The following is a 57,671-nucleotide window of genomic DNA, read 5'->3' on the forward strand; positions in this document are numbered from 1 at the left end:
ACCGTTTGCTAAGCAGGTTGATCAGTTCGTTCAATGTACATTTCTCTTCCAGGAACGTCTGATTGTAGTAATTCGTCGAGGTCAGTTTTCTCATAGTTTCGGCTCATTTATATAGGAGCTACTCACAATTTACACAGATAATGGTCGCTTGTCAACATGGTTGAGTAAGGGCACGTGCTGCGTTTTGCCAATCATTCTGTATTATTTTAATAAAAAAGATAAAAATAGTGGGGTATATATTCCTGAAATAAGTCTCATCTAGAAAAAGTGACAGCTACCACGAGATGAGACCACGCATTACTCCGGATGAAGCTCAGAAACTTTGGAACGACTACCAGTCGGGCGACATGTACGCGCTGGCGAACATCATGCAGGCCTACTATTCCGACCTGTTCCACTGGGGCCTGAGGCTGCACGGCGAGCGGGAATTCGTGAAGGATTGCATTCAGGATATGTTCGTCAACCTCTGGAAATCGCAGCAGTCGGCCCGCGCGGGGTCACTTCCTGCCGCTATCGTGTCGAATGTGCGTTCCTACCTGCTCGTGGCGCTCAAAACGCGGATTTTACGCGAGTTGTCGAAAAAGCATGTCACGCATCAATCGATGCTCTCGGATGAATATTCGTTTTCGGTGGAATTCTCTTCCGACCTCCGGCTGATCGACGAGGAACATGAAATATACCAGGTAAGAAAGCTTGAAGGCGTGCTCAACAACCTGTCTGAAAGGCAAAAGGAGCTGATTTACCTCCGGTTTTACCAAAGCCTGAGCTTCGAGCAGATCGCCGAGGTAATGAACCTGAGCAGGCAATCGGTTTACAATCTCCTGCAAAAATCGCTGGGGAGCCTGCGAAAGCATTACGACGTGAGCTCCTGAATGTCGATCACCGCAATGCGTATAGTGTAGAACGTAACAGAACTAAAACCGGAATGAAGCCTTACGAATCGTATACCATTGAAGATTTTCTGGAAGATGAGAGCTTCCGGAAATGGGTGCAGGGCCAGGGCACGCAGGAAATTTTCTGGCTGTCTTTCCTGGAAAAATATCCCCACCAGCGCGACGCGTTCCGGCAGGCGGAGGCGCTCGTGCGTGCGGCGAATGTAGCGGAGGAATGGATACCCGAAAAGGAAATTCGTGCTGAGGTAGAGCGATTTATCGAGCAGGTAGCCGGTGCAGCGCCGCATTTGCAGATCGGTTTCTCAGATGATGACGAAGAGCCGGAAGTGCGCAGTGGTTTCTGGAAAAGATGGCTGATCGCCGCCGCCGCTGTGCTCGTACTGGGCGCGGGAATTGGCTGGTATTATTATCAGAACAATGACCTGGAACCAAGGATTGCAACAGCCGATACCAGCCCGCCCAACTTGGTTACCACGAGAAACGATAGTGACAAACCATTGAAAATCACATTGTCAGACGGGTCCGAGGTGACGCTAAGCGAACAAAGCAGTTTGAGATACCCCTCGGAATTTGAAGACGGCGCGCGAGTCGTATACTTAACCGGCGAAGCGATTTTTTCGGTAAAAAAACAAGGTCAGACTTTCATGGTGCATACCGGCAAAGTGGTGACCAAAGTGCTCGGTACGCGCTTCGTGGTGAGCGCATTCGACGAGGACCGGAACATTACCGTGCAGGTGCAAACGGGCAAGGTGTCGGTATATGTGGATAAGCCTTCGGAAAACGAAGTCAAAGGGCTCATTATCACGGCTAACCAAGCCGCGGTGTTTGAAAAAAGCGCCAACCAGCTTTCCAAAACGGTCGTCGAGAACCCCGAGAAGCTGCCGGATAATCCGGTTGAAAGTATTTTGAAATACGATGAAGTACCGCTGCCGGTCATATTGAGGGATATTGAAAAATCGTATGGTATCCCCGTTCAGTTCGACGCCGACAGCTTTTGGACCTGCAAAATTACGGTGGCTTTCTCCGACGAAAGCATGTATGACAAACTGAGCATTCTCTGCAAAACGGTTTCGGCCGGCTACGAGATCGTCGACGGACAGATCGTCGTCAGCGGCCAGGGTTGCAGTAAATGAAAATGGCAGTGCGGAACACTGCCATCAAGGTCGGATCACGAGCGGCCACTCGCCAAAGTTACACGCTCGGTATCTGCAAGTTCCCGGTTAAAAGAACCCTTTAAACCCTGTCCAAAAGTATGAAAAAACGCATTACCAGAAAATTCTGGCTGAAACTTATGAGGTTTTCGATCACACAGAGTTTGGTCATGGCGTTGCTCGCCGGCGTAGCGTATGCGCACACGAGCACTGCGCAGGAGTACCTGAACCGGCGACTGACGGTCCAGGCGGAGAACCGTGAAATCAAACGGGTGCTGGCGCATATCGAGAAGGAAACGGACGTGCAATTTGTGTACAGCTCCAATGTCCTCGAAGCGTCGAAGAAAGTGTCGATTAAAGCGGTGAATACGACGTTGGAGGAAGTGCTTTTGAAATTATTGAAACCCCTGAAAATCAAATATGAATTGTCGGGAAAGAAAATCATCCTTTCTTCCGGCGAATGGCCGGGTATGGATAACGGCTTTGTGCTTCCCGACGGTAATTCCCTGCAACTGGCACCCAAAAAGAACCTCACCGGCAAGGTAACCGACGAGAAGGGTGTTGCATTGCCGGGCGTGAATATCATCGTAAAAGGTACCCAGCGCGGGACAACGACCAATGCGGAAGGCGCTTTTCAAATAGATGTGCAGGAAGGCGACGCTGCGTTGCTGTTCAGCTTTGTGGGGTACCAGTCCAAAGAGGTGATTTTGGGAAACCAGACGAGCCTGGTGGTTTCGCTCATGCCCGAAAGCAAAGCGCTGGAAGAGGTGGTTGTAACTGCATTAGGTATTAAAAAAGCGGCCAAAAGTCTCGGTTATGCTACGGCCACCGTGCCTACCGAGGAAATGACGGTGAACCGCACGGCTAATTTCATGAATGCATTGCAGGGTAAAATGGCGGGTGTGAACATTACTTCATTAGGCTCCGGGCCGGCCGGGACGAGCAAGATCCGGATTCGCGGCCAGTCATCATTTGGCGGCAACAACTCACCATTGATCGTCGTGAACGGCGTACCGATCGATAACAGCAACTTCGGCGCACGCGGCGACGCCGCCGACAAGGGTTCGAACCGCACTTCCGACAGCGGCGATGGCCTGAGCAGCATTAACCCCGACAATATCGAATCGATGACCGTGTTGAAAGGTGCCGCCGCATCCGCATTGTACGGCTCTCGTGCGAAGGACGGGGTGATTATGATTACCACCAAAACCCGAGGCGCGGGCATTGGGATCGGCATCGAGTTCAACTCCAATTTCACGACTGAAACGCCCCTCGACTACACCGATTACCAGTACGAATATGGCCAGGGAGAAAACGGTCAGCGGCCCACGACGCCCAATCCGACATCGGGCCAATGGAGTTTCGGCGAAAAGTTTCAGCCGGGCATGACGCAGGTCCTTTTCGATGGCGTGGAAGTGCCTTATGTGCCCCAACGGCATCAGATCACCGATTATTACCGCAAAGGCAACACATTCACCAACACCATCACATTGTCGTCGGGTGGGGAATTCGGTGGTTTCAGCCTGTCGCTTTCTAATCTGGACAACAAAACCATTTTGCCGGGCTCGGGGTATCACCGCAAGACGGTTAACCTCGGTTTTACCCAAACCATGGCTAAAAAGCTGACCGTTTCGGGTAATATCAACTATTCCAACGAGGACCGTAAAAATCCGCCCAACATCGCCGAGCAGGATTACAGCCCGGTGGTGCTTTACAACATGGCCAATTCGATGCCGCTGGACCTGCTCGAAAAGTACGCGACCGACGCGAACGGCAACGAGTATGTGTGGTCGCGTTTCACGAACCGTACCAATCCCTATTTCGCATTGAAACGCTTTGAAAACGTCGAAAAAGACCGCGTTTTTGGTAACCTTTCGGTGCGGTACAGCTTCACCGACTGGCTTTACGCGCAGGTGCGGGTGGGGCAGGATTACTACTCGCGCGAGCAGGATTACAACCTGCCCACCGGTAGCCAGCGACAAGCGGCTGCACCTCAGGGATTTGTGAATGGTCAATATGTGCAGGATACGCGTTCAGTTCGCGAGCTGAATACCGATTTTCTGATCTCGGCTAACAAAACATTCGGTCGCATTGGGTTGAATATCAATGCGGGAGGCAACCAGATGTACCGTAAACTGAGCCGTCACAATGTGTTCGTGCAGGATTTTTACGTCCGCGACCTCTACACGATCGGGAATGGCCGGCAGCGCGACGCGACTTACGAAATCTCCAAAAGGCAGGTCAACTCGCTGTACGGTGCCGCCGAAGTTTCCTACAACGACTTCCTTTTCCTGAACGGTACCATCCGTAACGACTGGTTTTCAACGCTTTCGCCTGCCAACCGGAGCATTATATATCCTTCGGTAACAGCCAGTTTCGTATTCTCACAGGCATTTACAGCTTCGCTGCCGTCGTGGATTTCGTTCGGTAAAGTGCGCGTGGCCTATGCAGAGGTGGGTAGCGACACGGACGTTCAACCTTATGCGAACAATTTGTTTTACAACATTAACCCGCAACAATTTCCCAACCCGAACGGTGCAGGCCAGCCGATGGCGACTATCAATGGCTCCACCGTGCCCAATGCCGACCTCCGGCCCATGCGGGTTTCGGAAAAGGAAGTGGGTTTGGAGTTGAAATTGTTTGAAAACAGGCTGGGGCTTGATTTTACCTATTACGATAAACTCTCCTCCGACCAAATCCTGCAAGCGCAGACTTCCGACGCCTCGGGTTACCTCACCCAGCTCATCAATGTAGGTAAAGGGCGCAACCGCGGGCTCGAAATGATGGTGAATGTGGCGCCCTATCAGACCAAAAACTTCGTCTGGAACCTGAATGTCAATGCGGCCTACAATGTCACCAAAACCCTCGACCTGGGCGGTAATGTGAGCGACGCGATGATCACCGTCGGTACCGGCGACTTCACCGGCGAGCTCCGGCAAGTGGTAGGGAAGTCGATGGGCCAGCTTTACGGCTTCGGCTACCTTCGCGACGACCAGGGCCGGCAGGTTTTCGATGCGGGAAACGGTCGCCCGTTGCGTACGCCTACGCAAATCGCGTTCGGGAGCGCATTGCCGAAGTGGGTAGGGGGCATTACCAATAGTTTTAACTACAAAAACTTCTCCGCATCGGTGCTCATCGATTTCAAACTCGGGCATAAGATGATCTCCGGTACCAACCACAATGCCTGGCGGCACGGCTTGCTGAAAGAGACGCTGCCTGGGCGCGAGGCAGGCTTTGTTATCGGTGATGGGGTGAATCCCAATGGGGAGGTGAATCAAACGAAATCGGTGGTGCAGGCTTATTATGAGACCGTTCGCTCGCAGAATATTGCCGAGCAGTTTGTCTATAATGCGGGTTTATGGCAGTTGCGGCAGATCACCATCGGCTACGATTTCGCGCGGTTTTTGCCTAAAAACATCCCGTTCATCAAAGGTGCGCGGCTGAGCATTGTCTCGAACAACGTCGCGGTCCTCAAAAAATGGGTACCGACAATCCATCCCGACCAGTTCGGGTTTCCGTCCGACAACCTCATCGGGCTGGAAGCGACCGGCTTGCCCATTACCCGCAGCACGGGTTTCAATCTTAATCTGAAATTCTAAGCCATTGATTATGAAAAAGATCCTGCAAATATTAATCAGCGGCTTATGCATTTCGGTAATGCAAGCCTGCGACAGTGGTTTTGATAAAATGAATATCAACCCCATCGCCCTCACCGCCGTAAATCCCGCTTACCAGCTCAATACCACCATCGTGAACAGCGCGCCGGTTTATGGTAATCTGAGCTACGAGACGACGATCGTCAAGCAGATGATTACGCCATTCAGCGGGCAGGGATCGGCGGCGAATTTTAACCAGGATAACCGGGGCGTAACGTCGGGTAACTGGAATACCTATTACCGGAGCATTATCAAGGAACTGGCCGACGTGGTTGCGAAAACGAAGGATGATCCCGCCCGCACGAACCTGTACAATATGGCACGCATCTGGAAATCCTACGCATTTATGGTGCTGAGCGATACCTACGGCAATATTCCCTACACCGAGGCCGGTTCGGGCTTTCTGGCGGGCATTACCACACCCGCTTACGACAACCAGGAGGCCATTTATAACGACATTCTCACAGAGTTGGACGCGGCTTCCAATGCATTGGACGCTTCCAAAGCCGCTGTTTCGAGCGATGTACTTTATGGTGGTGATGTATTGAAATGGAAGAAACTGGGTAATTCGCTGTTGCTGCGTGCGGCCATGCGGCTTTCGAAAATCAACCCGGCCAAGGCTGCGGAATATGTAGCGAAAGCGGTGGCTGGCGGAGTAATGCAATCCAACCAGGATAATGCGGTGATCCGGCATACGGCCAGTTTTACAAACCCGGTAGGCAGTTCGCTGAACGGCGGGCAGTCGGCATTCTATTACCTGGACGATGAATTTGTAACCTATCTGTCGGCCAACAATGACCCGCGCCTCGCGTCCATTGCCGTGCGTTACGTAGGCGCACAAAGCGGGGCCGACCAGGTGGAAGCGAAAGCCAACCGCTCGGTGGCGGTGCAGATCGGTATGCCGCAGGGATACGATAACACGACGATCAGCGCCGATGTAGCGGCCAAAAAGCTCGCGAGCCTCTGGGATTACAGCCAGCTCGACCGTACCCGCATGGCCGCATTGACCGCACCGAGTTTCCTGGTAACCTACGCGCAAACCCAGTTGCTGCTCGCTGAGGCTGTACTGCGTAAGTGGGCTACGGGCGATGCAGCGGCATTTTATTCGGAGGGTATCAAGGCCCATATGCAGCAGTTCGCGATGTATGGCGCAAGCACGGCTATTGCGGATGCAGCCGCGAGCGCGTACGTGACCGCGCACCCGCTGCGTGCGGGCAAGGAGCTGGAAGACATCAATACGCAGTACTGGGTAGCGTCGTTCCTGATCGGCCCGGAGGCATTTGCGAACTTCCGCCGCAGCGGTTTCCCGGTTTTGAAACCCAATCCATACCCCGGCAGCGACCTCAAAACAGAACCATTTATACGCCGGCTGACCTACACCGACGCCGAATTGAACGTGAACCACGACAATGTCCAGAAGGCGATCGCCGTGCAAGGTCCCGATCTGCTCGATACGCGGGTGTGGTGGGACAAGAAATAGCATTGTATCAACCGATTTTTTGAATGAAAAACCTGAAAAAAAGACTGCAAAACGGGGAAACCCTGCACGGCTGCTGGCTCAACACCGGCAGCTCCCTCACCGCTGAGATCGTCGGACTGGCTGGCTTCGACTGGGTGCTGATAGACCTGGAACATGGCGCGGGCTCCGAAAAGGACGTGCTGTACCAGTTGCAGGCGCTCGAACATACGCCTACGGCCGCGATCGTACGTGTGGAAAGTTCGGAAAGCCAGCGCATTCACCGCGTGCTCGATATGGGTGCCGAGGGGGTAATGTGTCCCAAAATCCTGAACCCTGAAGGGGCACAAAAGCTCGTGCAGGGGCTGCATTACCCGCCGTTTGGAGGTCGAGGAGTAGCAAAAATGGTGCGGGCGACGGGTTTTGGTCAGCATTTTCAGGAGTATTATGACAACAGCCAGGCCAATATCCTGGGCATCGCGCAGATCGAAACCGTCGAAGTGCTCAACCACCTCGATGCCGTGGCCAGTACCGATGGTGTGGATGTCCTGTTCATCGGCCCGGCCGATCTTTCAATGGAACTTGGCATTTTCGGTCAGTTCGATCACCCGAGGTTCCGGGAAGCTGTTCGGGAAACGTGCGAGGCCGCCCGGAAAGCAGGGAAGGCGGTGGGAATCCTGTTTTTTAATACCAGTGATTACACGGCCTACCACGAGCTGGGCATCCGTTTCATCGCCTGCGGCTCCGACGCCACGTTCGTCGCGGAAGGTGCCCGCACGATGGCCAAAAAGCTGAACGAACTCCGTCCACCATTCTAAACCTGACCATTCATGACTCTCATGACAGTTCTTTTCAGCGACCCGCTCTTCATCCTCCTTATAGGCGTAATTATCGTGGTAGGAGGCATTATTTTCCTGCAATTACACCCGTTTCTGGCGCTTATCCTGGCGGCATTCGTGGTAGCGCTGCTTACGCCCGCGGCGTCCATCGAGGCATTTGCCATTGCAAAGGGCTCGTCACCGGAAGCTGCGGCGGCATTGGCCAAAAAGAGTATCGGTGAGCGCATTGCCACGGAGTTTGGCAGTACCTGCGGCAAAATCGGCATCCTGATCGCCATGGCGGCGATTATCGGCAAGGCGATGCTCGAAAGCGGTGCGGCGGAGCGCATTGTACGCTCGATGCTGGCGGTGACCGGCGTGAACAATGCGCCGTTTGCATTCCTGGTGAGCAGCTTTTTTCTCGGTGTTCCGGTGTTTTTTGATATCGTGATTTTCCTGATGATCCCGCTGGCGAAAGCGGTGAGTATGCGCATTGGGAAGAACTACCTGCTGCTGGTACTGGCCATTACGGGCGGTGCGGCTATGGCCAATTCGTTTGTTCCGCCGGCTCCCGGGCCATTGTTTTTGATCGGTGAAATGAATATCCCGATCGGCATGATGATGGCTGGGGGGACACTACTGGGGCTGATCACGATCACGGCCGGTTTCCTGTTTGCCAAATGGGCTAATGCCAAATGGCCGGTAGCGCTCCGCGATTCGCTGGATGCGAAGCTGGACGATATCCGCGCATTGGCCGAAAAGGATGATAGGGAGCTGCCTCCGCTGTGGTTTTCGCTGCTGCCGGTCACTTTTCCGCTGGTGTTCATTTGCCTGGATAATATCCTGAGATCGATGATCAAATCGGGTGCGTTCGTGCCTGAATCTTCGCTGGCGCATTTTCTGGTAGACTTTGTGGCATTGGTAGGGGATAAAAACATCGCATTGGTTACCGGCGGACTCATTGCCCTCGTGTTGCTGGCTGTGCAGAAAAAGCGGAGTAAGGATGGTATCTCGGCATTCGTGCAGGCTGCATTGATGAGCGGGGGCGGTATTATCCTCATTACCGCATCAGGCGGAGCATTCGGAGGGGTTTTGCAGCAAACGGGTATCAGTTCGCGCATTGCCGCGCTTACCGCCGACTACCAGATGACGCTCATTCCGCTCGCATTCGTGATCAGCGCGGTGGTGCGTACGGCGCAGGGCTCGGCTACGGTGGCGCTCATCACAGCTTCCGGCATTCTGTCGGGGATGGCCACGAGCGCCCATTTGGAATACCACCCATTATACCTCGGCCTGGCAATCGGCTGCGGCTCGAAGCTCGTGCCATGGATGAACGACGCCGGTTTCTGGATTATAGTCAAAATCAGCAACCTTACGGAAAAGGAGGCATTGAAAACCTTTTCGCCCATGTTGGTGGTGATGGGTTGTGTCGGCCTGGTGGTGCTGATGATCGCGGCGCGGGTATTTCCTTTGGTTTAAGTATTTCAAAAACAGATAGTTAGTTTAAAAATATAGTTTATTGAAATGGAAAAAATTGGTTTTATAGGACTGGGTATCATGGGTAAGCCAATGGCTCTCAATTTGTTGAAAGCGGGCTTTCCCGTGGGTGTGCTCGCGAGCAGCCAGGCGTCGGGTATATTGAAGGACGCGGGCGCGGAAGTCTGGCCGGACGCCGCGGCATTGGCGGCAGGAAGCGACATTGTCATCACCATGCTGCCCGATTCGCCGCAGGTGGAAGAGGTGGTCAATAGCGGCGTTCTGGCCGATATTCGCACCGGAAGTTTGTTTATCGATATGTCCACCATAGCGCCGCTCGTTGCCCGCCAACTCTTCGAAAGCATGCAGGCAAAAGGCGTGGAAGCCTTGGATGCGCCGGTTTCGGGCGGGCAGGTTGGGGCGGAGGGCGCTACGCTGTCCATTATGGTGGGTGGTAATGCGCCGGCCTTTGCGTGGGCATTGCCGGTGTTCCAGGCGATGGGCAAGAATATCGTGCACATCGGCGAGGCGGGGGCCGGACAAACGACCAAGGCTTGCAACCAGATGATCGTCGGGCAGACGATCCAGGCTGTTGCCGAGGCATTTACATTAGCGCAGAAAGCTGGGGTAGATCTTGCTAAAATGCGGGAAGTGCTGCTGGGAGGTTTCGCCCAAAGCCGCATTCTGGACCTGCACGGCCAGCGGATCATCGACGGTAATTTCAAACCCGGTTTTAAAATCAAACTACATCAGAAAGACATCAACATCGCGCTCCAAACCGGCGGCGAACTTCAACTCACGTTGCCAGGCACCGAAACCGTCGCAAAGCAAATGCAGGCAGCCATGCAGCAGGGCAACGGCGAGCTCGACCACAGCGCGCTGTTCCTCGCATTGAAAGATTGACAGGTTACGATTATTCAACTTAACCGATTTCAGATCATGAAAAGACATCAGTTTGTGAAAGTGCTCGCCACCGGCTCGGTAGGAGCGGCGGTAATAGCCGAAAGCGAAGCCAGGGCCGTGCCCGGTGCGGCATCCAAGCCGGAACCTAAGAAGGTTTTGATGAAAGTGGGCTGCCAGTCGGGTGGTACCACCGTCGAAAACCTCGAATTTAAGGCACGTCACGGTGTTTACAACATCGATGGCGGCGCACCGAAAATCATCGAAGGCAAAGGCTGGGACCTCGACGACTCCATGCGCAAACGTGAGGCTTGCGAGAAATACGGCATCAGCCTCGACGCCTACCACTGGCCGCTGGCTTCTTCGGGGATCGACAAGGCGATTTTTCCCAATGTAATGCTCGGCAAAAGCCCCCAGCGCGACCGCGAAATCGAGCAATTGCAGCAAATGATCATGGTCGCGGGCAAGACCGGCGTGCCGCTTTTGAATTACAATACCACCATTCTCCCCGTACTGCGCACCGGTCGGACTACGGATCCAAAGCGTGGTAATGCCACTTACAGTACCTGGAATTACGAGGAAGCATTGAAACAGAATCATCCCAAAACCATCGCGGGCGACGTGAACATTGACATGATGTTCGAACGCATTACCTACCTGCTCGACCGCTGCCTGCCCGTGGCCAAAGAATACAAAGTGAAGCTCGGTAACCACATTGCCGATCCGCCGACGCCCGTTGGCTACCGCGGCATTACGCGTTGGAACAGCCCGGATGTGTTTGCGGGCATCAAGCGGTTCGCGCAGCTGTACGACAGTCCGTGGCATGGCTTCAACTTCTGCATCGGCTCCATTGCAGAGGGTTTGAAGGACCCCAAATCCGAGATTTTGCCCATTATCAAGTGGGTAGGCGACCGGAAACAGATCTTCAATATCCATTTACGCAACATCAAAGGAGGCTGGAACAACTTCCAGGAAGTATATCCCGATAACGGCGATATGAACTTCCTGCATTGCGTCCGCGCGCTGCGCGATGTCGGTTTCGACGGCATGGTCATGCCCGACCACGTCCCTCACCACGAAGCCCCAGGCTCTACCGCCGAAGCGTTTGCATTCAGTTACGGGTATATTAAAGGGCTCATTCAGGCCGCTGCTGACGAGGCGGGGGCGTGATGGAATGAGGGAATGTGTGAATGAGTGAATGAGTGAATGTGTGAATGAGCCGCCGTGGAACGGGGAATGAGTGAATGAATTTCGAATGACCGAATGATTGAATGATTGAATAGGCAAAATTCAGTCAGGCGATCGTCTTGAAAATATTCGTTCAACATCTCAAACGCCATCCGCTATTTAGACAAACAGTTAGTTATTACTTAATTTTAATTCACTCATTCCCCGTTCCACGGCGGCTCATTCAATCATTCAATCATTCAATCATTCAATCATTCAAAATTCACTCATTCACTCATTCACTCATTCACTCATTCAAAATTACCATGTCCCGCATTAGCGAAATCCACATTACCCCGATCGCCATCGTCGATCCGCCGCTGTTGAATGCTGCCGGGCTGCATGCGCCTTATGCGCTGCGCACGGTGGTCGAAATCGTGACGGATGACCGAATTCCAGGCATCAGTGAAATACCGGGCAACAGCGATATCGATGCCGCGCTTGAAGAGGCCAAGGCATTGCTGATCGGTCGCGACCCATTCAATCTCAACGTGATCCGGCAAGTGTTGACCGAGCATTTCGGTACCGAATCGGCCGCCGCGCGGGGGGATGCGCCCTGGGATCAGAGGAAGCTGGTGCATATTTTCAGTTCGGTGGAAGTGGCTTGCCTTGATATTATCGGCAAGATCACCGGCCGGCCGGTCGTAGATTTGCTGGGAGGTAAAATGCGGGATAGGGTGCCGTTTTCGGCTTATTTGTTTTATAAATATGAAGGCGCGGGCGGCCCGCTGGAGTTCGGTACCGATCCGGGTGCCACTGGTTGGGCGGCCGCACGCCAGGCCGCCGCGCTGGACCCCGCGAGTATCGTGGAGCAGGCGCGGGCGATGTGCGGGGAGTTTGGTTTTCAGTCGATAAAATTAAAAGGCGGTGTTTTTGAGCCGCGTGTCGAAGTCGATTCGATGCTCGCGTTGCACAAGGCATTCGGCCCCAATGTGCCGCTGCGCGTCGACCCGAATGCGATTTGGGAAGTGGAAACGGCGATCCGTTACGGGCGCGAGCTGAAAGGCATTCTCGAATACCTCGAAGATCCCGTGCGCGGGCAGGAGAATATGGCGAAGGTGCGCAAGGAGCTGGGCATTCCGCTCGCGACCAATATGTGTACCACTTCTTTTGGGGACATTCCACGGGCGATCGAGCTGCATTCCGAAGACATTATCCTCAGCGACCATCACTTTTGGGGCGGTTTGCGGGCGTCTATGAACCTTTCGGCCATTTGTGAGACGTTCGGCCGGGGCCTTTCCATGCATTCCAACAGCCATTTGGGCATTTCGCTGGCGGCGATGGTGCATCTTGGCGCGGCGTTGCCCGATGTGCCCTACGCATTGGATACGCATTACCCCTGGCAAAGCGACGAGGTGATCGTCGGCGGGCGCATTCAGTTCGAGGAAGGCAGCGTGAAAGTGCCGACGGGTCCCGGACTGGGCGTGGAACTGGATCGCGAGGCGCTCAAAAAACTGCATCAGAACTACATCGCCTGCGGTCTTAAAAAACGCGACGATGAAGTTGAGATGCAGAAGAAAGTGCCCGGCTGGAAGTTTAAAGCGGTGCGTTGGTAATCAATATTTAGCCATCATTTTATCGAAAACCTGGCGCTGTTGATGCAGGGATCCGATCTTGTCGTCGGGGTTGGTGTGGCATTCCAGCAGTACCCAGCCTTTGTAATCCATTTTAGCCAGGTTGTCGATGAGTTCAGGGTAGGGGTAATCGGTACGGTCGAGCTCGCGAACGTGGCAGGTATCGCCGAAATACTTTTTGACCAGATCGAAATTGGACTGGAAGCCCTGTCCGTTCAGGTCCTGCTTGTTGCAGTTCCAGCATATTTTGGCGTTGCGGTGATCGGCATAATCCATGATTTTGCGGATGTTGGGCAGCTCCTGGGTTTCTTCGCCATGCACTTCGAGCCGCAATTGCTGACCGAAATCGGCCGCATAACCTGCTAAGCCGCGCAATGCGAGCCCTATTTGTTCCAAAGTCTTTTCGGTCGGAACTTCCTTGTGCAGTGCATTGGGTTTTACTTTCACGCCCGTACCGCCGATGTCCGCGCCCAGGCGGATGAACTCTTTCGTGCGTTCGATCGACGCTTTCAACTTGTCCTGATCGGGGTAATCATATTGCTGATTGGTACCGAGCCCTACGATTTTCACGGGGCTGTCGGCGAACTGCTGCTTCACTGCTTTTCGCTGCTCGGGTGTAAGATCGGGCATAACCTTGTGCGCATGTTCTACGCGCAGCTCCACACCGGTAATGTGCGTATCCGACAGGTTTTTGATCAAAGTTGGCACATCCCAATCCTTTCCCCAGAGGTACGTGACAAACCCGAGCTGCATTTTGGGTTTTTTCCAATGAAGTGGTTCAGCCCCTGTGAAGTCCGGAAGCAATGCTGCACCGGCAGCGATGGATAGGTTTTGAAGAAAAGTCTTTCTGTCGATATGCATAGGAAGCCGGTTTGGTTGGTTACAAACGCTTTAAGCCGGCTTCCGGCCAATTCTACCGTTTGGCAGCCTGCTCGATCAGGAAATCCAGTGCAGGCTGTTCGGTTAGCGGCGCTGCTTTGATTTCGTCGCCGAGCAGGATCATTTGCGGCGCGTTAGGGTTAAATGCAGGCCATTGCGGCAGTCCGGCACCATTGGGGTTGCCTGTTTTTACAAAATTGACCCAGTACGCGGACATGATATGGGCGATTTGATCGTCGGTAGCGTCCAGCGGCCGCAATGCGCGGTCGATGAAGCGGAGGTTGTCGTACGCATACGCGACCTCGCCCGTGTGAAACGCGCCATACTGCGCATAAACGCCGGTTGCGGGCAGCTTACGCGTGAAGCGGTAGAGGTATGCGCCCTTGTTTTGCTGCGCCTGTGCCACCGCCCACGAGTAGTTTTGCATGCCGTAGCTCATGTCGCGGGCCAGTTCATTCTGGGAATGCGCAGCTTCGGTGTCGGTCTGCGCGGGGTAATGTTGAAAGAATGTCTGGGCAATGGGGCCGTATTGCTGGTTATATTGTGCCTGAAAATCAGTGGCATTCTTTGGTTTCGCGACCGCATTTTCGTTCTGGTTCCAGCCGGTAAGCAGCGCAATGGGGTTTTGTTTGCCAGCCTTGTAAATGGCCGAAACCGATTCCGGGAGTATTAATCCGTCCGTAATCGGTCCGCGGTACGTCGTGATTTGCTTTAATATCTCCTCAGCGGGCACTTTGCGCAATGCGGCCAGGGAAGTTGCATTCAGCTTTTCGCCTGCCTGCACGCCAGCGTCTTCCGCCTGTTTTAAGGAAGGATAATTTCTGCCAAAACCAGCCCCGCTTTCCGCAATCGCTTTATTAAAAAGACCCTTCGCCTGCGGGCTTACCACGAGGCAGTTGACGCTCATAGACCCTGCCGACTGACCTGCGATAGTTACATTTTCAGGATCACCACCGAATTGTGCGATGTTCTTTTTGACCCATTTCAAAGCTGCGATCTGATCCATCAAACCGTAGTTGCCGGACGCATTTTTGCCGGATTCCTTAGTCAGTTCCGGATGCGCGAAAAAACCAAATGCGCCCACACGGTAATTGATACTTACAAAAACGACCCCTTTTTTGGCAGTCGCTTCACCATCGTAAATGGCGCATCCCGCACCGCCGCTCACGAAGCCGCCGCCATAAATCCATACTAATACCGGTTTTTTAGTGGTCGTCTTGCCTTGCTTTTCCGTCCAGACGTTCAGGTAAAGGCAATCTTCGCTTATAGGCGTTTTGGGGATCAGAAATTCTGCACTCCACATGCTGAACGGCACCGGCTCACCTTGTACCGGGCTAGCTCCGAACTTATCGCAAACCAGCACGCCGCTCCACTTTTTTACCGGTTGAGGAGCCTTCCACCGCAAATCCCCCACAGGGGGCGCAGCGAATGGAATACCTTTGTAAATGCTCACCCGGCCGTCGGAACTGGCTGTTCCTGAAACCTTCCCGCCTTCGACACGCAACGTATCGGCAGCGAGTGAGACAAAATGCAGGCTGGCGAGAACAGCAAGCAGCACGAGACAGCGAAGGGAAAATGCGCGTAGAATCATTCCTGATCTTAATGAAGTTTACAGCGCAAGTTCGATTTTATTTTTGACATGCTTGCTTTCCTGCTCACGAATAGCCGTGTCCTGCATCAGCTCCACCTCCTTTGATTTTTGTACCAATCTAAGCCACCACGAAGCCGGTATCAGGCCATTCGAATGCAATTCGAGCCTTACCAAAAACTCTTTCGGCGGTGTGCGGTGGCCATTCATGTATTGGCTGAGGACATAAGGCTTCACATCCACGTCTTCCGCAAATTCCTTGTCTTTTTTGTTTTGGGCACGAATGTATTCGCTGAGGAAATACTCGAAGTTCCAATGCTTCTGCGGATCGATCTGATCGATATAGTTGAGGATCTGGTACTTGATTGCCAGCATTCTGGATTGTTTTACCTCTTCCGGCGTACGATTAGCTATTTCCCGTTGGCGCATCTCACGGAATTCCTGTAAATCCTTTTCTGCCTGCTCGACGTCGTCAGGGTGAATAGGGAATACAAATGCATCCGCTAATTCTTCCAGTGTATATTGCTCAAATAATTTTTTAATAACTTTCAGCTCTCTCTTGGTCGCTACTCTCATAATATTTATCGATTAGAATTTTAGAATTGTCTGTGCTCGAAAACATGCAGGTACCAGTATTTCTGAAACCGTACTTCTCCCGATAAACCTTTATTAAATAAGTTTTTGGGACCAAACATACAAAGCCATCGAAATCTGACTCGAATGAGATTTTACAGACAAAAGCCAGCAAACTTCCTGCGATTCTGTCCAACCTTTTTCCGACGCCCATATGCTCTTTTGCATTGGCGATCAATCTCACCTTAACCGCGCATTCGTCACGGCTGCGTTCGATCGACACAACCCCGACAATTTCAGCTGTCGCGTCAATCCGCAGCCCATATACTTCAAAATCAAGCTCTTTATTCCACTTAAAATGGAATCTGTTGCCCTTGTGGACCAACATTACCTCTTTCCTTGAAAGCCTGCTGATCGTCGCCGGCAGCCTTTCGCCGGTCAGTTTGTCATCTAAATAGTACCCCATAAAAATACAAAAAGTTTACGGATTTGGTAAACATTTTACCAGTTTTTAACACTCAGTTAGACGGCGTCTTAATGGATTGGTAACGGCATTTGAGGAACCATTTCTTTATCGGTCGGTTTTGTCAGATTAACGGAATGTGAAATTGAAGGAGCAGCCAGTCGTGGCCGGTTAAATGAGCTGCTGTTCTGTCTTTTGTTTGAAAAATTGATTTAAAAAAATGTCTGAAATAGATCGTCGGGAATTTCTTAAAATGTCCGCGGGAGCTGCGGGTGCCGGGGCTGCATTGAATTTGCTGCCGCCATTGATCCGTAAAGCTTTGGCTGTCAAGGCGTACAATCCCACGAAGTCCATCCAGGATGTGCAGCATGTGGTGATCCTCATGCAGGAGAACCGGTCTTTCGATCACTATTTCGGCGCAATGCGTGGCGTGAGGGGCTTTGGCGACCGGTTTCCCATTCCGCTAGCAAGCGGCAAGCGGGCATTTGTGCAGTCGGATGGGAAGCGGGAGTATTCTCCTTACCGTGCGGATAAAAAGACGGTCAATGCGGCGCTGGTGAATGGAACACCGCACGATTTTCCGGATACACAGGCCGCGTGGAACCAGGGCAAATATGGCTACTGGCCGATGTTCAAGACGCCGTATTCGATGGCCTACTACACGCGGGAGGAAATTCCTTTTCAGTATGCCTTGGCAGAGTCGTTCACCATTTGCGATGCCTACCATTGTTCCATCGCCACAGGTACCGATCCGAACCGGATTGTTTTCTGGTCGGGCTCGAATTTCGACCCGGAGAAGCGGGCGGCCGGCATCAACTGTACCGACGCCGATTCGGAGCCTGTGAACCTGCGTTGCTGGGTGGAAGGTAAGTTGCCCGATCCGGGTTATACCTACCGTGGCAATGCATTTAAATGGGATACGATTCCCGATGTTTTGCAAAAAGCAGGCATTAGCTGGCGCATTTACCAGGACCCGAACGACAACTGGACGGGAGCCATGCACGGCTGCCTTGCATTCGATAGCTTCCGTAATGCCAAACCCGGCTCGCCGGTTTATGAAAACGGCATGAAGCACTGGTCGATCCAAGATTTGACGGAGCACGTTAAAAATAAGACATTACCGCAAGTGAGCTGGGTGTTGCCCTCGCAAAGCAACTCCGAGCATCCGAGCGGACCGTCGAGCCCGAACCGCGGAGGCGATTTTACGCACCAGGTACTGGCTGCCGTTACCGCAAATCCCGAAGTTTGGAGCAAAACCGTTTTCTTTCTCACTTTTGATGAAAATGATGGCCTTTTCGACCACCTTCCCGCGCCGGCTGTACCTTCCTATAATGCAGACGGCTCGCTGGCAGGCAAGTCGACGATCGATCTGGCGGGAATGTATTTCAACAACGATAAAGGAACTTCGGAATTCCCTAATCCCTTCCACGAAGCCAGCATGAAAAAAGGCGGGCCGGTTCGGACGCGCATTTACCAGGACAAGCGTGACACGATCAGCGGCAATATTCGCCCCTGGGGCATGGGGCCACGCGTGCCGATGTACATCATTTCGCCATGGAGCAAGGGTGGCTGGGTCAATTCCGAGGTGGCCGATCATACTTCGGTAGGCCAGTTTCTCGAAAAGCGGTTCAATATCAACATTCCGGCGATCAGCCCGTGGCATCGTTCGGTAAGCGGCGACCTCACATCTGCATTTGATTTTGTTACGCCCAATGATCCCGTGTTCCCGGCATTACCGGATACCGCCAACTATGCGAGCATTGAAGAAGCATCCAAATTGCTTCCCAAAGCCACCGCGCCCGGGTCGCCCGGACCATTGTTTCAGGAAAAGGGCACTCGCTACTCCCGCGCGCTCCCGTATCGCCTGCATACACATGCGAAGGCAGTTTCGGGCAAAATTGAGCTGTTATTTGAAAACAAAGGCAGTGCGGGAGCCGTATTTCACGTTTACGACCTCAAACACCTCGACCGCATTCCGAGGCGCTACACGGTGGAGCCTGGAAAATCGCTTTCGGACGAATGGATGGTTGTCTCCGCACCAGAGGAATATGCATTAGAGGTATTCGGGCCCAATGGCTATTTTCAACGTTTTTCCGGAAGTGCTTCTGCGGACGAGCCGGAAGTAAGAATGAATTGTGATTACCGCAAAGGCGTGGTGCATTTGGAATTACAAAATACAGGTAAATCCGCGACGGACGTAACGGTGGTAAATGTTTATAATCCATCAAAACCAATGCGCGTGAATGTGCCGGCGGGCAAAAAAGTATCAAAAGAATGGCTTTGTGCTAACCACAGCAATTGGTACGACCTGACCGTTCAGCTTCAATCGAATGCCGCCTACCAACGCCGCTTTGCCGGAAGGATAGAAACCGGTAAAAACGGCATCAGCGATCCGGCGATGGCAACGGATATTTGAAAACCGAAAAGGCTACCCGTCGCAACGGGCAGCCTTTTGGAGTGTGTGTTAATGAATGATCAGGATTTAGGAATAGTAGCGTTATGCGTCGAAAAGCAGTGGAAAAAACTGTCCTTTTAATTTTTCTCCTTTCGGAATGACGGGTACTCCGTCGAGTAGTGTTGTGTTAGTGTCGGATAAGGTACCGTCGGCAAAAACATTGATCACAAATGCACGCCGTGAGCGTTCCGAACGGTTTTCATACGATCCATGTACCATCAGCGGATGGTGGAAAGTCCCGTAACCGCGCTTCATTTCGATCGGGACCGGTTTGAACTCGGCTTTTTGCTCGTCGGTAAGATATTGCATGAGCCCTTCCATGTCCCCGGCCAGTTCCGGCTTGTCGAGCAGGCCCCAGCGGTGGCTTTTGGGTACATAATAAAGGCAGCCATTCTCCACCAGCGAATCGTCCAGACCCGTCCAGCAGGTAAGGTGCTGCATGGGCACAGAGCGCGTCCAGTAAGAATAATCCTGGTGCCAAGCCACCACACCGCCATGCCGCGCAGGTTTACAAAAAAGCTGATCGTGCCAGAACCGCACTGCTTTATCACCAAGCAACTGACTGGCGGCCATCACGAAAGCCGGGTTCCAGAGCACATCATGGAAGCCTTCGGTAACACGCCAGGCACCGAGGGCATGCAAAAGCACCGCATTCGGATCAATCGATTCGTTAGAGTGAAATTCGTAATATAAATGGTGACCAGGATTGGAAGGGTCGGTAGCAGCGACGAGCTCCTCGTTCAGCGCATCCACTTGCCAATCTTCGAGCAACTTAATGTTGGACAGATAGCCGTTTTCATGAAAAAATGCCACCTGGTCGTCGCTAAGGCGGTATTGTTCCCATTCCTCCCGGCTGGCAGGCTGCCTGAACAGCTCGGACACTAACTCGTGATGCAGGGAGAAGTCCCTCGTTGCCACTTCCATGATTTCTTGTTCGGGATTAGTTTTAGCATTGCAAATATGAGCGATGTTATCTTTTAACTTGGTTGCTGATTTTGACTAATAACTAACTTATTTTGTATTAATATTGAGGTGTAACTTTGTAATATTTGCTAAATAGGGTATAATAAAGCCACATAGGGTCCATGAAAGCACAATTTGAAGCATTTCAGCCGCTGCCTGATTCCTCGTTCCGCATATTCTGGTACGAGGTCGCCGAGTTTGACGCGCCCTGGCATTACCACCCTGAATATGAGCTCACGGTGATCCTCCAAAGCGAGGGAATTCGCTATGTGGGTAATAGTATGGAGAGCTTCGAGGCAGGTGACCTGGTACTGCTCGGTCCGAACCTGCCGCATTGCTGGAAGAACACTCCCGACAGCGCAGGCCCGGCGAGTTCGATCGTCGTGCAATGGCCGGGTGAGTTTATGGGAAATGGCTGGCAGGATGTCGAGGAGTTCAAGTCGGTGAAGCGTTTGCTGCAACTGGCCGGGCAGGGGATCCGATTCGGTCAGGACGTCTCGGCGCGTGTTACACCAATGCTGGCGGAAATGCTGGAAATGCAGCCATTTCCCCGCCTGATGAAGTTCCTGGAAGTGCTCGAACTGCTCGCTGCCGTGAAAAACTGCCATTTCCTTTGCGAACAGGGGTTTGCATATCCACTTAACTACGAGGATAACCAGCGCATTAACACTGTTTACAATTACATCCGGGAGCATTATGCCGGGCACATTACCCTGGCTACCCTTTCCAGCCTCGTATGTATGAGCGAGGAGTCTTTCTCCCGCTTTTTCAGCCGGACTATGCAAAAGCCGCTTTTTACCTTCCTCAACGAGTACCGCATCAACATGGCCTCGAAAATGCTGATCGAAACCGATATGCAGGTTGCCGAGATCAGTTTCGCCTGTGGCTACGAGAGTCCGCCGTTCTTTTTCAGGCAGTTCCGCAAGTTCGGCGGCATGACGCCCGCCGCCTACCGGAAGCAGTTCAGGACCATGGAAGCCGGAGGATAAAGCATCAGAAGCGATACCACGACGCGCTTGCGGACAGACGACTGGAAAGTCTGGATTGACGGCTTCTACCGGGCCTTCGCAAACGTCTTCAGCAACTTCGCGTCGAACGTTACGTCTACCGCCGGGCCGCCTGAGGCCGACTGGTCGAACTTCAATGTGCCGGCGAGGTGCTCGGGTGTGTCGGTCGTCAATGTCAGAAATTCATTTTGCGCGGTGCCGGAGTATTGTACGAGCTGGTTGTTCAGGCTGATCCAGTAAAGCAACCGCGGCGCGGCGTCGAGATCTACCTGGATGCCTTCAATGTATTGATCCACACAATTCATCGCACCGCACGACTTGATTTTATCGTCGAGCGCATTGGTCGTGAAAATCAGGCGGCGGATCTTTTTGCCGCTGTCGAAGCCGTCGGGGCCGGCGATGAAAACGGCGGATTTAATGTTCATATCGAACGATTTGCTGCCGGTTTTGTATGCCAGCTTGCCCTTGCCGACATCGGTCCGGGTTATGAAAGAGAGCAAAATCAATGCAGCAACGGTAAGCAGCAAACGGGTACCGGTTGCGGGAAAGCGGAAATGTGTTTTCATAGGGAGGTGCATTTTGAGATTTGGTAAAAGTTAGGAAAAAACGACGGCTTATTTGCGCATTAGTACCAGTCCGAATACCGATTGATAGCCATAATTGGAATATTCAGAGTAAATACTTGAAAAAAAGTACTTAGACGAGTAGTAAATCGGGGTGAAGTACCTGTAATCTGTATATCCATTTCCTAAATCAAATAATCACGTACATGGAAAAAAAGAATACCGTTCAAGAGCAGCCTTCTTCTTCGCGGAGGGATTTCATTAAAGTGGCGGCCGGCGCCGCCGCGGGCGTGATGATCGTCCCCCGCCACGTGTTGGGCAAAGGCTTTGTGGCACCGAGCGATAAAATTACCGTGGCAGCGGTAGGCGCGGGCGGAAAAGGAACTTCCGACATTGCCAATTTCTTCAAAAGCGGTAAAGCCAATATCGGCTACCTGTGCGATGTGGACGACAGACGTGCAGCCACCTCCGTTAAGAACTTCCCACAAGCCAAGTATTACAAAGACTGGCGGGAAATGTTTGAGAAAGAATCCAAGAGTTTCGACGCGGTATCCGTTTCGACACCCGACCACACGCACGCGGTGGTGGCCATGGCGGCTATGCAAATGGGCAAGCACGTGTACGTACAAAAACCGATGACGCACGATATTTACGAAGCGCGGATGCTTACCGAAGCGGCGGCGAAATACAAAGTCGTGACGCAAATGGGTAACCAGGGATCGTCGGGTGACGGCGTGCGCCAGTTGCACGAATGGCACGATGCCGGCATTATCGGTAATGTGCATACGGTTTACATCTGGACCAACCGCCCGATCTGGCCGCAAGGTATTCCCTGGCCGACCGACAAGCCAGCCGTTCCGAAAGAGCTCGACTGGAATTTGTGGCTCGGTACGGCACCTTACAAAGATTATGTGGACAACCTCATCCCTGGAAGTTGGCGCGGATGGTGGGATTACGGTACCGGCGCATTGGGTGACCTTGGTTGCCACCTTATGGAAGCCCCATTCCGTATCCTCGACCTGAAATATGCATTGGATATGCAAGCGAGCGTAGGAAGCGTGTTTACGGCATTTGGCAAGCGCGGTATCTTCCCCGACAGCTGCCCGCCATCGAGCCACGCCACGCTCACATTCCCGAAAACGTCCAAAACAAAAGGACAGGTAACCATGCACTGGATGGACGGCGGTATCAAGCCTGAACGTCCGGAAGAGCTCGGTGCGAACGAATTGTTCGGGGATGGTAACAGCGGTATCCTTTTCGTGGGTACCAAAGGCAAAATGATGGCTAGCGAATATGCGGCAAATCCCCGCCTGTTGCCGCTCTCGCGCATGGAGGAAGTGAAAGTGAAGCAGAAATTCGCACGTGTACCCGGCTCGGCCGACGGCCACTATGCGCAATGGGTGGAAGGATGTATCGCAGGATATGGTAAAATGGAGCTCAGCTCGCCGTTCGAAAAAGCGGGCCCGCTCACAGAGGCGATCCTGATGGCGAACCTCGCGATCCGCGGTGCAGATATGCCGAAACCACGCGCCACGGGCAACGGTTTCGACTATCCGGGATCGAACCTGAAAATGCTTTGGGATTATAAAAACATGAAGGTTACTAACTTCGACGACGTCAACCAGTGGGTAAAACGGAACTACCGCGAAGGTTGGAGCCTGGGAGTTTAAAAGTAAATAAGCAATGCAAAAAGCCCTTCTGTGAAAGCAGGAGGGCTTTTTGGCTTAATGCAAATGCATTTCAACTATATTTTGAACAGCTTTTTAGCATTGTCATAAAGAATTTTCCGCTCTACTTGCTTCGAAGCAGCGAGCTTCCTGATCTCCGCGATTGTTTGCGAACCCTGGCATTTTGCTCCCGAACCAATATGATCGTCACAATCGCTGCCGTAGAGGAGCTTGTCCTGGTGCCGAGTCAGGAACTCACGGGCGTGGTCTTCGTCGCGCGTCATGGAAAGGAGGCCGGAGCCTGCGGACATGTCGCCGAACATGTTCGGGTAATCACTTAACAGCCTGTCGGTGAGGCCGCCGCGTATGACTTTGGTTTTGGGATACAAAATACTTTGATCCGAATGATTTTTATCGATATTAGCCCACCAGGTTTGTGCGTGACCGATAAAATTCACCTTCGGGTATTTTTCAAGCATTTTCGGGAAACGCTCGAAATTGTAATTGAACATTTGAAACTGCCAATGCATCAGCACCGGCACGTTATGTTCTTCGGCCAGTTTGTAAATACGCTGCATTTCCTTAGAATCGCAATCCACCCCGAATTTCAGCTCGCCGATCAGGCGGCCGCCCAGTTTCAGGTATTTTTCAATTTCCTGCACGGCGTCGGGCAGGTCGGGGACTTCATTGGAACCGAAAGTAAACTCGCCGGGATATTTTTGAGCGATGCCGTAACAAGCTTCATTCCCTGCACATTGCGCTTGCAAGCCATTCGTTTTTCCCTGATGCGTGGACGTCCCGAATGCGGGCGTGCCCGCAGGTAGGAGGATCGTATGCGTGATGCCCATCGCCCGCTGGTGCATTACGAGCACGTCATCCGGGCGCGCGGCGTAATGCACATGCTGATGAATATCGATGATTGGTTCCGGAGTGGATACTTCCCGAGTGGATACTTCCGGACTATCATTCACGACCAACTCATGCCCACCCATGACAATCCCCGGCAACACCGCAGCCCCAACGCCCAAAACGGCACTGTTTCTCAAAAAATCCCGACGGCTAAACAGCTTTTCCTTCATATGCCAGATGATTTAAACCCGTGGAGCCCAATAAGTACAATGCCCTTCCGGATTAACCGGCCCCGTAAAAAGCAGGCACCCGCCACATTCCTTTCCTTCCTGCGCCGGAACCCACAATTTGCAATTATCGCACTGGCTATCCGGCATTGGCGATTTATTGGTATAACCCAGCGATTTCCGTTTCTGCACATCGACGGGATCGACGCCGGTGAGGTCTTCGCACGGGTCGGCAGGCGGGGTTGCAGCCTTCGCTGCGGCTGGTTTTTTCGTCGGCGCGCATTGCGTGTATACCAGACCGCCTATCGCCAGCGCGCCCGTAGCCAGGCTATTTTTCAGGAAGCTCCGCCGGTTTGAAATAGTAAGCATACAGTCGTGATGGTGAATGGTCGGATATTTCCTTTTGGCTCAATTGATATTCAGTACTTTTCTAAGTTCGGCCACATGCCGCTTCACGATTTCAGGTCCATTATCTTCCAGTTTTTTCAAGTTTTTAGATACAGATTTCTCTGCCTCCCGCTTGTTCGGCGATTTTCGCACACCCTTGAAAAGCCCCGAAAGCGCAGCTACCGCCCATTCTTTGCCTTGAAGTTTGGTATTGAGCATTTCCAATAGCTCAGCCATTTCATTTTTCTCGTTCCGGAATCCGGTTATGTAGGCGTAGTCATCGATGAATTGTAGTTTACCGGGAGAAGGTGTATTGAAGAAATTGTTTCTCTCAACAAGTAACCGGAGCATTTCAGGTGAGGAACCTGCTTTCGAGCTGAGTATACCCAGCCGCCAGGAGGCATTTTCGGTATATTTTTCAGCGCATCCTGCCAGTCCCGTCAGGGCCTCTTTACCAGCGAACTGGCCGGTGCTGAGGCAAGCCTGATAAGCTACCTGCGGAGCGGCATCCTTTGTGAGCGCGATAATGTCCGGGAGAAATGCGGGGTACTTTTCGGCCAGGATTATGGCATGTTCGCGTACCCCGGCGTGCGTGTCGCCCAATGCTTTTTTGACGATCGCTTCATTCAACCCGTCGAGGGCTTCCAGCGTGTAGATTGCGTGAAGTCGCGTCCTGGGGTCGGCGTGCGTGACGGCCATTTGCTGCAAGGCGGCAATGACGGATTTGTCCTGTTTTTCAACCAGAATCCGTTGCGCATTCAGCCGCCACCATTGGTTGGGGTGTGAGAGCAGGGCTGTGAGTTCTGCGGGCGTTTTGGAATGCAGGTCGGGTAGGGTAACGGGTCTTTTCTCACCTGCTTTCGGAAAAACGCGCCATATGCGGCCATATTGCTCGCCATTGGCAAAGTCCATGTCCTTTTTGAGGTCTTCGGGAATGGAAACGGGCGTTTCAATGTGCTGGCGGTACATGTCGATTACGTACAGGTATCCGTCCGGCCCGGTTGTCAGGTTAGCGGGGCGGAACCACGGGTCGGTGGAGGCCAGAAACTCGCGGTCTTTTTCACCCTCGGCACGGGTGGCGGTGAATGCAGGCGAGCCGTCGGTGGTTTTGATCACATCGCGGTGAATTAGGTTGCCGGCCACGTCGCCGGTGAAAATGTTACCCCTGAACGCCTCCGGAAAGCCGTCGCCGCCATAAAAAGTACCGCCCGAGGCACCCGTGAAATGGTCGCGGGCCCATTCGGTAAGACCGGTTTTGAGCGAATCGAACTTGGCCTGCCGGCGGTCGCTCCGTTGCTGGCGCCAGTACGGTGTGGCCGATTTCTGGAACATTTCCAGCTCGTGATCCGAGATATTCACGTCGCTGCGAAACGAGGGCAGGTGGTTATGCCGGTGCAGGTAACGCCACGCGATGGGCGATTGTTGAATATGCAATGTGTTTTGCGTATAAAACCGATGCCCCCATTCGTCCACCGCCAGCCCGAACTGCCCGCTGCCGGATTCTGCCTCGAACAGCTTTTTATCCAGCCTGAACCTGAAACTACCGCCGGCTACATTCAATGGCGGTGCATCGGGCCGAAGCGGCGAGGTGATCATTCCGGCCTGGCCGTTGTTATTTGCGTAAATCCAGTTGTCGACCCCGTAACGCATGCTGGTGATCTGCGCTTCGGAATTTTTGGCAAAAAAACCGGTGAACAAAACTTCCCGGGAATCGGCCTTGAAATCGCCGTTGGTATCGCGCAGCAGCAGGATATCCGGCGCAGCGCATACGATGAGGCCGTCTTTGTAGGGTAAAACACTGGTAGCGCTGGGCAGGCCGTCCGCGAAAACATAAGATTTGTCGATTTTGCCATCGCCGTCGGTGTCTTTCAAAAGGCGGATGCGGCCTTTGAAGCGACCCGGCTGCGCGTCGTACGGATAATCGCCCATTTCCACAACGAATGCATTGCCCAACGCGTCGAAGACGAGGTCCACGGGCGAAAGCACATCGGGTTCGGTGGCAAACGGTTCGATGGCGAATTCCTCCCGGAGCTGGATTGTTTTGGCCGATTCGGTCGGAGTAAGGGCTTCGGTGTACCGTTTCTGCGCCAGGGCATGAACGGAAAGCAAAGTCAGAGCGGATACTGCAATGGATTTGAGCTGCATCATTGCAAGAAAGGTTTAGGAAGTTCGACGCGTGTACGTGCACGATTGTTTATCAAGATAGAAATTCATCTTTCGACAAGCAAGCCTGTTGAAGAAGTTTGATTTGTCAGGTAGTATTTCGAAGAAGAAAGTCAGTATAAAAGTGGTAACGATTCGAAGTAACTTAAAGGCATTTCACGCCCTGGTAACCGTTCGGCTCCGGCCGTTTTTCAGTATGTATTTAAAAATCAACCTTTCAAAAATCATTACAACGGGCGCATTAGCCTTGTGGACATTGGCTGTTTCGGCGCAGAATGCGGAACGCTATGCCCCTACAACCGAGCCCGACCGCATTATACTCAACGTTACGGCCGATCCTTCGACATCGATGGCGGTCAACTGGCGGACTTCCGACGCCGTGTCGGAAAGTTTCGCCGAAATCGCGGTCGCCGAGGCTGACCCGCGGTTTGTCTCAAAAGCCCAAAAACAGAAAGCCCGCACCGAAAAACTGGTCTGGGAGAATACGCCGACGGCACACTATCATTCGGTCATTTTCGAAAACCTGCAACCTGGTACTAAATATGCCTACCGGGTAGGCGGCGAACAGGGGTGGAGCGAATGGATCCATTTCAGCACAGCGGGTACCGCCGAGCAAAAGCTGTCGTTCCTTTATTATGGCGATGTTCAGGTAAATATCTCTTCGCTTTGGTCACGCGTGGCGCGTGAGGCTTACGCGAAGGCGCCCGATGCGCGCCTGGCTATCTACGCGGGCGACCTGATCAACAAAGCTAACCGTGATGTCGAATGGGGCGACTGGTTCCGGGGCGGCGGCTTCATCCATTCCATGATCCCCGCATTTCCGACACCCGGCAACCACGATCATTTCGAGACTGCGGAAGGTATCAACACGACATCCGTATTCTGGCGGCCGCAGTTTAAATTGCCCGAGAACGGTCCGAAAGGTTTGGAAGAAACCTGCTACTATGCAGATATTCAGGGTGTGAGGTTCATTTCGTTAAACTCGGATCAGGTAGATGTATCCGAGCAATGGGCGCAGGTACAGAAAGAATGGCTGGAAGGCATTTTGAAAAATAATCCTAACAAATGGACGGTCATCACCTTCCATCACCCGATTTTCTCCCCCAAAACCACCCGCGACAACAAGCGCATGCGTGAGACTTTCAAGCCATTGTTCGACCGGTACAAAGTCGACCTTGTGTTGCAGGGGCACGATCACACCTATGCGCGGGGGATGGCCAACATTCCGATGCAAGAAAAGGGCGCACAATCGGGAACAATGTACGTGGTATCGGTCAGCGGGCCGAAAATGACCGATTCTAATATAGAACAAGCCAAATGGATGGACCGCTCGGCTATTTACACGCAGCTTTTTCATGTAGTAAATGTGGAAGGCGGCAAGCTCTCTTTTGACACCTATACGGCCACGGGCGAGCTCTTCGATGCATTTGACCTGATTAAACAAAAAGGAACGATCAACCGCATTGTCGAACGTGCTCCCCGGCAGGATACCGACCAATTTCCATCCGAAATCATCAAATTCAAAGCTTCTGATAGTAACCCGCTCTTCAAAGGTACCGGTGACCCGAAAACCTGGGACGAGACAATCCGCGAGCGCGGCTACATCCTGCGCGAAAACAACAAATATTATATGTGGTACACTGGCTATACCAAAGCCACCGGCGATAGCATGAAATACCTCGGCCTCGCAACTTCCGACGACGGTCTGAAATGGACGCGCTACGCGAAAAACCCCATTCACACCACATTATGGGTGGAAGATATGTGTGTGTTAAAAGAAGGAAATACCTACTATATGTTTGCCGAGAGCAAAGACGATATCGCCCATTTGCTCACGTCCACCGACCGCATTCATTGGAAAGATCAGGGCTCGATCGATATCCGCCTCAAAAACGGCTCGCCGATCAGCAAAGGACCGTACGGCACGCCTACCATCTGGAAGGAAAAAGGCATTTGGTACCTCTTCTACGAGCGAAACGACGCGGCTGTCTGGCTGGCGACAAGCAAAGACCTCAAAGCATGGACGAACGTGCAGGATGAGCCCGTATTGAATGCGGGCCCCGAAAAGTACGACGCATTTGCCGTCGCGTTCAACAAAATCATCCAGTACAAAGGCCTTTACTATGCCTATTACCATGCTTCGGCGTTCAAGGATTGGCGCGAATGGACGATGAATGTGGCCGTTTCCAAAGACCTCGTCCATTGGAAGAAATACGCAAATAATCCTATCGCCGGTAACGACGCTTCGAGTGGTTTCCCGGTGTTCGACGGCAAGCAATGGCGGTTTTACACGATGCATCCCGATGTACGGGTTTATTATCCGGAAAAATAAACTGAAAAAAGTCTCAACGATCGCCACGCTCGAAACGGGCATCGGTGTCTCTGGTTCTGAAAGTGCAAAAAGCGGACATCCGCTCATCAACCAGACACCGTCATGAAGCGATTATTATCCATCATTTGTCTCGTAATGCTTGCCGTTTGGCAGCTAAGCTGTTCGAAAGATAAGCCCGAGCCGGTCCCTGAACCCGAGCCCATCAAACTCGATCGCGACTCCGTATCATCCTTGCTCGCGAGGCGCTCGTTCTATATCACCGATGCCTGGCGGCTGGCCGGAAACGATTCGGTGGATATGTTCAAGGAAGACACGCTGCTTCGGTTATATGCGAATGCAGCTGCATTGAACTTTTACATCGAAAAGGGCAGCGGGGAAATCATGTTTCACGGTGGTGCTTCGCAGTTTCCGAATACCGAGATGCCGGGTAATGCACTAACATTCAATCTGAATATCCGTATCTTTCTGCCCACGCAAATGAAGCTAAAATGGGACGACGATAAGGGTACGCTGGGTGTCGAGACTGTCGCTACTACCAGCTATTTCCCGATGATAGTACCCGGTAAGAAAGGTTACCTCGACCCGGCGAGCTTCAATGTGAAAATGTCGATGGAACAGGCAAAAACGGCTGCCGTGAAGCCCAGTATGCGGTTCATTTACGAAGACGAAGATCCGAAGCTGGGCAAGGTTACCTATAAAATTACCATGAAGCCCATGTACCAATACTACCGCGAACCCGGCCAGCAGGCCAGCGCGAAGTATGTTGTATTTCTCTGAATAACAGATTGCTACCACTAATATTATGAAAGCCCTCGTGCTGATAGTCATCGTGGCGCTCGCGCTTACAGGTTGCAACGACCTGAAAGACCTGCGCCCGATTGATCCCGGAACCCAGATTCCGGAGACGGTCGTGAATGTGGTGAAAGCCAAGTTCCCCAAAGGCGAAGACCTCGTTTTTAAACCCGTACTGGAAGACAAGATTTGGGAGGTGAAACTGAAATCGGATGCGGACCGCTATTCCTCGCTGGTCGATTACGGTAAAATGTGGGAGACGTTCAAAATAATGACTGATGACGCTCCGTCGGCGCTGCGGGAATCCCTGAAAAGTACTGCTTTCGGAGACGGAACGCTGTCGGCCTATACCACGGCCTATTTCGCGACGACGGCTCCCAATAAGCTGATTTACAGCTATAAAAACGAAAACTACGCATTCGAATGGTCCGGCGTTTACCCGAATGTCAACAGCTCGGCGGCGTTCGACCAGTCGATGTATAGAATAGCGACCTTCGACATCGGCGATCTGCCGGTATTCGTAAAGGATTCCCTGAAAGCCTTTCCAAAAGCGACGTTCGTGAAGGGCTACATCTGGGTGAGGCTCGACGGTTCCCTGCGCTATTATGTGATGGGTAACCTCAACGAGGGAGGCTTACAGGATCAGCTATCCATGTTCTTCGACGACAAAGGCAAGCTGAGATGGATGAGCAACCTGTTCACACAGCCGGGCGTGCCCGTGGCTGCATCGAACCTGGAACCTGTACCGGCCCAGATCAAGCAATACCTCGACGGCCTTCCGGAACTGGCAGGCTACGAATACGAGAGAAAGCTGAAAAGTAACCTGAACGGGCTCGATAGCTATTACATCGTGGTCACGGTCGGTGGGGTTTCCAGGTGCGAGTTGTATTTCGATAAGGACTTCCAGGTACTCAATAAAAAATATTCTGTGATATTGTATTAAAAAATAGTAATTAATTAAGTTTAAGTAACTTAGAAGTACAAGTTAGTTCCCGAACCCAACGTCCCCTCATGAAATTCTTTCTCTCGAAAAAATACGACAGCCTCGCCAGCCTCGTGAAAGCCTGCCAGCAGCAGGACCCGAGGGCGCAGACGGTATTTTACGAGCGATATAAGGCCAGGATGACGGGTATTTGCCGTCGCTACGCGCGGACTGTCGCCGAGGCGGACGATATATTTCAGGATGCATTTGTAAAGATTTTCAACAGCATCAACGATTTGAAAGAGCCCGAAGCCGCGGACGGCTGGGTGAAAGTGACGGTGATCCGGACAGCGATTAATTATTACAACCGGACCACCCGGCAGCAAGAGCTCCAAAGCTCGCTCGACGGCGTGGAATGGCATGTGGAATCGGACGACTACGTGCGGATAATCGACCAGATGAACGTCCGCGACCTGGTGGACCTCATCAACGAGTTACCCGACAAGTACAGGACGGTGATCAACCTGCACCTGATCGACGGCTATACACACACCGAAATTGGTGAAATGCTGTCCATGTCCGACGCCACGGCCCGGTCGCAGTTCATGAGAGGACGTAACCTGCTAATGAAAAAATTGGAACTTAAAGGAATAGTACATCATGAAAACTTCTGAGGACAAATTGAACGAAGCACTGCGCGACGTCCTCAAACGCAAGTTTGATGACTATGAAGAACAGCCCAGCCCCACGGCGCTCGATCGCATTCGCGCACGCATCAAGCCCCCACGTACGGGAAGATACTGGTGGTTCACCGGCGGCCTCGTACTGCTGACGGTCTCAGGCATCCTGCTTAGCCGTTACGGCCGCCAAATCCAGGCTTCGTTAGCCGTTTCGGAAAAAGCGCATTCGTTTACCGTGGAAAAAGCGAAGGCTGCCCGGCCAGCCAATGCCAATCCGACTGTTAATTCGGTTAAAGAAACATCAGCGTATTCAGCGAAAGCGCTTTCGTTTAAAACCAAGGTAAAATCATCGGTTTTACCATCAGGAAGCACATTTAAAGAGGATTTTGTGGAAGACCTGGGTAACAAACCAGCAGCGGAAACGCATCAACCGCATTCCGCCAACGTCCCGGGCGCCACTGTAAACAGGGTTGAAAAAGTAGCATCTGTGAATGGGGAACAAATGGCAGAGGTACATCCAGGGTCGGGTACGATCGTTCCCGAAATAGAGAGGGCTTTTAATGAAACGGAAGGTGCATTAGCGTCCAAAATAGCAGTGGATTCAGCTGCGATGAATGCAATGTCTTTGGAAGAACTGGCAGGTATGCCATTGAAAGAGGCGCAGATTCCGCTGCGGTTGCGCGGTGTGGTTGCGCCCGCGTACAAGCCTGCGAAGGTGATCGTGACCAATCCGGCCAGAATTGCTTGGCTTTTTAACGCGTCGGCATTGCATTCGTACCAGATATTGACGGTACCGTCGTCGGCAGCGAAGGATTTTCAGAATTTCAGCTTCCCGTCATTATTTACGGCAAGGTCGGTAGGGTACAAGTTCAGCGGCGGCGTGGAACGAAAGGGCATTCAGCTACAACTGCATTTCAGCAGTTTCCGGCAGATTTATTCGTATGAAATCGCCAACAACAATTACCTCGTTACGCCCGACGACAAAGGCCAGTACCACACCGTCCGCCAAGGTGACCGGATGGAAGAGAACCGCCGGTTTTCGATGCTTGGGATTGGTGTTACCAAGCAGGTGCGATGGGGGCATTCGCCGGTCAGCCGGTTTTTCGCCGCTTTCGGAGCGGAATATTCGCATGATCTGAACAGCAGTCAAGGCCTGGGTTGGCTCAGCCTGGGATTAGGGAAACAATTCGCCGTCAGCCGTAATACGGCATTCAGCATCGGGCCATTCGCCGAATTCAGCCCGGTGAAGGTCAAAGGCATCGCAAACCCGTTCTACTATCAGCCGTACCGCGTGGGAATTTCGGCAGGGCTTCGCTTCGTGCGGCCCTGATCGCCCACAGGTCGAGTCCCGGTACTAACATGCCGGGACTTTTTTGTGCTTTTCTTTTTCTCTTCCATTTCTTTTTGCACTTTTCCATTTCCTTTTTCCTTTTCCTTATTCCGTTCGTTGAAACGAACGGCAAGGGGATTTTGATGGTCAGAATTTTAGTTTATGACCGGGGGCGTTTCTATCTGAATAAAAATTACTTACATTTACGGGCACGTGCCCGTAAACTATGCTTGTCCGCACAATTACTCTGGCCGCTGACAGTCCCTGACATTACCTGACCAACCCTGACATTACCTGACCGACCCTGACAAACCTTGACCAACCTGACCAAAACTTTAACCATCCCACCCATGACCCAATTAGCTACAAGAAGAGATTTTATCACAACCAGCCTGGCCGCCATGGCAGGAGTGGGGTTATCAACCGCATTCAATCCAGCCTTTGGAAAAACAATACGCCCGGCGGACAAGATCCGTCTCGGGATCATAGGTACAGGTTCGCGCGGCGCGGGCCTGGCGACGCTCATCCGCGAAATGCCCGAATATGAGCTCGTCGCCTGCTGTGACATCATTCCCGAAAACCTGCAAAAAGGCCTGAGCCTCGCTGCCAAAAATGCCAAAGGCTACGCCGATTACCGCAAGCTGCTCGACGACAAATCCATCGACGCCGTGGTGATCGCTACGCCGCTTTACCTGCATTACCCAATGGCCGTGGCCGCATTGCAGGCAGGCAAGCACATTTACCTCGAAAAATCGATGACCTACGACATTCCGCAGGCGATCGACCTCGTAAAAAAGGTGAAAGCTTCGGGATTGGTATTTCAAATCGGTTATCAATACCGTTACTACGGCCTTTACCACCGCGTGAAAGAGATCATGAAAGAAAACTGGCTGGGCAAGATCACGCATTTCGAATGCCAGTATAACCGCAACTCGAACTGGCGCTTCCCGGTAAAAGACCCGAAAATGGAGCGGGCGATCAACTGGCGCATGTACCGCGAATACTGCGGCGGCCCGCTTTCGGAGCTCTGTGCGCACGAGATCGACGTCGTTAATTACCTTACTGATAGTCATCCGGTGAAAGTGGTCGGCCTGGGTGGTATTAATTACTGGAAAGACGGTCGGGATACTTATGATAACATCCGCACGGTTTACGATTATCCAAACGGTGTGAAGGCAAGCGTCACCTCGGTACTTTCCAATGCGTATAATGGTTACAGCATCCGCATTCTGGGCGACAAGGCCACCGTCGAAATCCTCCGTGACAAGGCATTAATTTATCCTGAAATCACCAACAATGCCAAAGGCACCGTCGACGGCGTCACTGGCGCCACCATTGCCGTCACTACCCAGGGCAAAGGCGTGGAAGTCAAGTTCGGAAAACCGGGCGAAGTAGATCTGGAACCAACCGTATTTGCATTGAAGGACTTCGCGGAATGCGTCAGGAACAAAAAAGAACCTGTTTCCAATGTGGAAACCGGCCGCGACGGCTCCATTGCCATCCACATGGGCAATGCGGCAGCGGATACCGAAAAAGTGCAGTACTGGAAACCAGAATATTCAGCCTGATGGGACGGCATTGGCATTGGTTTTCATCCATGGTGGGAGTAATGTGCTTAGCAATGAGCGCATTGCGTCCGCCAGCAACCCCCGAAACCTACCGGATCACCGGCGAGGCGCAGGGTACCACCTATGCCATTACCTATTACAGCGACCGCAAATTGGCACGTAAGCCGCAGATCGACAGTATTTTCAAAAGTCTCGACGCATCGCTTTCCATTTACCAACCGGGTTCGCTGATCAGTCGGTTCAATGCATCGTCGGAAGGCATTGAGATGGACGAACACCTTGCCTATGTCGTCGGGAAATCCATGGAGATTTACCGCGAAACGGGCGGCTTGTCCGACATCACCGTGTACCCGCTCGTACGTGCTTGGGGATTCGGGGCGAAGGCGCCCGATGAAATGCCGGACAGTGCCGCCATCCGGCAGATGCTACCGTGTGTGGGATCGGATAAGTTGAAGATCGAAGGGCGCAAGCTTCTTAAAACAACTCCATGTGTGCAAATAGACGTAAACGGCATCGCGCAAGGCTATTCCGTAGACGTAGTTGCAGAATTTCTGGAAGCGCGTGGGATACATAATTATATGGTCGAAATAGGAGGGGAGATCCGCACGAAAGGCCGCAAATTGCCTGGTAATGAGCCGATGAAGATCGGCATCGAAACCCCTTCCGCTACTGAATTCGACGCACCGGCGATCCGCGAGGTAATCAGCATCGGTACCGGCGCTGTCACGACATCGGGAAGCTACCGGAAGTTCAGAGAATCCGGCGGTACGCGGCTGTCCCACATTATCGACCCCAAAACCGGCTTTCCGGTCCAGCGTGAAATCATCAGCGCAACCATAGTAGCACCCAACGCGATCATCGCCGACGGCTTCGACAACGCCCTCCTCGCCGCAGGCATCGACGGGGCGTTTGAAATACTAACCCGCCACCCGGAAATGCAGGCGTATCTCATTTACCGGAAGCCCAACGGCAGCATTGCGGACACCACGTCGGTTGGGTTTGGGAGGTATTTGGTAAGGTGACGGTTGTTTGACCGCCGACCGCCGACCAGCGACCGCTGACCGCCGATCGCTTGTGGTCTGCGGTCAGACCATGGACGATTGGCCATGGACCATGGCTGAGCGAAGACCCCAAACACTCGGCGGTCGGTCGTCGGCGGTCAGCGGTCGGGGCCGCAGGCCCCACTTCGAGAACGTTATCGGTACTATTTCTGCCACTTCCCATGGATACCTATCAAATTCATTGTAACATTGTTATAAACCAAAATTAAATATTGCCGGATGCGCGGAACGCATCATAAATCACTTCGCAGCCGTATTGCGAAGCGCGGTTTGCTATGTCCGGATTTTTGGCCTGCTACCCTCGGAAAATTCATTTTTTCATTTCCTAACCATAATCTTATGCATGTAAAACTACTCACCCATCCGTGGGCCCGTATTCTCGTCCTGTTTGCATGCCTCAGCCCGCTATGGGGCTACGGGCAGAACCTCAGGGATGTTACCGGCGTGATTTCCGACAGTTTGAGCAAGCAAGGCCTGCCCGGCGTGACCGTCGTCGTGAAAGGCACCCAGCGGGGCACTACTACCGATGCCGATGGGCGCTATTCCGTACAGGCGGCGGTTTCGGATGTGCTGACATTCAGTTATGTAGGTTATCTCACGAAGGAAACGGCGGTCGGGAACCAGTCGGTTGTGGACATTTCCCTGCAACCGAGTACCAATGCGCTCGATGAACTGGTGGTCGTCGGGTATGGAACGATGAAAAAGAGCGATCTCACGGGCGCCGTGATCCGCATCGATTCGAAGACATTCAAAAACCAGCCCATGACCCAGCTTACCGACATGCTGACGGGCACCGTGGCGGGTTTCAATGCGAACCAGGCCACGTCCGCGGCGGGTGGAAGCTCCTTGCAGATCCGCGGGCCGAAGTCGCTCACGGCCAATTCCAGCCCGATGGTGGTGATGGACGGCGTGATATTCAATGGGAGTATTTCCGATATCAACCCGGCCGACATCGAGACCATGGACATTCTCAAAGACGCCAGCTCGGCCGCCGTTTTCGGGGCAAGGGCTGCGGGAGGGGTGATTTTGATTACTACCAAAAAAGGAGCCACGGGCAAGCCGGTCATCAATGTGTCGGCTAATGTCGGTACCGCTTCCACCACGCACGATTTCAAGCCGTTCGACAAAGATGGTTACCTGACATTCCGCCGCGATCTGCTCCGCGCTACCAATCCCGATCGTCCTGCTTTTTATTACGACAACCCGGGTACGCTACCGACAGGCGTTTCACTCGAACAATGGCGCACGGCTAGCAACAACCCGCAAGCGGACAACACACAGGAATGGCTCAGCCGACTGCGTTTCTTCCCCATTGAAACCGAAAACTACCTCGCAGGCAAAACCGTGGACTGGTACAAAGAGGTGATCCGGACCGGTTTGCGGCAGAACTATGACGTGAGCATCGGCGGCGGCTCGCAGAACGTGACCTATTACTGGTCGTTGGGCTACCAGAACAACGAAGGCATCCTGCGCGGCGACAAGTTTTCGACGATCCGCTCACGCCTGAATGTGGATTTCAAAGTGACCGACTGGCTCAATGTGGGCGTGAACAGCCAGTTTGCCGACCGCGACCAGGGCACCGTTCCCGCAAACCTCGGGCAGATGTTCATTATGAGCCCCTACGGCTCGATGTTCGAGGCGGACGGCAGCGCAATGTGGTATCCCAACAGCTTTGCGGTAGCCAACCCGCTGATCAATTACTACGGGCAGGAGCGGATGAACAAGGTGAATACGCTTTTCGCTTCGCTCTACGGGAAAGTCAAGCTGCCTTTTGGATTTGATTACAAAATATCTTTCCAACCACGCTACGAAGCTTCGAAAGACTACAATTTCTGGTCGTCCAACACGCTCGACGGTGGTTCCACGCGCTCGGGCGGGTATAGCACGCGGGCGGACGCGTCCACGTACGAGTACATTCTCGACAACCTTTTGCATTGGAACAAGCAGTTTGGCGTACACCAGTTCGATGTTACCCTGCTGTACAGCGCCGAGCGTAACCGGGGCTGGTATTCCAAAATCGCGAACCAGGGTTTTGTGCCGAACGAGAACCTTGGCTTTCACGGCTTGCAGTATGGCACCAGTCCGGCGATGGAAACGAACGATACACAGATCACCGGCGATGCGGCGATGGCGCGGCTCAACTATACATTGTTCGATAAATACCTGATCACGGCCTCCGTGCGCCGGGATGGCTTCTCCGCTTTCGGTACCAAGCAGCCCAGGGCGGTTTTTCCGGCGGCTGCGATAGCCTGGAAGATTTCAGAAGAAAAATTCTTCCACATTGATTTCGTGAGCCAGATGAAACTGCGTTTGTCGTGGGGCGTGAACGGGAACCGCGATATCGGGGCCTATTCGGCGTTGGCGCAGCTGCTTTCGGCGATGTATTACGATGGCAGCAATGTGCAAGTGGGCGTTTACAACACTTCGCTCGCCAACCCGAACCTGGTTTGGGAGAAAACAAAATCCATTAACCTCGGTATGGACCTGAGTCTGTTCAAAAACCGCGTCGACCTGAGCATGGAGTACTACGATATGACCACTACCGACCTGCTTATGAAACGTCTTTTGCCCGAAATCACCGGTTTCAAGGACATTACCACCAACCTGGGGTTGCTCGGTAACAAAGGTTTTGAAATGACCATTAATACAATCAATACCGAGCAGGCCAATTTCTCCTGGCGCAGCGGGTTGGTATTCTCTTTTAACCGAAACAAAATCAAACGGTTATTCGGTGATTACAAGGAAGAAACGGTGGATGGCAAAACCGTACGCTCCGAGCTGCCCGACTATTCCAACGAATGGTTTCCCGGCCAGGCGATCGACCGCGTGTGGAACTATGATGTGACGGGAATCTGGCAAACCTCCGAAAAGGATGCGGCGGCGGTATACAAATTGCAGCCGGGCGATTTCAAAGCCGTGGATGTGGACGGCAACGGCAAGTACGAGGCGCTGCTGGACAAGCAGTTTATTGGCTACCGTCAGCCGCGCTTCCGGATCGGTTTGCGGAATGAGTTTACTTTTTTCAAAAACTTCAACGCCAGCGTGTTTCTCCGCAGCGAACTTGGCCACATCGCACCATTTGCCGAAGGCCTGCGCACAGGCGGCTCCGATACTTACGACCGCCGGAACACCAACGATTTCCCATACTGGACGCCCGATAACCCGACCAACGAATATGCGCGGCTGAATACCAATACCAATGTTTTTGGGGGCGGGATCAAAGTGTATAAAAAGCTTTCTTTCCTGCGCGTGCAGGATGTGAATGTGGGCTACGCATTGCCGGCGGACATTTCCAAAAAGCTGAAAGTGAACAGCATACGTGTGTTCGCGTCCGCGCGTAACCTGCTCACATTCACCAAATGGCCCGGCTGGGACCCCGAGGCGTGGGATAGCGACGGTAACAACATCCCGATGCCCAAAAACTTCACGGTCGGACTCAATCTCTCATTGTAAACAGCCATTAATTTCAGCATTATGAAGATTTTCAGATACCTCATATTATTTGTTTTGCTGCTCAGCCAATCGGCCTGCGATAAGGGTTGGCTGAAACCGGAGCCGCTGTCGTTTTTCAGCCCTGAGAATGTATTCGTGGATAAAGCGGGCATGGAAGCATTGCTTATTACTATGCGAAAGGACCTCAAAAACGAGAGTACCGGTGCAATGCCGAACCTGACGATGGAATTTGCAGCCTCGGACCTGGCGTCGCCCTGGTCGCAGCTCGATTTTTATAACCTCACACCCAACACCGACCAGTACTACCGCTTCCTGGCGATGTTTACCGTGATTTATTCTTCGATTAAAAACTGTAATGTGCTCATCAGCAGGATCGACGATATCAAATGGAATTCGGACCAGGAGCGAAATGCGATCCTCGGGGAGGCGCTCTGGCACCGCGCCTACTGGTATTACCGCCTCGTTAATTCCTATGGCGACGTGCCGTTCCTGAGCGGTGAGATCCAGGAGGCAAAACTCGATTTTCAGACGCACAGCCGCTGGGCGATCCTCGAAAAGATCAAAAAGGATGCGGAGTTTGCGGCCGAATGGCTGCCGGTAACCGCCAAGTCGGGCGTGATTACGAAGGGCGCGGCGAATCATCTATTGACCAAAATCTACCTCGCGAACCTGGAATACGACAAGGCGATTGAAGCGGCCGACAAGGTGATCAATGGCCCGTATGCATTGATGAACCAGCGATTTGGTATCGACGCCACGAAGGGGTACCGCAACCTGATCTGGGACCTGCACCGTGCCAAAAATTTCAGCATTGCACAAAATACCGAGACCATTCTCGCCGCCATCGACCGCTACGAAGCACCGCCGGCCGCGCGCTCGGTGGGACTTTACACCATGCGCTTGTACAATTGCCAGTGGTTCCAGCCGCAGGTGCTCGACAGCCAGGGCAAGCCGGGTATGGTCGCGAGCGGGCCGATGTACGATTCGCTGGGCAGGGGCAATGCCAATATCAGGCTGACGGGCTTTTATCAATACGATATCTGGTCGTACAAGGGAGCGAACTGGCGCAATACCACCGATTTGCGGCGCGCGGACATTAACTGGGTGGATATTCATGAATTGAAATACAACAACCCCGTGTCCGTCGATTTCGGCAAGCCGGTCAATACCAAGTTCCTCGCTGCGCAGGTAGATACGTTCAAGCACGTGTACGCGATGCCGCATTACATTATGTACAACCCGCAGGACGACCCCAAAGCGACGCCGATGGGTGGCAACGGCGACTGGTACATTTTCCGCCTCGCCGAAACGTATCTGCTCCGCGCGGAAGCCTACTTGTGGAAAAACCAGCCCGCATTAGCCGCCGCCGACATCAATAAGGTGCGCGAGCGTGCGAAAGCATTGCCCATTACGGCCGGCGAAGTGAATATCGATTTCCTCCTGCACGAGCGCGCCCGCGAGTTGTTCGCCGAGGAGCCGCGGCATTCGGAGCTCGTCCGCATTTCGTACATCATGGCCAAAGCCGGCTTGAATGGTTACAGCCTCACCAATTTCAGCGAAAAGAACTACTATTTCGACCGGGTAATGCGGTATAACAATACCTACGAAAAGAAGATCCAGCTGCTTGGAAACACAGCGAATATCGCTCCATTCCACGCGCTGTGGCCGATTCCGTCGCTGGTGATCACGGCGAATACGAAGGGGGTGATCAATCAGAATGTCGGTTATGACGGTGCGGACCGGAATGTGCCGCCGCTGACGAAGATCGAGTAGGGTATGGGAAAGAAAAGCGGGCCGTCGCATGAATCGACGGCCTCTTTTTTGTATTACAAATCATTCCCCTGCCAACCGCTGCAAATCCGATTGCGCCAGCCGGTAATTCAGTTGCGCCGCGAGCAAATCGGCCTCGGCTTTGGCCAGCAGCGAACGCGTGTTGAGGATATCCGCTTCGAGGTTCAGGCCGGACGCCTGCTTGTCGGTTTGCACTTTGAGTTCCTCGGTGCGGTATTTCACGGCTTTTTCGGCTACGGCGATCAACGCGGTGGCTTGTGTAAGCTTGCGATGCGTTTTCGAAACGTCGTTTCTGACCTGATTTTGGGTATTAATCAAACTCTCGCGTGCCTGCTGGCTCAGGAAATGCCGCTGGCGGATTATCTGCTTGTTGGCGACCAGATCCTGGATGTTCCATTTGAACTGCGCGCCTACGAACGGATTATTGTTCGGGAAAAGCAGGTTGCCGGTTTGGTAGGAGTAACCCGCCACCAGGCCGATGTCGGGCCGGTTGCTTTGCTCGGCGGCGCGGATCGCTTTTTGTGTTTTGATCTCCGTCAGGCTGGCGATTTTGATGTCGTTGTTGGCTGTGGCGGCATTCGTTAAATAGCTATCCAAAGTACCTGCGACTGTGCCTGCATTAGCCACGGGTGCCAACGCTACGCTATCCGTTTCAATGCCGGTCAATTGCTTCAAATCGGCCGTGTAATCTTCGGTTTGAATGCGGAGTTTCAAGAGGTTTTGCTCTTCGTCGGCGATGTTAGCTTGTAGCCCGGCCTTGTTTACATCAATGGTTTTGCCTGAAAGCAATGCACTTTCCACGTCGTAGAGCCGCATTTGCGCGAGCTTGATTTTGGCATTCGCTTCTTCCTGCTGTTTCTGCGTGATCAGTAAACCATAATATAGCTTCTCGATCGCCTGCCTGATCTGCAACGACGCCCGCGATTGCTCGTGACGCGCGAGTTCTACATCTGTTTTAGCCACCTCGATACCCGTTTTGATCTTCCCAAGTTGGGTAATGGGCTGGTAGAGCGTCACACCTGCATTGAAATTGTGGTGTTTACCCAAAGGAAAAGTCTTCTCTTCATTGGGCAAGGCGATGGTCGTCCCACCAAGCGGCAATGCGCCGAAAGAACCTTGCTCGATCACCAGCTGGCCGAGGTTCGCATTGTACTGGTAGGAAGAGCTCACCGACGCCACCGGGTACCGTTTGATCGCGTCTTCGGCTACTTTGGCCTCTTTTTCGGCAACCTGCAATTTGCGGACGTTCAGCAAATGGTTGTTTTGCAAGGCCATTTCCACGGCTTTTTCAAGCGTAAGCGGCTGCGCCTCCTGTGCGTACGAGGGCGCGGATGCGAATGCGCCCGCAAGCACTGTGAGTATCGGGAATATCAGCTTAGTTTTCATGGTGTTCTGCAACAGGGGTTACCATCAGGTCTTTTTTATCATGCGGTTTGATCATCGCGATGTACAGCACCGGCACGGTGAGCAGGGCCATTACCATCGACCATATCACCCCCACGGCGATCACACTCGCGAGCGGGCTCCACATCGGTGAACCGGAGAGGATCATCGGCAGCACGCCGATCGCCGCGGCCATGGCTGTAAGGAATATCGGGCGCAGGCGGCGCTTGCCGGATTCGATGGCGGCGGTGCGGATGTCCATCCCGTGGCCGAGCAGCTCGTTGGTATGGTCCACGAGAATGATCGCATTTCGCACCACGATGCCCGAAAGGCTGATAAGCCCCACAAATGCCGTGAAACCGAAGTTATTATGCGTAATGTAAAGGCCGATCAACGCGCCGAACAGGCTGAGCGGGATCGTGAGCATGACGAGCGCGGCTTCTTTGAGGCTGCGGAACTGGAACAGCAGGATGAAGAATATCAGTACCAGACTGATCAGCAGCACGACGATCATCTGGCTGAATGTCTCGTTCTTGTTGAACTGCTCGCCGCCGTATTCGATGCGGTATCCCGCAGGCAACGGAATGTCGGCGATTTTCGTTTTTACTTCCTTCACCAGGTCGGCCGGGAGTACGCCGTCTTCGGTTTCGCTCAGGACGGTGAGCGTGCGCACGCCGTTGCGGTGCATGATTTTGCCGGTCTGCCATTGCGGTTTCAATTCGGCAATCTGGCGGAGCGGCACATTGGCGTCGGTTACCGGCGAGGCCAGGTAAATGTTTTCCAGGTTGTCGGACGACTGGCGGTTACGCTCGTCGAGGCGGAAGACGATGTCGAGCGGGTTATTGCCTTCATACATGGTCGATACCGGCGCGCCGTTGAAACCGGTGTACACCATTTGCGAAATGCTGCCCGTGGTGAAACCCAGCTTGTTGGCCTCGTCTTTCAGCTGAATGCTGATCCCGTAATAATCCTCGCGGAAATCGGGACGTACCATGGCGCTGCCCTTGGCATTTTTAAGAATGTCTTGCACCAGCAAACCGATTGCTTTGAGGCGGGCAACGTCGTCGCCCACAATGCGTACTTCCACCGGCGACTTGTAGGGCGAACCCTGCTGCATCAGTTTCACCTGCGGCGAACCTTCGGGTATCAATGCGGCCACCTTGCCTTCGAGCTCGTGCGCGAATGCTTCGGCCGTTTTTTCGTCGGTAGTGTTAATCAATATCTGCGCATAGTTGGTTACCGGCACTTCGGGTGAGAAGTTGTAGTAAAACCTGGGTGCGCTCGTGCCCGTGAACGTCGCGTACGAGGTCACGCGCGGGTCGCCTTTGACGAGTTTTTCAGCTTTCAGGATCGCCTGGCCGGTTTTATCGAGCTTGGTGCCGGTGGGCATCCATAGTTCTATCACAAACTGGTTACGTTCCGCGGCAGGGAAGAATTTTTGTTTAATCCCCCGATATACAAACAATGAGAGCACGACGGTAAGCAGGCTGACGCCGATCGTCAGTCCCGAATGCCTTACGCACCATTCGAGCGCCGCATTGTAGCCGTTTTGCATGCGGTCGAGCAGGGTAATGCGTTTCTTTTTGTCGGTTTCCGCTGCGCTGTGGTCGTGGAGGCCTTTTTTGATGAAAGTATAACAAAGTAACGGCGTCAGGATCATCGCTACAATGAACGATGCGGCCAATGCAATGGCTACCGTGACGGGCAGTGCATGGATGAATTCGCCCACCGAGCCGGTGAGGATCACCATCGGCATGAACGAGGCGATGATGGTTACAGTGGCTGCCAAAACCGGGATTACCAGGTCGGTAGCGCTGCGCCAGGCGGCTGTCCAGCGTTCGACGCCCTCGTCGAGCAGTTCCACATAATTATCGGCGATCACGATGGCGTCGTCCACGACCATACCGAGCACGACGATCAATGCCGCGAGCGATACCTGGTGCAGCTCGATGCCGAATGCATTCAGCAAGGCGAATGTAACGGCGATTGTCATCGGGATGGCCATCGCGGCTACTGCGGCAATGCGGATCGGCAGGAGCAAGATCACCACGATCACGACCGAGAATATCGCAAGGAAGAATTCGCGGATAAAATGCGTAATGTTCTCGTCCACCAGTTTCGGTTGGTTTACGATCGTCGTCAACTTCACGTCGGCAGGGAGTAGCCTTTCGACTTCGACCAGCTTCGCATTTACTTCCTCGCCGAACTTCACGATATTATTTCCTTCCTGCATCTGGATCGCGAGCATCATCGCATTGTTGCCGTTCACGGTCGTTTTGCTGGTCGGTTCTGCATAGGCGCGGTTTACCTGCGCAATGTCGCCGAGCCGGATCAGCTCCCCGGTTTTCGATGCGCCCACGATCTGGTTCGCGATTTCATTCTCGGTGTTATAATAACCCGACGTGTACAGTGGCGTCTGGCTCGTTGCGGTTTTGATATCTCCTGTCGGACTAATCACATTCTGCGATTGCAAAACCTGCACCACGGACGACAGTTTGACATTATACTGAGAAAGCTTCTCGGAACTCGACGTAACCGTGATCTGCTCCTTTTGCTCGCCGATCCGTTTGATTTTCGAAACCGATTTGACCGTCCGGAGCACATCTTCCAGCTTCTGGGTGTAATCTTTCAGCTGCGCGTACGTGGCTTTGTTGCTTTCGATACCGATCACCAGTGCTTCGGTATCGCCGAAATCGGAGTTCACGATCGGGCCGCGGACGCCCTTGGGGAAATCCACCTGCCGGGCTACCAGCAATTGGTGGCGCAGTTTGCTCCAAAACACATCCGGGTTCTTCACATTTTCGCCCAGCTCCACATTCACGACCACCATGCCGTCCTGCGTGGTGGAGTAGGTCTTGTCCTTGCGGATTTCTTCAAACTGGAAAAGATACTGTTCCAATTTTTTGGTGACCTGGTCTTCCACCTGCGCGGAGTTGGCGCCGGGGAAATAAGCGAGGACGAGGCCTTGCCTGACGGTGATTTTCGGGTCCTCACGCCGCGGCATGTTCAGCAGCGAATAAACGCCTACCGCAAACACCAGCAGCAATACCGACAGCGTCACCTGCGGATATTTCAGGGATGATTTGACAAAGTTCATAACGCAGCTTATTGGTTGATGGAAATGGCGGTGCCGTCGGTGAGCTTGTGTTGCCCGCCGGTTACCACGCGGTCGGTTTCGGTGATCCCGGATGTGATCTCGATCTGGTTATCGGTGAGCTGTCCGATGCTCACCTTCCGTTTCAATGCGATTTTGCGGTCGGCGTCGGCTACGAAAACGTAGCTCTGGTTGTCGAGGTCGCGCAGAACGGCCTCGGTAGGCAGTACCAATGCTTTCTTCGACTGGTTGGAAGCCAGCGTCACTTCCGCGATCATGCCGGGGCGGATGAGCAATTTGGGATTATTAAGGGCTATTTTAATGGTAAATGCCCGGGAAGCCGCGTCGGCGGCGGAACCTACTTCGGTTACTTTGCCGGTAAACGTCTCGCTCAGCGACGAAACGAGCACTTTCGCTTCCTGCCCGAGCTTGATATTGTGCAATTCACTTTCGGGGATATACGCATTCACTTTCACTGTCCGGATGTCGGACACCACAAATAGCGGCGTGCCTACCCCGACGATCTCGCCGACCTCCGCCATCTTTTTCAGCATTACTCCTCCTATCGGCGCAAAAAGTTTCGTATCCGAGAGATTTTTAGCATGCAGCTTCTCCTGCGCACGTGCCTGCTGCAACCCGAAACCTACTTTGGCAAAATCGCTTTCGCTCAGGCTCCGGCGGTCGTGCATAACTTTCAGGCGGTCGTATTCGTCCTGTACCTGAGCTACTTGCACATCGGCTATTTCCTTGGCAATGCTGTAATTGCCGGGGTCGAGGCTCGATAGCAGCTGGCCTTGTTTGACGAGCTGGCCTTCGGCGGCGGCGATGTAGTTGATTTTTCCGCCCACCATAAAACCGAGGCGTACCGTTTTGTTACCCTCGACGTTTCCGCTGACGGAGATCTGGTTGTTGGCGGTAATGTGCTGCGCCTGCTGCGTCACGACCGGGAGCGGCTTTTCGACCGATTTGGCCTGGTCGGCAGCATTGTTGCAGCCCACGAGCGAAGCCATCGTGAGCATGAGATAGATAGGATTGCTTTTCATAGATTGGACGACCGTTAGGTTAAATATCCTGCTGCAAAATTGGCCCCGATGGCCGGCAATGCTTTTGATCTATATCAAAAAGTAACCCAAGATCGAAAAAAATGTCAAACTTTTCCTGCCCTGATCCGGCTCAGCGTTTCTTGCGTAATGCCCAGGTAGGAAGCAATGTGCCCGAGCGGTGCGCGCAGCATAATGTCCGGAAATTTTTCGAGCATGGAATTGTACCGTTCCTGCGCCGACTGGAACTGGATCGAATACAGTTTATCCGAGAATGTCTTCACCGCATTGATCATCACCAGCCGGCTCAGTTTCTGCAACGGCTGAAAATCGTCGATGAACTTTTCGAGGTCCTGGTAGGGGATGGTGCGGATAATGCTTTGTTCCAAAACCTCTGCGCCGTAGGGCGACGGGCTGTTGAAAAAAGCACTTTCAATGGAAATAAAAAAGGAGCCTTCCAGGATAAAAGAATGCGTAATGTCCTTGCCATCCTTAACATAATAGGTACGCGTCGCCCCTTTTTCGACATAAAATACTTTCTGCGAAAAGTTATCGGGCGATAACAGCCGGCTGCCTTTCGGTAATTCCTCCGTTTTGAAAGCGGCTTGCACCTGCGCTTCCATTTCGGGGGATAATATCATGTGTTGTTTCAGGTAGAGAATCAGGTCCATAAAGGTAATGCAATGGGCGGAGGCTGTTTTTTGCGAATGCCCTAACATAGCTATTTCCTGCCGGATACCCACAGCTTGTAACCGGATTTAGGTCATCCATCGCCGGGTTTAAACCCAAACCCGCCTCATGTGTAGTCGGTTACATGGGCGCATTCTACATGTATTAGTTTTGAGTTGTCAAACGACTACTACACATTTTTTAAACTAAATCATTTCCATGAAAGCTTTTAAGTTACTGACCATCCTATCTGTTTTAAGTATCACTATTCTTACAGGTTGCAGCAAGAAGAACGACGATGTAAATCCTGATCCCGCAGCCGGTGCGGCCGGTTTCAAAGTGAAGGTAGATGGCAAGGAATATGCCCCGGACTTCTCCTATGCATTGGCCAGTTTCCCCGCCAACGACCTCTATTATGCCATTTACGGCCTCGACAGCAAGACGAACGATATCGTGGCGATTGCTTTACCCAAAACAGCGAAAGAGGGGACGTTCGCGATCAATGCCGAGAATTTCGCCGTGATGACTTTTAACAAACAGGATTTCTCGACGATCAACGGCGGCAGCGGCTCGGTCACGATCACCAAAAGAACCGACAGCAATATCCAGGGTACTTTCAGCCTGACCGCCGTGGACGCGACAGGCACACTCAAACGCACACTAACAGACGGCAGCTTTAACGTGAACGTGCGCTAGGCCGCCGTCATTCGTCACCTCTTCCGGCCCGGGCCATCCATCCAACGATTTGCGCTATCCCCTTGTCTATGAATACTTTTACTCCTTTCAATCCGCTTTCCGGCCAGCTCAGCCCCAAGCCTGTACACATTTCCGTGCATTTCATGGGCCGGACCATTACAATCGCCGCCGAGCACATCACTTTCCTTGAAGGTGATGGAAACTACACCTACGTATACACGTGTGCGGGCAGGAAATACCTGATCTGCAAAACGCTGAAATGGCTGGCGTGCAAGCTCGATACCAACTTCGTCCGCGTACACAAATCGTTTCTCGTGAATGCCCATTATGTGATCGGTTGCGCGGAAGACGGCCGGGCGCTTAAAATGCGATGCGGTAACGAAGCGGCGGTAAGCCGTCGCAAAACGAAGGAAATCATCAGCATTTTTGGCGAGCGCGTGGAGCGTATCAGCGCGTGAGCAACTGCTGCTCCGAGATGACCTTGGTTAATGCATCCGAAACCTTCGCATGACCCGACGCATTGATATGCCCGTCAACCGGAAAATAGTCCTTAGCCTGGAATAGCTGTTCAGTGTCGAGGAAATACAAGCGCGTGTCGCCGATCCTCTGCGCTTCGGCTTTGAATGCGGGGATCATGCTGGGGCGGATGTAAAGGCCGTCTAGGTGGATGACCATGATATTGCCCTTGTAAAACTTCCGGATTTTGGCCAGTGATTTGAAGAAATACTCGGTGTGGACCTTCATTTCGGCAGCTGTCTTGATGCGCTGCGGCGTTACGGTATCCAGCTGCCGACCATTGATCCACGCACTCAATGCACCGCCTACCTCGCCGAAAACCTGTATCGGGCTCGTCCAGATGCGTTTGAGCAGGTCTTTTTCCCGTACGAAGAAGTAGGTGTAGCGCATCGGGAAATAGGTTTCGTTGATGCGGTTGAAAGTCGTGGTGTTTTCGAATGTCCGGGCCGTCAGGTGCTGGGGCTGGTTCTGCGGTTCGTTGCGGGCTTCGTTTTCCTCGTGGTCGTTGTCGCAGTATTGCAGTACCACAAGTTTCACGGAATCTTTTTTGATTTTGGAAAAAAGCAGCATTTCGCGATAGGTACCGTAAGATGAAATACCCGCATTGAGCGTTTTGATGCCCAGTTTCCGGCCGGTAAGGTCGGCGTAGGCCTGGTTTTCGTCTACGCCCCATCCCATGGTAAACGAGTCGCCCAGGAAAACCAGTTTCGGGTTATCGAGCGAACTTTCATCGTCGCGAACACCGAAGCTGTTGATTTTAAACACATTACTATATTCCAGGCTCGAAAATACGCCTTCGCTTTTTGGGCGTAGGATATAGCCCAGGTCGGATGAGTAGCTGGCGAAATTCCCGTTGAACTGAATTACGTCCCGGTAATTGACCCATTGGTCGAGCACACCCACTTCGTGCCGGTCGGCATTCCGGTTCACGTCGATGGTGTGCCGGATGTAAAAATAGGAAGCCGTTTCGAGCATCGTAGGAAGGAGTAGCGCTGTCCAGAACGGCCATTTCAGCAAGCGGGTAACGGACCAGCAGAACAGGACGAATGCAATGGGAACCAGTGCTTTGAAGAGCAAAATGGTCCAGGTGAAGTGTGTGAAAAGCTGCCACCGGTACACTGTGATGGCGAGGAGCAGATAGCTGGAAAAGACGGCTATCAGCCCGATTTGTTTTTGCGTCATAGAATCACTGTAAGGATTTAGGTGCGGTAATTTAACCGCTTACTCAAAATCTAGACACACAAAACGGTGGAAATAGTTATGTTATTTTCCTGTTTTTTTATAAAATATTTATAATTAATTGATACTCTGCTGACTAAAAATGCGAAATGCAAAAAACGGGTTACACCTTCGCGTAACCCGTTTCCGTGTATTAGTAGGTACTTAAATTATTTCAATGCCTCGCGGATCGTAGCGCCTGCTTGAAGGAGCGCGCCCTGCACGGCAGGAACATGCGCGATGGGGTTCAGCAGGCCGTAATCGTGGATCAGACCCTGGTGTCTGGTCAATGTGGTTTTCACACCGGCAGCTTCCAGTTTGCGTGCGTAAGCTTCACCTTCGTCGCGGAGGACATCATTTTCAGCGGTTTGTACCAATGCGGGAGGCAGTCCCTGCAACTGCTCGGTAGTAGCCTGCAATGGCGAGGCGTAGCGGTGTTTTCTGTCTTCGGGGTTGGTAGTGTAGTTATCCCAGAACCATTTCATCATGTTTTTGGTCAGGAAGCGGCCTTCGGCGAACTGGTTGTACGAGCCTGTTTCGAATGAGGCGTCGGCTACCGGCCAGAGCATTACCTGCAATTTGATTTCCGGGCCATTGTTGTCTTTCGCTTTCAGCGCTGTTGCGGCGGTCATATTACCGCCCACGCTGTTACCTACCACGGCCAGTCTTTTACCGTCGACATTGATCTCGTCGCCGTGGTCGGCCACCCATTTCGTAGCCGCATATATTTCATTGATCGCCACCGGAAATTGCGCTTCGGGCGACGGTGTATAATTCACGAATACCGCTGCCGCACCGGAATAAACCACCAGGTCACGCACAAGACGTTTGTGGGTAGGGAAATCGCCCAGTACCCAGCCGCCACCGTGGATGAAGATGAATACCGGCAATTTTTCGGTAGTACCGGCTGGTTTTACAATATCGAGTTTAACAGTCAGGCCGTCCTGGGTAATCGTTTTTTCACTCGTTTCGATGCCCGACAAATCCACTTCCACTGATTTTTGCGCACCTACGAGCACATTACGCGCATCTGCAGGTGAGAGTTGTTCCAATGGCGTGCCGCCTCCGGAGTTGAGGGCGTTGAGGAAAGTTTTTACATCTTCAAAAATCGCAGGGTCGTTGGCGGGGTCTATAATATTCAGCGTTTCCATGATTAAAAGGTTTTGAGATTTGATATTCGTTTTTTCTTGTTGTGCTTGATTTGATAGGACAAAACTAGGGCAGGGAAACGGTTGAAAAATTAACCTAGGTTAAGAAAAGTTTGGAAGGTGTGAAAAAAGCATTTTGTCTATCTTGGTGACTTAAATCTCCTTTTTTAGCATGAAATTATATTACAGCTTCGTTTTTTTGCTCTTATTTTCTTGTAAATCAGTATGTTTTGCGCAAGAAGACACCATCCGGATTTTTTATGATAAAGACTGGAACGAAATCCCGAAGTCCCCGACAGCCGCATTTTACAGAATTGCCTACAACAACGATAATGGATTCTGGCAGGTGAACGATTATTACAGTGACGGGAAATTGCAGATGACCGGCGTTTTTCTTGATCGGGCCATGATCAAAAAACAGGGTTCTTTCGAATGGTACCATCCGAGCGGCAAGCTTAAAACCAAAGCGACGTACATGAATGGAAGGCTGATCGACGAAGAAATTACCTATTATGAGAATGGGCAGATCGATACGTACAGGCATTTCGACAATTCAGGGAAGCAGACAGATGAAAAAATGTACAAGCCCGACGGCTCGGAAAGTGTTTGTTCTCAGGCCGAGTACCCGGGCGGTTTGCCGGAGATGTACCGCTTTTTAACAGAAAATGTAAAATACCCGCGTTCACTGAGGCGGCGCAATATCGAGGGCAAAGTGTTCGTCAGCTTCATAGTGGACGCCACGGGTAAGCTTTCTCAACTGTTCGTTCTGGCATCTCCACATAACCTGATGGCCGAAGAAGCAATCCGCGTCGTCAGGGCGATGCCCAACTGGAAACCCGCTGAGCGCGATGGCGTGAAAGTGGCAATCAAGTACAACCTGCCTATTAACTTTCAACTGGACTAACTTTACTGCAACCTCTTCACAATCCAGGACAGCGTCAACCCCTGTCCGATCAGCGTGAACAGTACCACGGCTACGGAAATGAAGATGATCGCGTCGCGGAGGGGGAACGGCGTGCCGTCGTGGAGGTGCGTGGGTAACCCGATGGCGATAGCGAGGGAGACGATGCCGCGCATGCCCGACCAGCTGATAATGAGGCTGTTTTTGAAATCGAGCAGGGCGTTTTCGCTAATCCTTTTGTGTCCGCGTTCGAATCCTTTTTGGAGGTTTGCCCTTTGCCAGAAGACGCGGATCATGCGTAGCAGGAGGGCTATAACGGTGATAATGAATGCGTAACCGATGTAAGGAAGGAGCTGATTGCTGCTGATGTTTTTGACCACATAAGGAAATTGCAGGCCTATTAATATGAATATAAGGCCGTTGAGCAGGAAAATGATGGTTTCCCAGATCGTTTTGGATTGCTGTTTGAGCCGGTCGGGGAATATCTTCTTGCTGAAATCGGCAATGCCCAGGCCGAGGATCACGACGGCGATCACGCCCGACACTTCGAGCTCTTCCGCCACCCGGTAGGCGACGAAGGGCATCAGGAGCATCATCCCGATGGTCGCCTGCGCATTGTTGTGAATGCGCATGATAATCGCCCCCAGAATGCGCCCGATCACCAGCCCGACGATCGCGCCGCCGAGCAGCAGCACTGCAAATTCGGCCGATGCCTGCCAGAAAATGAATGCGGAACCGGTGACGGCTGCTACCGAAAACCGGTAGGCTACCAGCGCGGACGCGTCGTTTACCAGGCTTTCGCCTTCGAGAATGGTATTAGTTTTGGAGGAAAGCCCGAGGCCTTTGGTGATGCTCATGGCCGCGACGGCGTCGGTAGCAGAAAGTATGGAGCCGAGCACGAATGCGAGCGGCCACGTCATGCCTGGAATGAGATAGTAGGCCACAGCCGCAATGCCCGATGCGGTGATAAACACGAGCGAAATGGCCAGTGTGCCGATGGTGTTGATATTGATCCTGAAATCCTGAAAATTGATATTGAAAGCAGCATCGTACAGCAGCGGAGGCAGAAATATTAGGAACACGACTTCCGGATTGAGCTCGATCACGGGCAATGCGGGAATGAAGCCAATAGCGATCCCGGCGGTGATGAGTAAAACAGGGTAGGGTATCCTGACGCTGTCGGCCATGGCGGAGAGGCCGATCATGATAGCCATAATAAAGATGACGATACTGTAATTCTCCATAATGCTGATTGAATGTGCGGGGCCGGGGCCGGCGTGTATTTTCAAATCTAAGGATGATTGCGAAAAATCAGGGCTTCCGGGCAGAAAAATCGGGTGTGTCGGTTTTGTTCTATTTTGAGGGACGGGCGGCGGCTAGTTTTGCTTTACATTAAAACAAACAAAACAATGATAGCCATTACAGGAGCAAACGGAAACCTTGGGAAAGCCACCCTTGCATTTTTAATCAAAAGAACATTGCCGAAAAACATCGTCGCCATCGTGCGTGATGTGGACAAGCTTAGCGAGTACGCGGGTTCGGGGATACACATCCGCACGGCGGACTATGAAGATCAGGAGTCGCTGGAAAAGGCGCTGACCGGCGTGGACCGGCTGTTGCAGATTTCCGCCTCGGCCACGGGGGTGCGTGCGATGGCGCAGGAGACGCGCGTCGTGCATGCAGCCGTGAAATGCGGCGTGAAAGAGATCGCCTACACCAGCACATTGTTTCCGCACGAATCGGCGCATTTCCAGGCAGCGCACATTTGCCGGAATACCGAGGAGCTGATCCGCCAGAGCGGCATGCGCTACGTCTTTTTCCGCAACAGTATGTACCACGAAACCATCCCGCTCTTTATCGGCGAGGCGATGGGCGACGGCCGGATCTTTTACCCGTCGGGCATCGGGCGCGTGAGTTTTGCTTCGAGAAAAGACATTGCCGAGGCATTATGCAATGTGCTTACCGGCCCTGCATTCAGCAATGCTACCTATGACATTACTGGCTCCGAAACATTCAGTTTTGCGGATATTGCATTGACATTGAAGGACATAGCAGGCTTCAAAGAGGCGGCGCATACCGATATTTCACCGGAAGATTACCGGAAAGGGTTGCTCGGTTTCGGATTAGGTGATGAGGAAGCCGGTTTTTACGCGAGCATGGCCGATAGCATCCGCGCAGGCGAGTTTGAGAAAACGCATCATTCGCTGGAAGGTTTCCTGGGACGCAAACCGCTTGGTGTTCAGGAATATCTGAAAGCATTGTTTTGAAAAAATCGGTAACTTGCCTTACGACTCAATAGCCATGAAATACCATCAGATCCAGCCGCCGCCGCATTTGCAGGAATACGTCAAGTATTACTGGGCGCTCGAAAGTTCGGGCCGTCCCGACGAGCAGGTGCATTTCGTAACCATCGCCGACGGTTCCCCCGGCATTATTTTCCAGCAATCGGCAGGGGCGTCTTTTCAGGAGGGCAAACAACTGGCGTCTATATTCCTCTACGGGCAATCGACCGTGCATACCCGCATCGTCTCGCCGGCCACATTCAGCACCATCGGGGTATATTTTTATCCCCATGCATTGAAATCCATCTTTGGTATGGATTCCAACGAGCTGACGAACGATTGCCTGGACCTAGACCTGTTTTTCAATGGCAAGGGGCTGATGGAGCGGCTGGAAAGCACCTCAGACGTGGAAACGAAGGCCAATATCCTTTCCGAATGCCTCTGGGAGCAGGTATGCCGCAACGATCACTCGCTCCAAGCCGCGACGCGTTACGCAATGCAGCGGATCATCCAGTCGCAGGGCAACATTTCGATGAAAGACCTCAGGCAGGAGTTGCAGGTATCGGAGCGCACGCTGGAAAGGCGTTTTCAGGAAGGGATAGGGCTCTCACCCATGCTTTTCGGGCGCATTTGCCGCTTCCAGGCCTCGCTCAACCAGCTACGCGCGCAGAGTTACGACAAGCTTTCCGACATCGCCTTCGAGCAGGAGTACGCGGACCAATCGCATTTCATCCGCAATTTCAAGGAATTTACAGGCCTCACGCCCTTCCAGTTCCGGAAGAGCATTCATGAAACCGTGGAGAACTTCCCGGTGCTGGTTCAATCGTAGGCAATCACTTCATCGACAAACTTCCATTCAAACCGGGCCGAAACAGGGTGGTGGTCCGATAGCGGTTGCCCTTTTGCATTGGTAAACATAACATTTTCCAATGCATAGGCGGCCGGTTTGAGCTGGATGAACGGACTGCTTCGGAAAAGAATCTTGTCAATCGTTTCGCAGGAATCGGTCAGGCTGAGGATGTCGCTGGCGGGAATGGCGTCGCTGCGGACGGGCAGCTGATTTTTGCAATGCATGTTCACCCACGGGTCGGCCAGCCCGTTCTCCTTCAACAACCGATCCACATTATCCTGCCCGAAGCTGTACCGGCCGTTCAGGTCGCCCATCACGATCACCGCATTGCCGGCGGAATGCAGGCGGATGTAGGTTGACAGCTGCTCCATGTTGTGGCGCCTCGCGAGGGCGGCACGCGGGTGGTTGTACGCATTGGCGTGTACGTTGTAAAAGTCGATGAAGCGGTCAGGGGCGATTTCAATGCGTGTATAGGTGAAACCTTTGGGCGTAAAACAGTCGGCGCCGGTACAGTCCGTCCACGCAATGCGGCGGAGGTGCTTTACCGGAAATTTGGAAAGGGTATTGAGGCCGTCGCCGGTCATGACAGCCCCTTTGGTAGGCGTGCGGAACGGGTGCGCATTACCGGTGTGGTAGAGGTATTGATTGTAGTTGAAATCCTCCTGCACATGGGCGATATCGAAGCGGTTGAGCAGCCGTCCGATGGCTGAAATACTTTCTTTCCTGGGGGCAACGGCGCTGCAAATGAGCTGGGGGAGGCCGGCAATGTTGTAGGTGATCACGGAAAAACTGCCTGCATTGGCGGAATCGGGGGGCAATTGCGTCCAGCGGGCGCTCATCGGTTGCATATTAGCGCGGGTAGCAGGTGTGGCCTCGGAGAGAAAGAAGAGGATAAAAAGCCACGACAGGGATTTCAGGAACCTGTTTTTTTCAAGAAGTAAATATGCCCTCATAATGTGCCGGTTGGTATGCCCAAAACTACTGGCGGCATGTGGTCAGGGTAATTCCAAATTGTTAAGAATACGTTATTTTTCAACCGGATAGGGCATTCTGGCGTGTTTTCGGAAGGTTACGGTACTAACTTCGCGGCAGTTCTATTTTTTAACAGTGATAACCTATTCCATGACGCGTTTCCTGAAAAGAATGTATAGCCGCGCCGCTTGTCTTCTGGCAGTCGTCGCACCGGCTTGCATTAGCCCTTCATTTTCTCAGTCTGTTCCAAAGAAATCTTTCCTCGTTTGCGGCGATAGTAAAGTGCTGCTCGTGGATTATAACCGTTCCAAAGACAGCATTCCCGCAATCGCGTGGTCGTGGGATGCGCACCAGGCGATGGACCTGCCGGAGCACTTCCGCACGAAACTTTTCAATACCATGGACGACTGCAAGGCCGTGCGCGGCGGAAAGCAGCTGCTGGTATCGTCCTCCGGCGGGGCGATCGCATTGTTGAATTTGCAGGATAAAAAAGTGCTGTTCCATGCCGCCGTACCGAATGCGCATTCGATCGAACTGCTGCCCGGCGACCTCGTCGCTGCTGCCGCGTCCGTCAGCCCGGCCGGTAACAAGCTGATGCTCTTCTCATTGAAGCAGCCCGACAAGCCGCTTTATACCGACAGCCTGTATTCGGCGCATGGTGTGGTGTGGAATGAAAAACGGCAAAGTCTTTTCGCATTGGGTTACGATGTGCTCCGCGAGTACAAAATCGTTTCCGGCAACAGCCTCAAAATGGTGGCGAAATGGGCGATCCCGGGCGTGGGAGGCCATGAGTTGCAGCCGGCTAATGCTTCCGGCGATTTATTCGTGACCGAGCACCACGGTACCTGGCTGTTCAGCCCGGCGACGCAACAGTTTACCAAAATCAAAGGCTTCCCCGACGCCGAGAATGTGAAAAGCCTGGGCCGCGAAGCATCCGGACAATACATTTATACCATTCCGGAAGAAAGCTGGTGGACATTCCACGTAAAATTTCACGAGCCAGCGCGCAAGTTCGCATTCCCGGACATGCACGTATACAAGGCGCGGTGGTTCGATAACGGACTATCGGCTGCGGAAGCCGAAAACCCGCTTTCGCGCGCGCATTCACATAACGACTATTTGCAGGCGGCGCCTTTCACGCTGGCCTACCGGCACCAGTTCGGCTCGGTGGAGGCCGACGTGCATTTCCGCAACGATACGCTTTACGTAGCGCACGATTCGAGGGATATCAGCGCCGACCGCACGTTCGATAAACTGTATTTACAGCAGATTATCAAGCAGATCACCAAAAACGAAGGCAGTATTTACAGGGATAAAAGCCGGGTATTGACCCTTTTGGTAGACCTTAAAACGACTTACAAAACCACTTTACCCGCATTGGTAAAGGCACTGGCTCCGCACGAGGCATTACTCGCACCGAAAGGTTCCGTGAAAGTGGTTTTAAGCGGCAATACGCCACCGCCGGCGGAATTTGAGCAGTATCCTGCATTCATTTTCTTCGATGGCCGCCCGGGTACCAACTACACCGCTGCACAAGCTGAGCGCCTCGGGATGATCAGCCAGGATTTTCACAAGTATTCCCAATGGAACGGAAAGGGTATCCCGGTTGAAAAAGACCGCAAGGCACTCGTGGACGCGATCACCCAGGCGCATGCGATGGGTAAGCCTTTCCGTTTCTGGGCCAGCCCGGACAATATCAATGCGTGGAAAGTGCTGATGAATCTCGGTGCGGACTACATTAATACCGACCACGTGGCCGAACTGGGTAATTTTCTCAGCGGCCGCAAGAATGCCGAATACCAGTCGACCGAATTTTACAAACCTTATCAACCCACCTACAAAAACAACGACGCGCCCGGTAAGGTGAAGAATATCATCCTGCTGATCGGCGACGGAATGGGCCTCGCGCAAATTTATTCAGGACTCACGGCGAACCGCGGCGAGCTTAACCTGGGTAAGTTCCTCAATATCGGCTTCTCGAAAACGGCTTCTTCGGATAATTACATTACCGACTCGGCTGCGGGTGCCACCGCATTCG

45 protein-coding genes (2 of these 45 cut by a window edge) are annotated in these 57,671 nt (G+C 52.8%); 27 read left to right on the plus strand and 18 right to left on the minus strand.

What is annotated here, in order from left to right; all coding sequences use genetic code 11:
• Positions 1-94: the 5' portion of a winged helix-turn-helix transcriptional regulator gene (locus tag BLQ88_RS31755; protein WP_090157050.1), read on the minus strand. It extends 263 nt beyond the left edge of the window; 94 of the gene's 357 nt are visible here — the first part of the coding sequence; it begins with the start codon at positions 92-94; its stop codon lies beyond the left edge, outside the window.
• A gap of 190 nt (positions 95-284) precedes the next feature.
• Between BLQ88_RS31755 and BLQ88_RS31760 the strand changes: the two genes are divergently transcribed.
• The 9 genes from BLQ88_RS31760 (at position 285) to BLQ88_RS31800 (ending at position 13,133) form a co-directional block, all read left to right on the plus strand.
• Positions 285-872 (plus strand): RNA polymerase sigma factor, encoded by a 588-nt coding sequence (locus tag BLQ88_RS31760; RefSeq protein WP_090157051.1) that lies wholly within the window; start codon positions 285-287, stop codon positions 870-872.
• A 53-nt stretch (positions 873-925) separates the two neighbouring features.
• Positions 926-2,026: a FecR family protein gene (locus tag BLQ88_RS31765; protein WP_090157052.1), complete on the plus strand. Its 1,101-nt coding sequence runs from the start codon at positions 926-928 to the stop codon at positions 2,024-2,026.
• A 119-nt stretch (positions 2,027-2,145) separates the two neighbouring features.
• Positions 2,146-5,643 carry a SusC/RagA family TonB-linked outer membrane protein gene (locus BLQ88_RS31770; protein WP_090157053.1) on the plus strand — a complete coding sequence of 1,166 codons (3,498 nt, stop codon included), beginning with the start codon at positions 2,146-2,148 and terminating at the stop codon, positions 5,641-5,643.
• 10 nt (positions 5,644-5,653) lie between these two features.
• Complete coding sequence (locus BLQ88_RS31775; protein WP_090157054.1) at positions 5,654-7,180, plus strand: SusD/RagB family nutrient-binding outer membrane lipoprotein; 1,527 nt, start codon at positions 5,654-5,656, stop codon at positions 7,178-7,180.
• A gap of 23 nt (positions 7,181-7,203) precedes the next feature.
• Positions 7,204-7,974, plus strand: coding sequence for an HpcH/HpaI aldolase family protein (locus tag BLQ88_RS31780; RefSeq protein WP_090157055.1), 771 nt, complete (start codon positions 7,204-7,206; stop codon positions 7,972-7,974).
• Positions 7,975-7,986: 12 nt separating this feature from the next.
• Positions 7,987-9,453, plus strand: a complete 1,467-nt coding sequence (locus tag BLQ88_RS31785; RefSeq protein WP_176885173.1) for a GntP family permease — start codon at positions 7,987-7,989, stop codon at positions 9,451-9,453.
• A 45-nt stretch (positions 9,454-9,498) separates the two neighbouring features.
• Positions 9,499-10,353 carry an NAD(P)-dependent oxidoreductase gene (locus BLQ88_RS31790; RefSeq protein WP_090157057.1) on the plus strand — a complete coding sequence of 285 codons (855 nt, stop codon included), beginning with the start codon at positions 9,499-9,501 and terminating at the stop codon, positions 10,351-10,353.
• 36 nt (positions 10,354-10,389) lie between these two features.
• Positions 10,390-11,520, plus strand: coding sequence for a mannonate dehydratase (locus BLQ88_RS31795; RefSeq protein WP_090157058.1), 1,131 nt, complete (start codon positions 10,390-10,392; stop codon positions 11,518-11,520).
• A gap of 323 nt (positions 11,521-11,843) precedes the next feature.
• Positions 11,844-13,133: an enolase C-terminal domain-like protein gene (locus BLQ88_RS31800; RefSeq protein ID WP_090157059.1), complete on the plus strand. Its 1,290-nt coding sequence runs from the start codon at positions 11,844-11,846 to the stop codon at positions 13,131-13,133.
• On the opposite strand, the gene BLQ88_RS31805 is transcribed toward BLQ88_RS31800, so the two are convergent.
• Genes BLQ88_RS31805 through BLQ88_RS31820 form a run of 4 tightly spaced genes read right to left on the minus strand, consistent with a single transcriptional unit; the run spans position 13,134 to position 16,657 of the window.
• Positions 13,134-14,012 (minus strand): sugar phosphate isomerase/epimerase family protein, encoded by an 879-nt coding sequence (locus tag BLQ88_RS31805; RefSeq protein WP_090157060.1) that lies wholly within the window; start codon positions 14,010-14,012, stop codon positions 13,134-13,136.
• A gap of 52 nt (positions 14,013-14,064) precedes the next feature.
• A complete protein-coding gene (locus BLQ88_RS31810) occupies positions 14,065-15,621 on the minus strand; it encodes a carboxylesterase/lipase family protein (RefSeq protein ID WP_090157061.1) in 1,557 nt (518 codons plus the stop codon).
• Between the two features lie 18 nt (positions 15,622-15,639).
• Positions 15,640-16,194: a hypothetical protein gene (locus BLQ88_RS31815; protein ID WP_090157062.1), complete on the minus strand. Its 555-nt coding sequence runs from the start codon at positions 16,192-16,194 to the stop codon at positions 15,640-15,642.
• Positions 16,157-16,657 carry a hypothetical protein gene (locus tag BLQ88_RS31820; RefSeq protein ID WP_090157063.1) on the minus strand — a complete coding sequence of 167 codons (501 nt, stop codon included), beginning with the start codon at positions 16,655-16,657 and terminating at the stop codon, positions 16,157-16,159. The genes BLQ88_RS31815 and BLQ88_RS31820 overlap by 38 nt, the downstream gene beginning before the upstream one ends.
• Before the next feature lie 217 nt (positions 16,658-16,874).
• On the opposite strand from BLQ88_RS31820, the gene BLQ88_RS31825 reads away from it, so the two are divergent.
• On the plus strand, positions 16,875-19,070 hold the full coding sequence (locus BLQ88_RS31825; RefSeq protein ID WP_090157064.1) for a phosphocholine-specific phospholipase C: 2,196 nt from the start codon (positions 16,875-16,877) through the stop codon (positions 19,068-19,070).
• 81 nt (positions 19,071-19,151) lie between these two features.
• Here the strand turns inward: BLQ88_RS31825 and BLQ88_RS31830 are convergent, their stop codons facing one another.
• Positions 19,152-20,033 (minus strand): phytanoyl-CoA dioxygenase family protein, encoded by an 882-nt coding sequence (locus BLQ88_RS31830; protein WP_090157065.1) that lies wholly within the window; start codon positions 20,031-20,033, stop codon positions 19,152-19,154.
• 161 nt (positions 20,034-20,194) lie between these two features.
• Between BLQ88_RS31830 and BLQ88_RS31835 the strand changes: the two genes are divergently transcribed.
• On the plus strand, positions 20,195-21,061 hold the full coding sequence (locus BLQ88_RS31835; RefSeq protein WP_090157066.1) for an AraC family transcriptional regulator: 867 nt from the start codon (positions 20,195-20,197) through the stop codon (positions 21,059-21,061).
• Positions 21,062-21,126: 65 nt separating this feature from the next.
• On the opposite strand, the gene BLQ88_RS31840 is transcribed toward BLQ88_RS31835, so the two are convergent.
• Positions 21,127-21,645 carry a hypothetical protein gene (locus BLQ88_RS31840; RefSeq protein ID WP_090157067.1) on the minus strand — a complete coding sequence of 173 codons (519 nt, stop codon included), beginning with the start codon at positions 21,643-21,645 and terminating at the stop codon, positions 21,127-21,129.
• Positions 21,646-21,848: 203 nt separating this feature from the next.
• Between BLQ88_RS31840 and BLQ88_RS31845 the strand changes: the two genes are divergently transcribed.
• Entirely contained in the window at positions 21,849-23,312 is a 1,464-nt protein-coding gene (locus BLQ88_RS31845) for a Gfo/Idh/MocA family protein (RefSeq protein WP_090157068.1), read from the plus strand.
• A gap of 74 nt (positions 23,313-23,386) precedes the next feature.
• On the opposite strand, the gene BLQ88_RS31850 is transcribed toward BLQ88_RS31845, so the two are convergent.
• From BLQ88_RS31850 to BLQ88_RS31860, 3 genes are read right to left on the minus strand one after another with little or no spacing between them, the layout of a single operon-like run.
• Positions 23,387-24,388, minus strand: coding sequence for an amidohydrolase family protein (locus BLQ88_RS31850; RefSeq protein ID WP_090157069.1), 1,002 nt, complete (start codon positions 24,386-24,388; stop codon positions 23,387-23,389).
• Positions 24,389-24,400: 12 nt separating this feature from the next.
• On the minus strand, positions 24,401-24,754 hold the full coding sequence (locus tag BLQ88_RS31855) for a high-potential iron-sulfur protein (RefSeq protein ID WP_090157070.1): 354 nt from the start codon (positions 24,752-24,754) through the stop codon (positions 24,401-24,403).
• Positions 24,755-24,793: 39 nt separating this feature from the next.
• Positions 24,794-26,920 (minus strand): PVC-type heme-binding CxxCH protein, encoded by a 2,127-nt coding sequence (locus BLQ88_RS31860; RefSeq protein ID WP_090157071.1) that lies wholly within the window; start codon positions 26,918-26,920, stop codon positions 24,794-24,796.
• A 211-nt stretch (positions 26,921-27,131) separates the two neighbouring features.
• Between BLQ88_RS31860 and BLQ88_RS31865 the strand changes: the two genes are divergently transcribed.
• The 9 genes from BLQ88_RS31865 to BLQ88_RS31905 all read left to right on the plus strand — a co-directional run bounded on the left by BLQ88_RS31865 (position 27,132) and on the right by BLQ88_RS31905 (position 40,846).
• A complete protein-coding gene (locus BLQ88_RS31865; RefSeq protein ID WP_090157072.1) occupies positions 27,132-29,267 on the plus strand; it encodes a fibronectin type III domain-containing protein in 2,136 nt (711 codons plus the stop codon).
• Positions 29,268-29,369: 102 nt separating this feature from the next.
• Positions 29,370-30,044, plus strand: a complete 675-nt coding sequence (locus tag BLQ88_RS31870; protein ID WP_143016978.1) for a hypothetical protein — start codon at positions 29,370-29,372, stop codon at positions 30,042-30,044.
• Positions 30,045-30,069: 25 nt separating this feature from the next.
• The gene (locus tag BLQ88_RS31875; protein ID WP_090157074.1) at positions 30,070-31,002 is read left to right on the plus strand and encodes a hypothetical protein; all 933 of its coding nucleotides are present in this window, start codon (positions 30,070-30,072) and stop codon (positions 31,000-31,002) included.
• 68 nt (positions 31,003-31,070) lie between these two features.
• Positions 31,071-31,655 carry an RNA polymerase sigma factor gene (locus BLQ88_RS31880; RefSeq protein WP_090157075.1) on the plus strand — a complete coding sequence of 195 codons (585 nt, stop codon included), beginning with the start codon at positions 31,071-31,073 and terminating at the stop codon, positions 31,653-31,655.
• Positions 31,642-32,991: a hypothetical protein gene (locus tag BLQ88_RS31885; RefSeq protein WP_090157076.1), complete on the plus strand. Its 1,350-nt coding sequence runs from the start codon at positions 31,642-31,644 to the stop codon at positions 32,989-32,991. Before BLQ88_RS31880 ends, BLQ88_RS31885 begins: the two co-directional genes overlap by 14 nt.
• Before the next feature lie 350 nt (positions 32,992-33,341).
• Positions 33,342-34,559, plus strand: coding sequence for a Gfo/Idh/MocA family protein (locus BLQ88_RS31890; protein WP_090157077.1), 1,218 nt, complete (start codon positions 33,342-33,344; stop codon positions 34,557-34,559).
• Between the two features lie 53 nt (positions 34,560-34,612).
• Positions 34,613-35,581 carry an FAD:protein FMN transferase gene (locus BLQ88_RS31895; protein WP_229212952.1) on the plus strand — a complete coding sequence of 323 codons (969 nt, stop codon included), beginning with the start codon at positions 34,613-34,615 and terminating at the stop codon, positions 35,579-35,581.
• 378 nt (positions 35,582-35,959) lie between these two features.
• On the plus strand, positions 35,960-39,073 hold the full coding sequence (locus BLQ88_RS31900) for a SusC/RagA family TonB-linked outer membrane protein (protein WP_090157098.1): 3,114 nt from the start codon (positions 35,960-35,962) through the stop codon (positions 39,071-39,073).
• Between the two features lie 21 nt (positions 39,074-39,094).
• Complete coding sequence (locus tag BLQ88_RS31905; RefSeq protein ID WP_090157078.1) at positions 39,095-40,846, plus strand: RagB/SusD family nutrient uptake outer membrane protein; 1,752 nt, start codon at positions 39,095-39,097, stop codon at positions 40,844-40,846.
• Positions 40,847-40,906: 60 nt separating this feature from the next.
• On the opposite strand, the gene BLQ88_RS31910 is transcribed toward BLQ88_RS31905, so the two are convergent.
• From BLQ88_RS31910 to BLQ88_RS31925, 4 genes are all read right to left on the minus strand, one after another.
• Positions 40,907-42,250 carry a TolC family protein gene (locus BLQ88_RS31910; RefSeq protein WP_090157079.1) on the minus strand — a complete coding sequence of 448 codons (1,344 nt, stop codon included), beginning with the start codon at positions 42,248-42,250 and terminating at the stop codon, positions 40,907-40,909.
• Positions 42,240-45,344: an efflux RND transporter permease subunit gene (locus BLQ88_RS31915; RefSeq protein ID WP_090157080.1), complete on the minus strand. Its 3,105-nt coding sequence runs from the start codon at positions 45,342-45,344 to the stop codon at positions 42,240-42,242. The genes BLQ88_RS31910 and BLQ88_RS31915 overlap by 11 nt, the downstream gene beginning before the upstream one ends.
• A gap of 8 nt (positions 45,345-45,352) precedes the next feature.
• Complete coding sequence (locus tag BLQ88_RS31920; RefSeq protein ID WP_090157081.1) at positions 45,353-46,384, minus strand: efflux RND transporter periplasmic adaptor subunit; 1,032 nt, start codon at positions 46,382-46,384, stop codon at positions 45,353-45,355.
• 104 nt (positions 46,385-46,488) lie between these two features.
• Positions 46,489-47,052 carry a Crp/Fnr family transcriptional regulator gene (locus tag BLQ88_RS31925; protein WP_176885174.1) on the minus strand — a complete coding sequence of 188 codons (564 nt, stop codon included), beginning with the start codon at positions 47,050-47,052 and terminating at the stop codon, positions 46,489-46,491.
• A 217-nt stretch (positions 47,053-47,269) separates the two neighbouring features.
• Here BLQ88_RS31925 and BLQ88_RS31930 point away from each other — a divergent pair, with 217 nt between their 5' ends.
• Positions 47,270-47,746, plus strand: a complete 477-nt coding sequence (locus BLQ88_RS31930) for a DUF6252 domain-containing protein (RefSeq protein ID WP_090157083.1) — start codon at positions 47,270-47,272, stop codon at positions 47,744-47,746.
• A gap of 68 nt (positions 47,747-47,814) precedes the next feature.
• Positions 47,815-48,204: a LytR/AlgR family response regulator transcription factor gene (locus tag BLQ88_RS31935; RefSeq protein ID WP_090157084.1), complete on the plus strand. Its 390-nt coding sequence runs from the start codon at positions 47,815-47,817 to the stop codon at positions 48,202-48,204.
• Here the strand turns inward: BLQ88_RS31935 and BLQ88_RS31940 are convergent.
• Both BLQ88_RS31940 and BLQ88_RS31945 read right to left on the minus strand, forming a co-directional pair.
• Positions 48,194-49,444, minus strand: coding sequence for an SGNH/GDSL hydrolase family protein (locus BLQ88_RS31940; protein ID WP_090157085.1), 1,251 nt, complete (start codon positions 49,442-49,444; stop codon positions 48,194-48,196). The genes BLQ88_RS31935 and BLQ88_RS31940 overlap by 11 nt on opposite strands.
• Before the next feature lie 206 nt (positions 49,445-49,650).
• Positions 49,651-50,631 (minus strand): alpha/beta hydrolase, encoded by a 981-nt coding sequence (locus BLQ88_RS31945; protein ID WP_090157086.1) that lies wholly within the window; start codon positions 50,629-50,631, stop codon positions 49,651-49,653.
• 169 nt (positions 50,632-50,800) lie between these two features.
• On the opposite strand from BLQ88_RS31945, the gene BLQ88_RS31950 reads away from it, so the two are divergent.
• A complete protein-coding gene (locus BLQ88_RS31950; RefSeq protein ID WP_090157087.1) occupies positions 50,801-51,532 on the plus strand; it encodes an energy transducer TonB in 732 nt (243 codons plus the stop codon).
• A 2-nt stretch (positions 51,533-51,534) separates the two neighbouring features.
• On the opposite strand, the gene BLQ88_RS31955 is transcribed toward BLQ88_RS31950, so the two are convergent.
• Positions 51,535-52,818: a Na+/H+ antiporter gene (locus BLQ88_RS31955; RefSeq protein WP_218132977.1), complete on the minus strand. Its 1,284-nt coding sequence runs from the start codon at positions 52,816-52,818 to the stop codon at positions 51,535-51,537.
• 120 nt (positions 52,819-52,938) lie between these two features.
• Here BLQ88_RS31955 and BLQ88_RS31960 point away from each other — a divergent pair, with 120 nt between their 5' ends.
• The gene (locus BLQ88_RS31960; RefSeq protein ID WP_090157100.1) at positions 52,939-53,796 is read left to right on the plus strand and encodes an NAD(P)H-binding protein; all 858 of its coding nucleotides are present in this window, start codon (positions 52,939-52,941) and stop codon (positions 53,794-53,796) included.
• Positions 53,797-53,830: 34 nt separating this feature from the next.
• On the plus strand, positions 53,831-54,640 hold the full coding sequence (locus BLQ88_RS31965; RefSeq protein WP_090157088.1) for an AraC family transcriptional regulator: 810 nt from the start codon (positions 53,831-53,833) through the stop codon (positions 54,638-54,640).
• Here BLQ88_RS31965 and BLQ88_RS31970 read toward each other — a convergent pair.
• A complete protein-coding gene (locus BLQ88_RS31970) occupies positions 54,631-55,614 on the minus strand; it encodes an endonuclease/exonuclease/phosphatase family protein (RefSeq protein WP_090157089.1) in 984 nt (327 codons plus the stop codon). The genes BLQ88_RS31965 and BLQ88_RS31970 overlap by 10 nt on opposite strands.
• 169 nt (positions 55,615-55,783) lie before the next feature.
• Between BLQ88_RS31970 and BLQ88_RS31975 the strand changes: the two genes are divergently transcribed.
• Positions 55,784-57,671, plus strand: partial view of a DUF6528 family protein gene (locus tag BLQ88_RS31975; RefSeq protein ID WP_229212953.1) — the 5' portion only. 794 nt of this gene lie beyond the right edge of the window; only the first 1,888 of its 2,682 coding nucleotides appear in the window; it begins with the start codon at positions 55,784-55,786; the stop codon falls past the right edge of the window.

Origin of the sequence: Dyadobacter soli, from assembly GCF_900101885.1 — a bacterium.
GTDB lineage: Bacteria > Bacteroidota > Bacteroidia > Cytophagales > Spirosomataceae > Dyadobacter > Dyadobacter soli.

Excerpts from the sequence above, each read along its gene's own strand:
- BLQ88_RS31785 (WP_176885173.1), top strand. The coding sequence starts at position 7,987 with ATGACTCTCATGACAGTTCTTTTCAGCGACCCGCTCTTCATCCTCCTT.
- BLQ88_RS31900 (WP_090157098.1), top strand. The coding sequence starts at position 35,960 with ATGCATGTAAAACTACTCACCCATCCGTGGGCCCGTATTCTCGTCCTG.
- BLQ88_RS31930 (WP_090157083.1), top strand. The coding sequence starts at position 47,270 with ATGAAAGCTTTTAAGTTACTGACCATCCTATCTGTTTTAAGTATCACT.
- BLQ88_RS31850 (WP_090157069.1), bottom strand. The coding sequence starts at position 24,388 with ATGAAGGAAAAGCTGTTTAGCCGTCGGGATTTTTTGAGAAACAGTGCC.
- BLQ88_RS31890 (WP_090157077.1), top strand. The coding sequence starts at position 33,342 with ATGACCCAATTAGCTACAAGAAGAGATTTTATCACAACCAGCCTGGCC.
- BLQ88_RS31800 (WP_090157059.1), top strand. The coding sequence starts at position 11,844 with ATGTCCCGCATTAGCGAAATCCACATTACCCCGATCGCCATCGTCGAT.
- BLQ88_RS31870 (WP_143016978.1), top strand. The coding sequence starts at position 29,370 with ATGAAGCGATTATTATCCATCATTTGTCTCGTAATGCTTGCCGTTTGG.
- BLQ88_RS31805 (WP_090157060.1), bottom strand. The coding sequence starts at position 14,012 with ATGCATATCGACAGAAAGACTTTTCTTCAAAACCTATCCATCGCTGCC.
- BLQ88_RS31970 (WP_090157089.1), bottom strand. The coding sequence starts at position 55,614 with ATGAGGGCATATTTACTTCTTGAAAAAAACAGGTTCCTGAAATCCCTG.
- BLQ88_RS31910 (WP_090157079.1), bottom strand. The coding sequence starts at position 42,250 with ATGAAAACTAAGCTGATATTCCCGATACTCACAGTGCTTGCGGGCGCA.
- BLQ88_RS31845 (WP_090157068.1), top strand. The coding sequence starts at position 21,849 with ATGGAAAAAAAGAATACCGTTCAAGAGCAGCCTTCTTCTTCGCGGAGG.
- BLQ88_RS31920 (WP_090157081.1), bottom strand. The coding sequence starts at position 46,384 with ATGAAAAGCAATCCTATCTATCTCATGCTCACGATGGCTTCGCTCGTG.
- BLQ88_RS31860 (WP_090157071.1), bottom strand. The coding sequence starts at position 26,920 with ATGATGCAGCTCAAATCCATTGCAGTATCCGCTCTGACTTTGCTTTCC.
- BLQ88_RS31875 (WP_090157074.1), top strand. The coding sequence starts at position 30,070 with ATGAAAGCCCTCGTGCTGATAGTCATCGTGGCGCTCGCGCTTACAGGT.
- BLQ88_RS31855 (WP_090157070.1), bottom strand. The coding sequence starts at position 24,754 with ATGCTTACTATTTCAAACCGGCGGAGCTTCCTGAAAAATAGCCTGGCT.
- BLQ88_RS31835 (WP_090157066.1), top strand. The coding sequence starts at position 20,195 with ATGAAAGCACAATTTGAAGCATTTCAGCCGCTGCCTGATTCCTCGTTC.
- BLQ88_RS31795 (WP_090157058.1), top strand. The coding sequence starts at position 10,390 with ATGAAAAGACATCAGTTTGTGAAAGTGCTCGCCACCGGCTCGGTAGGA.
- BLQ88_RS31940 (WP_090157085.1), bottom strand. The coding sequence starts at position 49,444 with ATGACGCAAAAACAAATCGGGCTGATAGCCGTCTTTTCCAGCTATCTG.
- BLQ88_RS31960 (WP_090157100.1), top strand. The coding sequence starts at position 52,939 with ATGATAGCCATTACAGGAGCAAACGGAAACCTTGGGAAAGCCACCCTT.
- BLQ88_RS31880 (WP_090157075.1), top strand. The coding sequence starts at position 31,071 with ATGAAATTCTTTCTCTCGAAAAAATACGACAGCCTCGCCAGCCTCGTG.
- BLQ88_RS31915 (WP_090157080.1), bottom strand. The coding sequence starts at position 45,344 with ATGAACTTTGTCAAATCATCCCTGAAATATCCGCAGGTGACGCTGTCG.
- BLQ88_RS31945 (WP_090157086.1), bottom strand. The coding sequence starts at position 50,631 with ATGGAAACGCTGAATATTATAGACCCCGCCAACGACCCTGCGATTTTT.
- BLQ88_RS31865 (WP_090157072.1), top strand. The coding sequence starts at position 27,132 with ATGTATTTAAAAATCAACCTTTCAAAAATCATTACAACGGGCGCATTA.
- BLQ88_RS31965 (WP_090157088.1), top strand. The coding sequence starts at position 53,831 with ATGAAATACCATCAGATCCAGCCGCCGCCGCATTTGCAGGAATACGTC.
- BLQ88_RS31840 (WP_090157067.1), bottom strand. The coding sequence starts at position 21,645 with ATGAAAACACATTTCCGCTTTCCCGCAACCGGTACCCGTTTGCTGCTT.
- BLQ88_RS31825 (WP_090157064.1), top strand. The coding sequence starts at position 16,875 with ATGTCTGAAATAGATCGTCGGGAATTTCTTAAAATGTCCGCGGGAGCT.
- BLQ88_RS31895 (WP_229212952.1), top strand. The coding sequence starts at position 34,613 with ATGAGCGCATTGCGTCCGCCAGCAACCCCCGAAACCTACCGGATCACC.
- BLQ88_RS31885 (WP_090157076.1), top strand. The coding sequence starts at position 31,642 with ATGAAAACTTCTGAGGACAAATTGAACGAAGCACTGCGCGACGTCCTC.
- BLQ88_RS31905 (WP_090157078.1), top strand. The coding sequence starts at position 39,095 with ATGAAGATTTTCAGATACCTCATATTATTTGTTTTGCTGCTCAGCCAA.
- BLQ88_RS31760 (WP_090157051.1), top strand. The coding sequence starts at position 285 with ATGAGACCACGCATTACTCCGGATGAAGCTCAGAAACTTTGGAACGAC.
- BLQ88_RS31765 (WP_090157052.1), top strand. The coding sequence starts at position 926 with ATGAAGCCTTACGAATCGTATACCATTGAAGATTTTCTGGAAGATGAG.
- BLQ88_RS31820 (WP_090157063.1), bottom strand. The coding sequence starts at position 16,657 with ATGGGGTACTATTTAGATGACAAACTGACCGGCGAAAGGCTGCCGGCG.
- BLQ88_RS31935 (WP_090157084.1), top strand. The coding sequence starts at position 47,815 with ATGAATACTTTTACTCCTTTCAATCCGCTTTCCGGCCAGCTCAGCCCC.
- BLQ88_RS31780 (WP_090157055.1), top strand. The coding sequence starts at position 7,204 with ATGAAAAACCTGAAAAAAAGACTGCAAAACGGGGAAACCCTGCACGGC.
- BLQ88_RS31950 (WP_090157087.1), top strand. The coding sequence starts at position 50,801 with ATGAAATTATATTACAGCTTCGTTTTTTTGCTCTTATTTTCTTGTAAA.
- BLQ88_RS31815 (WP_090157062.1), bottom strand. The coding sequence starts at position 16,194 with ATGAGAGTAGCGACCAAGAGAGAGCTGAAAGTTATTAAAAAATTATTT.
- BLQ88_RS31830 (WP_090157065.1), bottom strand. The coding sequence starts at position 20,033 with ATGGAAGTGGCAACGAGGGACTTCTCCCTGCATCACGAGTTAGTGTCC.
- BLQ88_RS31770 (WP_090157053.1), top strand. The coding sequence starts at position 2,146 with ATGAAAAAACGCATTACCAGAAAATTCTGGCTGAAACTTATGAGGTTT.
- BLQ88_RS31790 (WP_090157057.1), top strand. The coding sequence starts at position 9,499 with ATGGAAAAAATTGGTTTTATAGGACTGGGTATCATGGGTAAGCCAATG.
- BLQ88_RS31925 (WP_176885174.1), bottom strand. The coding sequence starts at position 47,052 with ATGGACCTGATTCTCTACCTGAAACAACACATGATATTATCCCCCGAA.
- BLQ88_RS31810 (WP_090157061.1), bottom strand. The coding sequence starts at position 15,621 with ATGATTCTACGCGCATTTTCCCTTCGCTGTCTCGTGCTGCTTGCTGTT.
- BLQ88_RS31775 (WP_090157054.1), top strand. The coding sequence starts at position 5,654 with ATGAAAAAGATCCTGCAAATATTAATCAGCGGCTTATGCATTTCGGTA.